This window comes from Nocardia sp. NPDC055321 (genome assembly GCF_053645575.1).
This window is the reverse complement of record NZ_JBSHMS010000003.1, coordinates 1-57,026: the sequence shown is the minus strand read 5'-3', so window position 1 is coordinate 57,026 and position 57,026 is coordinate 1. Positions and strand designations below refer to the sequence as shown.

The following is a 57,026-nucleotide window of genomic DNA, read 5'->3' as shown; positions in this document are numbered from 1 at the left end:
TCGGATCAGCTCGGGCGCCCTCGCCCCGCTGCCGGTCACCGCGTACGTCTTCGCCGACGCCGCAGCCGTACTCGCGCGCATGACCCGGGGCGCCCACATCGGCAAACTGGTGCTCACCGCACCCGAAACAGTGGCCGAGATCGCCCCGGAACCCCTGCCGGACGGCCGTTTCCGCGCGCACGGGACCTACGTGATCACCGGCGGCCACGGTGCGCTGGGCCGCAGCCTGGCCGTCCACCTGCGCGCCGCGGGCGCCGGGGCGGTCGCGCTGATCGGCCGCAACGCACCGGACACCACCGGGGAGCCCGGGATTCACAGCTATCGGGCCGACGTCTCGGACGGGGAATCCCTTGCCGCAGCCCTGGATTGCATCCGCGCCGAACTGCCCCCGGTACGCGGGATCTTCCACGCGGCGGGAATCCTGGACGACGCGACGATCCTGGGCCTGCGGCCCGATCAGCTCGAACGGGTACTGCGCCCCAAGATCGACGGCGCCCGCCACCTGGACGCCCTCACCGCGTCCGACCCCCTGGACCTGTTCGTGCTGTTCTCCTCGGCCGCCGCGCTGATCGGCAATCCGGGACAGGCCGCCTACGCCGCGGCCAACGCCTACCTGGACGCCCTGGCCCGGGCCCGGCGACATGCCGGACAGCCCGGACTGAGCGTCCAGTGGGGCCCCTTCGCCGAGATCGGCCTGGCCGCCGCCCAGGAGAATCGGGGCGCGCGCCTGGCCGAACAGGGCATGGGCGGCTTCGGCGCCGACGCGGCCTGGGCCGCGCTGACCGCCTTCCTGACCGAGGACCGCGACGTGGTCGGGTACCTGTCCTTCGACGCGCGCCAATGGTTCGACGCCCACCCCGACGCCGCCGCGCAGGCGAGTTGGCAGGGACTGCGCGCGAGCGCGCGGGAGGGGCGGCCCGGCCGGACCGGTGGCGAGTTCCAGGCCGCCTGGTCCGCCGCGACGGGCGACGACCGGCAGATCCTGGTGCGGGACAAGATAGTCGAGGTCGCCGCGCGCGTACTGCGCATGCCGACAGCCGAACTCGACGCGAGCACCCCGTTCAAGGCCCTCGGACTCGACTCGCTCATGAGCCTGGAACTGCGCAACCGCCTGGAATCGGCGTTCGTGCTGCGGCTTTCACCCACGCTGCTGTGGACCTACGGAACCACCGAGACCCTGGCGGGCGCGATCGGCGAACGACTCGACCGCGCGCTGTCCGAGGTCGAGGCGGGCACCGCCTGACGGCACCGGACATCAGGAGAACACTCATGGACAACCCCAGCCCGCGCGCGGTCGAAGGCGCCGCACTGCGCCGTGCCACCCAGACAATCAAACAGCTGCGCGCCCAACTGGCGGAACGGGATTCGAGCGGCCCGATCGCCGTCGTCGGCGCCGGGCTGCGGCTCGGCGACGGCGTCGACGACCTCGACGGCTACTGGGACGTCCTGTCCCGGGGCCGCAACCTCATCGCGGACATGCCCTTTCACCGGCGCTGGCCCTTCGAGGACGAGTGGGACCTGCTCCCGTCGCGGGGCAGCTTCATCGACGACGCCCTCGACTTCGATCCGGAGTTCTTCGGCATCAGCCCGCGCGCGGCACAGGCCATCGACCCGCAGCACCGGCTGCTGCTCGAGGTGTCCTGGGAAGCCATGGCGCACGCGGGCATCGACCCCGCCCGGGCGCGCGCGGAGATCGTCTCGGTGTTCGTGGGCATCACCGGCCGCCACGACTACGCCGACTGGGCCCGCCAGCAGACCGACGCGCACTGGGCGCTGGGCAACGGGCACAGCTTCGCCGCCGGGCGCATCGCCTACACCTTCGGATTCACCGGCCCCGCCGTGGCATTCGACAGCGCGTGCTCCTCCTCGCTGGTGGCGATCCATCACGCCGTCGGATCGCTGCGGCGCGGCGAATCCGATATCGCGCTGGCCGGCGGGGTCAATCTGGTGCTGTCCCCGGGGTCGACCCGGGCGATCAACCACACCGGATCCCTCGCGCCCGACGGGCTCTGCAAGACGTTCGACGCGCGCGCCAACGGCTACGTGCGCGGCGAAGGCTGCGCCATGATCGTGCTGAAACGGCTCGCCGACGCCGAACGCGACAACGACCGGGTGCTCGGCGTGCTGCACGGCACCGCGATCAATCAGGACGGCCGCTCCTCGGGCTTCACCGCGCCCAACGCCGACGCGCAGCGCCGGGTGATCGAGACCGCGCTGGCCGACGCGGGACGCACGGCCGCGGACATCGGGCTCGTGGAAGCGCACGGCACCGGCACCGCGCTCGGGGATCCCATCGAGGTGAACGCGATCGTCGCCGCGCTGGGGGCGCGAAACGGCAGCAGGGCACTGCATGTCGGGTCCGCCAAGGCCAATCTCGGGCACCTGGAAGCGGCCTCGGGCGTGGTCGGTGTGCTCAAGGCGCTGCTGTGCCTGCGGGAGCGCACCGTGCCGCCGGTGGCGAACTTCCAGACTCTGAACCCGCGCATCGACCTGGAGGGCGCCGATATCCGGATCTCCGGGCAGAGCGCGGCGTGGTCCCCGGCGGAGTCGGGACCGCTCGCCGGGGTGAGCTCGTTCGGCATCATCGGCACCAACGCCCACGCGATCGTCGGACCCGCGCCCGCGCACCTGACCGCCGACGTGGACGTGGCACGGCCGCAATGGAATCGGGTCACCTGCGTCCCGTCGTTTCTGGGCACCGCGCCGCGCGCCACCCCGGCGCTACGCTGAACCGCCTGCCCAGTCACCCGAAAGGCGTTGCCGCTGTGTCGACCCCACCGGATTCCCGTCCCGGCACCGAACGTGCGCCCGCCCCGCGCGGCGCGCGGTCGATACCCGTCGGCCCGAAGCTGTTCCCGCTGTTCATGAGCTCGTATCCGCCGTTCCTGTTCGCCGGGGTCCGCGTCCGCGAGGTGGCTCCCGACTGGACCTGGGTGCGCGTCACCCACCGCGTCCGCCCCTGGAACTGCAACGTGAACCGCTCCGCCTTCGGCGGCACCCTCTTCGCCATGACCGACCCGTTCTACGCGGTCATGGCCGGTCGTCAGCTCGGTCCCGGCTATCGCATCTGGAACACCACCGGCTCCATCGACTTCCTCGCTCCCGGCCACGGCACCCTCACCGCCACCATGACCCTGCCCGCGCCCGAGCTCGACGTGATTCGCGCGGCCACCGCGGGCGGCGAGAAGTCGATCACCACCCACGTCACCGAAATCCGCTCCGCCACCGGCACACTCGTGGCCCGGGCCACCCAGTCGCTGTACATACGCCGTGCCGCCGCCTGACGCGCGGCCGGGGCGTCGCGGCCCATCGCTGCCTAGGCTGGTGGGGTGAGAATCACCACCGACGTCGCGCGCGGCGACCGGCTCCTGGCACGGGTCGGCGAGAACGGGCCGGGGAGCGTCGCCGGCACCGGTTTCGAGGCGTACGCGCGCATCCTGCACCCGGTGGAAGCGACCCGCCGCGACGGTACGGTCATCGACGAGTGGGGTACGCCCGCGATCGTGGAGGAGGCGCGGTGGCCGTGGGCCGAAGTCGCCGCGCGCAACGGCAGAGTCATGCATCCGCTGGTGCAGTGGCGCAACCTGACCGACGGTGAGGACGAGGCGGCGATGTCGTTCGCCGACGGCTGGTCGGTGGGCCAGAGCGAGGAAGGCTGGTTCGACCCGAGCCTGCTCGCCGCGCTCACCGTCCATCTCCGCGCCGCCACCGCGACGCCGGACGAGCTGACCGCCGGGGTCTGGAACGGCTTCGGCCAGTTCGATTCCGCAGCCGGCACGCTCCTGGTCGCCGCCACCGACGGTGATCCTCGCGACCTCGCCGACGAGCGTGCGCGCATCGCGGCCGAACTGGCCGCCTCGGTCGCACCGGAGGTCGAGCGGGCGGCCACGGCCGGGCCGTTCCTGCGCTGGCCCGGCCGTGATTTCCTGCTGTTCGACACCGGCCTCGCCGAACTCGCCGACCCCGCCTGGGTTTTCACCGCGGGCCTGGGCTGGACGCCGGACTTCCCCGGGGTCACACCGCAATTGCTCTGGCCCGCCGATCACGCGTGGGTCCTGGCCACCGAGATCGACTTCGATTCCACGATCATCGCCGGAGACCGGGCGCTGATCGACGCGGTCTTGGCCGACAACGGATTCGAAGCCTTCGAGATCGCCGAGGATTCCGACCTCAGCTGGGACGGCGACACGATCAACCCCGCACCGCGGGGCTGAATCGGCGAGGGCGCCCGCTGCCGGCTAGATGACCAGGCAGGAACTGCCGCCGTTGATTCCGGTGCCGACCGTCAGCATGATGACCTTCGACTCGCCGCCCTGGGTGACCTCGATGGCATGGGTTCCGACGGTGGCCGGAATCCAGTTGGCCACATAGGTTTTCGGGGCGTCGCTGCCCTCGGTCGCGGCGAATCGGACGCCGTTGTCGAAGAACTCCATGCCCGCGCCGGTGTTGCCGGTCGCCACCACCTGGTACGTGCAGCCCGTTCCGAACCCGTTGCTGAGCCCACCGCCCGCGATCACCACGCGCGCACCGATCTCGGCCGACGCCTGCGGCGCACCCAGCACCACACCGGCCGCGCTCAGCGCGATCGCGGCCGACACGGAATTCCGGAGATTTCTCATCAGTACCGACTCCTCACATTGCAGGGATGAAGTCGGCAATGCTGCCAGCGCCGCTTACCCGGCGGTATCGGACATCTGCCCCTAATTGCCGCCAGGCACCCTTGATCGCGATAGGACCGTCGATTCCGCGGCGTCACCGATCGCCGACGGCACCGTCCGCCCGGTCGAGCCGCTGGGCACGCAAGGCGGTGCGGCGCACCTTCCCGGCATCGTCGCGCAGCGGGTGGTCGACGATCTCCAGGCTCCGCGGCAGTTTGTAGGGCGAGAGCCGCTCCCGCAGAAGCGCCAGGACGGCATCGAAGTCGAGCGCCGCCGACGCCTGCACGATGGCGTGCGGCGCCGCGCCGAGGTCCTCGTGCGGCAGGCCGATCACGCACGCGTCGGCGATATCGGGATGCTCGGCCAGGGCCGCCTCCACCTCGGCGGGATAGACGTTGGAACCGCCCACGAGCACGAGATCGGTGTTGCGATCGGTGAGGTAGAGGTAGCCGTCCTCGTCGAGACTGCCCAGATCGCCGAGCGACTCCCAGCCGCCCGCGCGGGCCCGGGCATCGCCACCGAGATAGGTGTAGGACGCCGGAGCTCCCGCGCCGCGGCGGACCCACACCTCACCCACCTCACCGGGCCGCAGCGGCTCGCCGCCGGGACCGAGCACCGTGATCTCCCCGAGCACCGCGCGCCCGACCGAGCCCGGATGCTCGAGCCACTCGTCACCGGTGATCGCGGTGGCCGCCTGCGCCTCGGTACCCGCGTAGATCTCGAGAATCCGCTCGCCGCCGAGCCAGTCGATCCAGGCCCGCTTGAGCCAGGCCGGACACGGCGCGGCCATGTGCACCACCAGATCCAGCGTGGACAGGTCGTAGGCGTCGCGCACCTCCGGATCGAGCCGCCAGATCCGCTGCATCATCGTGGGCACCGCGTAGAGCCACTGCACCCGATGGGAGACGATGTCGGCCAGCAGGTTTCGCGCGTCGAAGCGACCCTGCAGCACCACGTGCGAGCCGCGCAGCAGCGCCAGCGCCGCGAACATGAACGGCGCGTTGTGATGCAGCGGACCGGGCACCGCCACCACACCCTCGCCGGGAATGCCCAGCACGTCGGCGAATCCGATGACCTCGCCGAGCACCGCGGCGTTGCCCGCCACGACCACCTTGGGCCGGCCGGTGCTGCCGCCCGAGGCGGGAGCCTTCCACGCGGGGGAGATGCGCCGCGGCAGCGGGTCCGCCGAGTCGGCCGGGTCGGCGACCGCGGGCAACCGGACCCGGCTCGCGGCGTCCGGGCCGAGGCCGTCGGGCAGTCCCACCACACCGGCCGGATCCACCACCGCGAGAATGGCATCCAGCTCCGCCGGGGTGATCCGCGCGGACAGGGGCTGCGGCACGGCGCCGAGTTTCCAGGCCGCGAACGCCGCGGTCATGAACGCGGGGGAATTCTCGAGCATGATCGAGACATAGGCGCCGGGGGTCACACCCAGCCGAGTCCACGTGCGGGCCAGCCGGTTGCTGTCGCGGTCCAGCTCGGCCCAGGTGCGGGTGTCCGCGCCGCAGGTGACGGCCGGGGAATCCGGCCGCGCCGCCGCGTGTTCGGCGAGCACCTCGCCGAATGTCGTTGCGGTGGTGGTTATTTCTCGCTCCGTTCCGTACCGAGCCGATTGGCCAGGCCGCCGGTGATGAAGTCGCGGTAGAGCGCGACGACGTGGTCCTTGGGTACCTCGGGATTGGCGATCCACCACCGCCCGAGCTGTTCACCGACACCGCTGATCGCGTAGGCGAACGGGGTGTCGATCGCGGTGCCGCCGGAGAAGTGCGCGACCATCTCGGCGATGCGCTCGATGGTCTTGCGGCGCAGTTCGGTCAGCTGCTCGGCGAGCTCGGGGGTGAGCGCCGCGCTGGGATTGAACAGCGCCATCCAGCGGCGGGGGTCGCGCTCGAGCAGTTCGAACAGGATCTCGCCCGCGCGCTGCATCACCGCCTCGATGCCCGCGCCCGCCTCGATGAGCAACTCGGGCTCGCGGATACGAAACTCCAGCTCCGCGCGGGCGCGGCGCGCGCACTCGAGCAGGATCACGTCCTTGCTCTGATAGTGCGAGTAGACGATCGGGCGCGTCACCCCCGCCTCGCGGGCGATGTCCTCGATCGAGGTGCCCTCGAAGCCGCGGGTGGCGAACAGATGCTCGGCGATGTCGAGCAGCTGGGCCGCGCGGGCTTCGCGGGACATGCGGGTGCGTCGCTGGGGTGCCGGAGTGTCCACGCCGGTCAGTCTGCCCGACGCCGGCGCGCCCGCGATGCCCGTGATCACGGCATGCTCCGGGTCTTCGCCCAATCCCACCACAGGGCCGCGAGATCGGGGCCCGCGTTGTCGACGAGCGGACCGGAACCGGTGCCGGGCCAGCGATGGGCCATGCCGGACACCAGGACGTAGTCGATCAGCGAGGTGTCCGCGCCCTGCGCGTGGTACTTCGAGTACGTGTACGGATGCTGGTCCGGGTTGTTGACCTGCTCGACCGACTCCGGGATGTCGTCGACCGGGCCGTCGAGCCCGCCGGTCATCGCGAGATCGTCGATCGCCGCCCAGTGCGTGACCAGGCGCGTGGCGAAATGCGGTGGCACGGTGGTGTCCTGGTCGCCCTGAACCACCATGAGCGGTACGGCGCGCGCCCGCGGGCCCATCTCGGCGAAGGCCCGCTGCGCGGTGTCGACAGGCCCGAGATGCACCGGGTCGAGTTTGCCCGCCGCGTCCCGGCCCGCTTCGTTGATCTTGTACTCGGCGCCGGCCATCGACATCGCGGAGGCGTAGACATCGGGGTAGGTGACCGCCATGATCACCGCGACGCCGGCGCCGGACGACGCGCCGAGCACATGCACGCGGGAGCGGTCGGCGCCGTACTCCGCGATCACCCGTTCGGTGAGGCCCGCGATCAGCGCCGGCTCGCCCTCGCCCCGGCGCTGATGGGCGGCGTCGTCGCCGTTCCAGCAGTTCAGGCGCAGGCCGCGCGCCAGATCCTGGGACGGGTAGACCACCAGGAAACCCTCGCGGTCGGCCAGCGCGTTGAGGTCGGTCATGTCCTTCATCGAGTTCAGCGTGAAACCCGTCATGCCGCAGCCGTGCACCGCGACCACCAGGGGCAGGGCGCGGCCGGGGGAGTGCGCGGGCGGAACGTGCACCTGGTAGCTCACCGCGCCCGCGTCCCCGTGGAAGACCGCGGTGCGGTCGTAGCCCTGCGGCTCGGGAGTCGCGTGCGCGGCGGCGACGCCGGTGAGTGCGACGGCGAGGGCGGCCGTGAAACCCGTTCGCGCCAAAGCGAATCGGACGGAGTGACGGTTCGTCATGCGGTTGCCTCCCTTTGCGCGGCCCTGCGGCGATCGCGCTCGATGGTCGTCATGGCGCCGGCGACGCCGAGCGCACAGGTCAAGCAGGACAGGGGAATCAGCCACCCCATGCTCGCGTGCAGGCCGAAGGCCGACGCGGTGATCTCGGCGGTGGCGGTGGCGCGGTCGGCGAAGTGCTCCGACAGCGCACCGGTCAGGACCGGGCCGAACGCGCCGCCGAGCAGATAGAACGCGCCGAAGTAGATCGCGACGGCCGAGGCGCGCCGGCGCGCCTCGACGATCTCCGAGACCGCGGGCAACGCGACCGGCTGCACCATGTTGATCAGGACCGACGCGAGCGACAGCAGCAGGACGAAGGCGACCGCGCTGCTCGGCGACAGGCCGAAGGCCGCCCACGCGAGCGGGCCCGCGACCGCCATGCCGACGGCGGCCACCGCGAGCCGGGCGGCCGACGAGCGCCGCCGTGCCCGGTCCGCGATCGGTCCCGCGATCAGCAGACCGGCCAGGCCCGCGACGCCCATCACGAGACCGGCGCCGGTCCCGGCCTCGGACAGACTCAGCCCGAAGTAGCGCTGCAGCAACGGAACCAGGAAGGTGGCCACCGAATAGGTGCTGATCTGCAGGCCGATTCCGGCCAGGATCAGCCACCACATGGTCGGGATGCGCAGCAGGTCCCGCAGCGCCCGGCCGCCTCGCTCGGCCGCGAGCTGCTGTGCGGTGGCGGGCGCGCGCTCGGGCATCGGGACGACGAGCAGCAGCGCGGCGACCACCAGCCCGGGGATCGCGGCGAAATAGAAAGGCGTGCGCCAGGAGTCGGACGCCTCGACCAGCGGGCCGGTGGTGAAGAACGCCAGCAGCAGGCCCAGCGGCAGCCCGAGCTGCAGCATCGCCGTTGCCTTGGAACGCTTGTCGACCGGGAACATGTCGAACACGGTGGCGTTGGCGGCCGGGGCGTACGACGCCTCCCCGACCCCGACTCCGAGCCGGAAGATCAGCAGCGCCGCGAAGCTCCACGCCCCGCCGCTGGCCGCGGTCAGCAGGCTCCACACCACGAGTCCGCCCGCCATGATCACCCGCCGCGACCGCCGATCGGCCATGCGCCCCAGCCAGATTCCCGCCAGCGCGTACACGACCGTGAACCCGCTCATCAGCACACCGAGCTGGGTGTCACTGAGTGCGAACTCGGCCTTGATGTCCTCGGCGACGATCGTCGGAAGGGCTCGGTCGTAGAAGTTCAACACGTTCGCCACCGCGAGCAACGCGACGAGTCGCCACGCGTAGGTGGGCACGCCGGCCGCCGCGCCCTCCGAGCTTCCGGTGGGTTCCTGCGGTGGAACGGTCCTGCTGGTCGCCATGGCGTCCTTCGTGCTGCTTGCGTGACTGCCGTCACTCTAACTATACAGCGCGTAACTATAAGTATACGGACTGTAACCGTCAAGGCTGCGGTGTCGAGACGAAGCGACCGCCTGATTCGAGGCCGGAAAAGGGCGAAGCCCCACCCGCCGGAGCGGATGGGGCTTCCTGAGAGTGGTTGCTACACGGTGGTTTTCGTGTCAGGCGCCGTCGATGGCCATGGAGGTCACCGTGCGCGCCGAGCAGCCGTCCGCCGCGGGCTGCCCCGCCAGGCGTTCGTCGAGCCACCGCAGGGCTGCGGACGTTCCGGTGATCGCGAGGCTGACGTGCTCACTCAGGAGGTCTCGCGTGTAGGTGATGGCCGCTCCCGCGTCACACCACCGCGCCACCATGCGGTCGGCCTCCGCGATGGCGACGATCTCGTCGTGCACGGCGTTGTACACGAACATCGGCGGGGTCTCCGCCGCCGGCTGGAACTCCCAGCTGTCGGCGGAGGTCCGAACCTGGTCCAGCACCTGGGAGAAGGGGATCGTCAGGTAGTTGTCCATGTTGAGCATGGCGTGCCTACCCAGGTTGGCCGTCACGCATGTGCTGTCCCCCGCGGCCAGCAGCGCCTGCCCCGAGGGCGTCAGGTGGTTGCCGAAAGCCGTTGCCACCCGAGGATCGGTGCGCATAACGCCCGGCAACAACGCGGGCAGGAATCCGGAGAACGGCCCACCGTTCAAGGACTTCAGGTAGTCACTCAGCTGCGCCCTACCCCCGCCCACGGCCGCACCGACCAGCCGCAGTTCAGGGGCGTAGCTCGGCTGGACCTGCGCGGCCCACCCCGCACCGAATCCCCCGCCGGAGTACCCCATCACCGCAACCGGCGTGTCAACCCCCGCCAGCCCGAGCGGCTCGAACCGCTCGGCCGCCCGCACACCGTCGAGCACGGCGTACCCCGGCTGGTTCGCGCTGAACAACGCCCCCTTGGGCCCCTCCCAGTCAGGCACGGAGACCGCGTGCCCGGTAGCCAGTATCTGCTCGATGGTCATGAGATCGAGACTGGAGTCGTACTGGTCCGGCGCCCCCTGCCGCAGCGCGACCGACGGCGCACACTGCGGCGCCGAGGCGTCCGTGGCGGCCTGGTAACTGATGAGCCCCTTGACTTCCCCACCCCGCGGCCGCAGCACCGTGGTGACGGTAGCCATAGGCTGCCCGTCGACGTCGGTAGATCGGTAAAGCAGTTGCCAAGCGTCCGCGTTCTGCGCCTGCCGCCCCATCGAGGCGACCTCAATGACCCGCGAGTTCAACACGGTGCCAGCTGCTTCCGAGTCCCACCCCGCTGGCGGGCTGTAGAACGCATCGAGCTGCGGCACAACAGGCGCGGCGTCTGCGCCCCCAACCGCCATAGGCGCGCCGACCACACACAACACGGCCGATGCGACGACCAAAGCCGCTTTCACCCGACGTCCAGCCGAAATTGCTGCGCCACAAGCCGATCCGCCCCGATGCGCCATCCGAACAACCCTCCCCGCCCGGGACCGCCGCCCGCGAATCCCCCCGAATGCCGCACGCTACCCCATCCCAATCGGTCATTTGTCTGGTTCGCAGAAGAAGGTCGTCCCACCCCCGGAAACGGGGAAAGCCCCAGCCGCTGAGCAACTGGGGCTTCCCGAGAACGGTTACTACACAGGCGATTTAGAAATCTCGGACGAGCCGGCCTGCCCTCTGAGCGCTTGGGATTGTTGGCCGACGCTGAATTGCGAAACGAGACTTGTCGATTTCTAAGCTGATCCCGGGGCGTTCGAAGCTGCTGGACGGCCTGGCCGACGCTCCTTTCAGCAGCCTGTCATGCCGATGAGGGGTTCGATCGCCGTCGTCTGGCGCTTTCTCGAATCGCGCTGACCGGAATCGGATAAAGCCGTGGCGACACCGGTCGGCACGAGCGGGGTACCGTCGAAGTTGCGGACGTCGAGGGGTGGATATGCCGTTGGTGTGGATGGTGATAGGCATCGTTGTATTCGCAGTGGTGCTGGACCGGTTGTTTGTGTTGGCCGAGGTGCGAGGCTGGGTCGCTCCTCGCGGAAAGTTCGGCGCCGGCGGGGTGGCGGGCCTCTTCGGAGAGATGCAAGCTCTGTTCGCTCCATCGAGCCAGCACACGCAGCAGGAGATTCGAAGCCGCGAACTGCGTGGTGAGCAGTTCGACAGCGGCGCTGATCCATTCGGAGTGGACGTTGCGAAAGGCACTGTGCGCCTGCCCCCTGCGACGCAGAACCGGGTGAAGCCGACCGAGCTTTGATCGGCCTTGCCGACGCCTCAGCCGATGCACGCTCATGCCGCTGATCGCTCGGGTGTCGGGGACCTGTCTTTTCCTGCTTCCTCATACCGGCCACACGTCCGTGGAGGAATACCGTCAATCGGCGGCATCCAGTTGATCGGCGCGGCGGCGCAGGCGGCAGCACCCCGAAACGGGCGAGGCCCCACCCGCCGGAGCGGATGGGGCCTCACGAGACCGTGTGCTACACAGACGATTTAGACGTCGTAGTAGAGCTCGAACTCGTACGGGTGCGGGCGCAGGTTGACCGGGGCGATCTCCTGGTTGCGCTTGATGTCGATCCAGGTCTCGATCAGGTCCTCGGTGAACACGCCGCCCTCGGTGAGGTACTCGTGATCTTCCTCGAGCTTGTCGATGACCGACGCCAGCGAGGTGGGGGCCTGCGGGATGTTCTTGGCCTCCTCGGGGGGAAGCTCGTAGAGGTCCTTGTCGACCGGAGCGAGGGGCTCGATCTTCTTCTTGATGCCGTCCAGGCCGGCCATCATCATGGCGGCGAAGGCCAGGTACGGGTTGCCCGAGGAGTCCGGCGCGCGGAACTCGATGCGCTTGGCCTTCGGGTTCGAGCCGGTGATCGGGATGCGAACCGCGGCCGAGCGGTTGCGCTGCGAGTACACCAGGTTGATGGGGGCCTCGTAGCCCGGCACCAGACGGTGGTACGAGTTGACGGTCGGGTTGGTGAACGCCAGCAGCGACGGGGCGTGGTGCAGGATGCCGCCGATGTAGTGACGCGCCAGATCCGACAGGCCCGCGTAGCCGGCCTCGTCGTGGAACAGCGGCTTGCCGTCCTTCCACAGCGACATGTGGGCGTGCATGCCCGAGCCGTTGTCGCCGAACAGCGGCTTCGGCATGAACGTGACGGACTTGCCTTCCTGCCACGCGGTGTTCTTCACGATGTACTTGAACAGCTGCAGGTCGTCAGCGGCGCCCAGCAGCGTGTTGAAGCGGTAGTTGATCTCGGCCTGACCGGCGGTGCCGACCTCGTGGTGGCCGCGCTCGAGCTCGAAGCCCGCGTTCTGCAGGTTGGTCGAGATCTTGTCGCGCAGGTCCACGTAGTGGTCGTACGGGGCGACCGGGAAGTAACCACCCTTGTTGCGGACCTTGTAACCACGGTTACGGGTGCCGTCGAGGTTGAATTCCTTGCCGGTGTTCCAGGAGCCGGACACCGAATCGATCTCGTAGAACGAGCCGTTCATGCCCGAGTCGTAGCGGATCGAGTCGAAGATGTAGAACTCGGCCTCGGCACCGATGTAGCAGGTGTCGGCGATGCCAGTCGACTTCAAGTACTCCTCGGCCTTACGCGCGATGTTGCGCGGGTCGCGGGAGTAGGCCTCGCGGGTGAACGGGTCGTGGACGAAGAAGTTCAGGTTGACAGTCTTCGCGGCACGGAACGGATCCAGCCGGGCGGTGCTGAAGTCGGGGAGCAGCAGCATGTCCGACTCGTCGATCGACTGGAAGCCGCGCACGGACGAGCCGTCGAACGCGAGACCCTCTTCAGCCAGATCGGCCGTGAAGGCCTTCGCCGGGATCGAGAAGTGCTGCTGCACACCGGGGAGGTCGGTGAAACGAATATCGACGTACTCGACCTCCTCCTCCTTGATGTACTTGATGACCTCGTCGGCCGTGCTGAACGCCACTTAGTACTCCTTACGGATCGGTTCCCAGCCAGTTCAACTGCATGGGTTCGTCGCGACCAGACGGTATGGACGCGGTGTTTCCCCGCAATCAAGGCTGTGTTTCGCCAGTGTTACACGTACAGCTGGGCGGGTGTTCGGCGGTCTCCCACGGGGTGGAATTCGCCTAGACCGACCGCCGTGTGGCGTTCGACCAGCACCGATATCCTGCCACCGACCTCGGTCGAAGCGCAGGTAAGGGCCCCAAAAGACAGGGGTCTTATCGTGTCGCGGCCGGTCGCCGTGAGAATCCTCACCGCACGCGCCTCGCCCCGGTTACTTTCCGGTCACGCCGGTGTACCCCTGTGTTTCGTAGCCTCGCACCGATCGCCGCGTCCCGCATCTCGGGGCGCCGCGCGCGTGACGTGTCTCGCTCGATGGGATGCGCGGGCACCGGGGGTGTTCGGCGGCCTGCGCGGGCCGAATAAGGTGGGGGCATGTCACGCATCACCGGCTCCTGGCTGTCCGGCCCGAACGGCGAACCCCGCGACGAGGCCCCCGGTGATTACCAGGGCAAGGACCTCGGTCTGCCCAAGTCCGGCGTGGGCGCGCTCGCCCCGATGGTCCGGCGCGTGCCCGCGTTCATCCTGGACTGGTTCATCGCCCTGGGCCTGACCGCCATCATCGTTCGCCCCAACGGCGACGCGCTGGTCGCGAAGTTCATCAGCAACTATCCCGATCAGGAGATCCCGTCGCGCTTCACGCTCATCGCGGGCGAGCTGGTGAACTACAACATCTTCGTCTGGTTCGGCATCGGCCTGCTAGGGGTGACGCTGTTCGGCTTCACGCCCGGCCAGTACTTCCTGCGCATCCGCGTGTCCCGCGTCGACGCCGACGCCCCGGTGGGTTTCGTCCGCGCGCTCGTGCGTCAGCTCATCCTGATTTTCGTGATCCCGGCCCTGTTCACCGATGCCAACGGCCGCGGCATGCACGACCGGGCCACGGGCACCGGCATGGTCTACAGTCGCTGAACCAGGCTGAGCCGCAGCTGAATTCCTTCGATCTTTTCCCTGACACCTGCTTGACCTGCGGGTCCATTCGGTGCTCGCAGATTAGAATTGCGGTGTTTGCGCCATAACTCCCGGTCGAGGCCGAAAAGTGGTGTTCAGGGGGACCTCTGTACGTAGCCAAGCGTTCACCGTGTGTTGTTTTGGGTCGGTATGGTGCAGGGCATCTGCCGTGGAGTGCTGCTCGAGCGCGCGCCACGGCAGATAGCTGTTGATGTGCTGATGGAGGATTCGATGGGCTCGACGAGCCATGAGGCTGCCGACCGGCGTGTCGCGCGCAGGTTCAGCAGGCGTTCCATCCTGGCGACAGCGGGACTACTCGGCGTGGCGACGGCCGCCGCCGCGGTGGGCACCGGCGTGCAGGCCGCCCCGGACAACGACGTGGCGCATACCGTGTTCGGCATCGACCCGCTGATCCGCACCGAGCGCCTGTACTCGGCCGCCCGCGGGCGCGACGTGGACGTGGTCGCCATCCTCCCGCCCGGCGTTCCGCACGAGGGCCTGCCGATGTCGTTGCTGCTGCACGGCTTGCACGGCAATGCCCGCAGTGCCGCCGTCGGCGGGCTCGCCGAGGTGCTCGCCGTCGCCGTCGCCGCGCGGCTGGTCCCGGCCTTCGGCTTCCTCGCCGTGGACGGCGGCGACAGCTACTGGCATCAGCGCAACGTGAACGACGACCCGATGCGCATGCTCACCGACGAGGTTCCGCACTGGCTGAGCGAGCGCCGTCTCGGTGGTCCGGTGGGCGAGCCGTTCGCGTGCACCGGCATCTCCATGGGTGGTTTCGGCTCGCTGCTGTACGGTCGCCGGCGCAACGAGCGGGGCCGCCCGGCCAACGCGATCGCCGCGATCTCACCGGGTCTGATCACCTCCTGGGACGAGATGAGCAAGCGCAACGCCTTCAGCAGCCACGAGGAGTGGACGGCGCTGGACCCGCTGCGCAACATCGACAAGCAGGGTCCGGCGCCGACCGGCGTCTGGGTGGGCGACCGCGACAAGTTCGTCGAGGGCTGCCGGCAGTTCATCGGCGCCGCACCGCTGGAGGTGGGCCGCATCAGCCCCGGCGGGCACACCGAGGAGTACTGGCGGACGATCACGCCCGAGGTGGTCGCCTTCCTCGGCAGGCACGTTCGCTGAATCGAGCCGGGTGACCGTGAGCCGCGTCGGCGACCGTGACTCGCGCCGAGTGAGCGGCCGCACCCTCGTACTGAGCGACCGTTAGGTCCGGTTCATCCGGAATTTCGGACCTTCCGGGCGTAGTCTGTCCGAGTACCAGGCCCAGCGTGCAGTGCCACCGACGGTAGTCCGGAGGGATCGCATGAGTACCTTCTCGCCAGGATTTCAGGGACGCCCGCGCCCGCAGGACGATCGCCTGCCGCCCGGCCAGTACCTGACCGAGGACTTCCCGGTCCTGTCGGCGGGCCCCACCCCGTCCGTCGATCTGGACCGCTGGCAGTTCTCCATCACCAACGAGACCGGCCGCCAATACAGTTGGAGCTGGCCGCAATTCATGTCGCTGGCCCAGCAGCGCCCGCACGTCGACATCCACTGCGTCACCCGCTGGTCCAAGCTCGACACCGTCTGGCAGGGCGTGAGCCTGGACACGCTGCTCGAAAACGTCGTCACCGACGCCGAATTCGCGTACATCACCAGCTACGGCGGCTACACCACCAACCTGCCGCTCGAGGATCTGACCGACGGCAAGGCGTGGATCGTGCACACCTTCGACGGCGCGGATCTGGACCCCGAGCACGGCGGCCCGGCCCGGCTGCTGGTCCCGCACCTGTACTTCTGGAAATCCGCGAAGTGGGTCAGGTCCATTCGCCTGCACGACTACGACGAGCCCGGCTTCTGGGAAACAGCCGGCTACCACAGCTACGGCGACCCCTGGCGCGAACAGCGCTACCGGGACGACTGATGCGCTGGCAGCCCGCCGAACTCATCGCCGACCGCCTCGAGACCGACACCGCGCGCACCCTGACCCTGCGGGTTCCGGGCTGGCCCGGGCATCTTCCGGGCCAGCACCTCGATATCCGGCTCACCGCGCCCGACGGCTACCGGGCCGAGCGCAGCTATTCGCTCGCCGCGCCGGCCCGCGGCGACGAGATCGAGGTGACCATTCAGCGCGTGCCCAACGGCGAGGTGTCCGGCTATCTCGTGGACATCTTCCCGGTCGGCGCGCTCGTCGAGGTCCGGGGACCGGTCGGCGGCTGGTTCGTCTGGGATCCCGAGACCGGGGGACCGGCGACGCTCATCGCGGGTGGCTCGGGCATCGTCCCGCTGGCGGCCATGCTGCGCGCCCGTCGAAACTCGCCGAACCCCAGTGCTTTTCGGCTGCTGCACTCCCTGCGCACCCCCGATGACCTCTACTACCGGGACGAGCTGACCCCGCTGCGCGAGCGCGCGCCCTTCGCCTCCGCCGACCAGGACCCCGGCGCCACGGAGGGGATCGAGCTGTTCCTGGCCTACACCCGCACCGCGCCGCCGGGCGATCCTCGGGTCCCGGCCCGGCTGACCGCCGCGGAGATCGCCGCGCACGCGCTGCCGCCCGCCCCGGACACCACCTGCTACGTCTGCGGCCCGACGCCGTTCGTCGAATTCGCCGCCACCGCACTGGTTTCCGCCGGGCACGATCCGGCCGCGATCAGAACCGAACGCTTCGGACCGACGGGGAGCTGACCATGTCCGCAGACGCGACCTCCGCACCCAGCCACCTCGACGGCAACGTCCTGGCCGGGCTGCTCGCCGAGATCTTCGCCGTCGACCCCGTCGCACACGGCTGCCGCTGCGGCGGCTGCGGCGCCGTCGAACCCCTGGCCCGGGCCCTGGTCTACCTGAACTGTCCCGGGACGGTGGCCCGCTGCTCCCATTGCTCGGCGGTGGTCCTGCGCCTGACCGTCACCCCCGCGGGCCGTTGGCTCGACCTCGGCGAGGGCGCGTCGCTGTGCCTGCCCGTACCAGAGGGGTAGGCGCGTCGAGGGCAGGCCGTTCCATGTTCCTGCCGGCCCGATTCTGCTTATGGGCAGCGGATCCGAGGCCCGCTACGCACCCCGACACCCCGGCCGAACCTGTCCGCACAGCCCGGCGGCACCCCTGCGGTCCAGGGGCGGCGCGACCGGCGGCCATTCGCCGCCGCTGCTCGACCCCGCGTGCCGGGACTTCGCGACGAAGAACTCGCGCGCCCGGGCGGAAGGTCAACCCAGCGTGCGCCCGAGGAAGTCGCGGATCAGCGCCGCGATCTCGGGACCGTGTGATTCCAGCGCGAAATGGCCCGCGTCCAGCAGGTGCACCTCCGCGTCGGGGAGATCGCGCAGGTAGGCGCGGGCGCCGTCGGCGCCGAATATCTCGTCGTTCGCACCCCAGGTGATCAGGGTCGGCGGCCGGTGCTCGGCGAAGTACTTCTGGAAGGCCGGGTAGCCGTCGAGGTTGAACTGGTAATCCCAGAACAGCTGGAGCTGGATCTCCTTGTTGCCCGGGCGATCCAGGTACGCCTGATCCAGAGTCCAGGTGTCGGGGCTGACGAGCGCCAGGCGGTCGGCCGGAACACCGTGTGTGTACTGCCATTCGGTGGCGGGACGCTCGAGCAGTTCGCGGACGGCGGACTCGTTGGCGGCGCGGTCCTTCGCGTGGGCGAACAGCACGTCCCAGAAGGGCGTGAAGCCTTCGAGATACGCGTTGCCGCTCTGGGAGATGAGCGCGGTGACCCGTTCGGGGTGGCGGGCGGCGATGCGCAGTCCGATCGGTGCGCCGTAGTCCTGGATGTACAGCGCGAACCGGTCGAGGCCGAGGGTGTCGAGCAGTTCCTCGGTGATCGCGGTCAGCGCGTCGAAGCTGTACTCGAACTCGTCGACCGCAGGCATGGCGGACTGCCCGAAGCCCAGGTGGTCGGGTGCGATCAGGTGGTAGGCGTCGCCGAGGTCGCGCAGCAGGTTGCGGAACATGGCCGAGCTGCTGGGGAATCCGTGCAGCAGCACGATGGTGGGATTCGCCGGGTCGCCGGCCTCCCGGTAGAAGATCTCGCGGCCCTGAATCTCGACGGTGTGGTGCTGCACGGTGGTCATGGTGTCGTCCTCCGGTCGGTGCCGGTCAGGTGTTCTAACCGGCTATCGATAGTTAGAAGGTTAGTCGAGCCGAAGGCATTCCCGATCTCGTGAATTTTTTTCCCGAGAATCGAAGGAGGCCAAGCGAATAGGTGCTGAGCACCGGTTTTGCGGTGCGAGACGGCGAAGCCCGCGCCCGGACGGGACGCGGGCGGAGGGGGTAGGGCCTCGGATCGGCCGGTTACCGGCACTCCGTTTCGGCTACCGGAACCGGGCGGTCGACTCCGTTTCGGAGTCGGGTTTCGCGCGCACGGGGATCGAGTTGTGCGGACAGCAAAAGGCCCGCGTCCGGATCCGGACGCGGGCCTCGTGGAAGTGTGGTGTCAGCGGCGGCGAATCGAGCGCTGCACGCCCTTCATCTTCGCCCCGCCCGGCAGCGGACCCTTCGGCAGCGCCGGTCCGCCGCGGGTGGCCAGCGCGGACAGCCGGCCCTCGATGATGTCGATGCGCTTGGCGTCGATGTTGCGCGGCAGCTTGGTCAGGTAGCGCTGCAGATCCTTGAGCGGAATCTGGTCGCCCTCGGTGCCGATGATCACGTCGTAGATCGGCGTGTCGCCGACCAGTCGCGCGACCTTCTTCTTCTCCTGCGCCAGCAGCGACTTCACCCGCGAGGGCGAGCCCTCGGCGACCAGCACCACGCCGGGTAGGCCGACCACGCGATGCACCGCGTCGAGCTGGGTGGTGGCCGCCACGCCCGGGGTCACCCGCCACTTGCCCTGCAGGTTGTCCAGGACCCACGCGGCCGCGCCCGCCTGCCCCTCGGCCTTGGCGTACACGTTCTTCTGCACCCGCCGCCCGAACAGGATGAACGCCGCGAGCGCGCCGAGAAGGATGCCGATCGGCAGCAGGAACCAGCCCAGGTCGAAGACCAGTCCGATCACCAGGAACAGCGCGGTGACGCCGACCAGCGCGCCGATCATCAGCGGCAGCAGCGCCTTGTCTTCCTTGCGCTGCATCTGGAACGCCTGCCACAGCTGCTGGCGACGCTCCTTCGACGCCTGTTTGCGCGCCGCCTTAGCCGCGGCCTTCGCTTCCTTCGACGGAGCGTTGCCGCCCTTACCTGCTGCCATGCCCCCCAGGATAGTGGCCCGGTATGCGCTGGTTCGCGACGGGATCCAGCGCGCCCCGCCCCATTGATCCGAATCCACCCCGACACCTCTCAAATCGACCCCAACCCCAATTGCCCGGTTCCGGGCGACAGGCCGGCCCCCGCACCCACGTCCTGCCGCCCCTCGATCGTCCCTTCGCGTGACGGCCCCCACCCTGCCCCGCTGCCACGGCTCACCTGTACTCCAGGGGCCGCAGTCGCCCGGGTCCTACGGCGTGTCGTCGGGTGTGCACGCCGTGTCGTAACGGCGAGCGCTCGAAGCGTGATTTCTCCAGCGCGCGAGTCACATTCGAGTCGAGGGGGAATCCGATCACACGCGAAACAACCTGCGAATCCACCACCGGATTCGGTTCGTTCAGGCTCGTGGATGTGGAGACCTCGGGCCTGCATCGCGCCCGGGATCGGGTGCTGTCGGTGGCGGCGCTGACATTGGCCGACGACGGTCGCATCGTGGAGGAGTTCCACACCCTGCTCGACCCGGGCTGCGACCCGGGGCCGGTGCGGATTCACGGGCTGACGCGCGAGAAGCTGCGGGGCGCACCACGATTCGAGGCGGTGCGGGCGCGCCTGGCGGAGCTGTTGCACGGGCGGGTCATGGTCGCGCACAACGCGACATTCGACCACGGGTTCCTGGCGGAGGAGTTCACCCGGGCGGGTGCGGTGCTCCCGGTCGAGCGACAGCTGTGCACCCTCGCCTTCGCTCGCCATATCTCCCCGCCCACCGAGAACTTCAAGCTGGGCACCCTCGCCGCCCACTACGGGGTACCGCAGCGCCGAGCGCACGATGCTCTCGACGACACCCGGGTCCTGGCCGGTGTGCTGCACGGTCTCATGGCCGACGCGGGCCGACTGGGTGTGGCGCTGCCCTTGATCCGCCCGCGCACCGGTGGCGCCGACCGCCCGAGCCGTTTCTCGATCGAGCGCACCGCCCGCAAGATTCCCTGCTCGTTCAGCTATCCCGGCCGGTTCGACAACCGCCTGATCCAGGGTATGAAGGTCGCGTTCACCGGCGATCGATCGCGCGGAGCTGCTCGCCCGCGCGGAGGCCGCGGGCCTGGACGTGACCACCGCGGTCAGTCGCCGCACCAGCTTGCTGGTGACCAACGATCCGAACGCCCGGAGCCGAAAGACCCGCGCCGCTGCCGAACACGGCACGCCGATGATCACCGAAGCCGAATTCCTCGCCCTGTTGGCCGACATCGGCCCGGGCCTGCCGAAGAGCGCGCCCGGCGATCCGGCTCCCACCCCGTCGCCGTCCCGGTCCGCACCGTCCCACACCGAGGAACCCCTGCCCGCCGCCGCGTCGGAATCGAGCCATACCGAGACAACCGAACCACCGCCGACGCCCGAATCCGCGGCACGTGCCACGAGGGCTCCCGACTCGGCGCCCCGCGGCCCGCTCACCGGGCGGCGCTTCCTCATCCTCGGGGGAACTCACACCCGGCGGGCGGACACCACCGCCCGCGTGGTCGAATGCGGGGGATCGGTCGCGGTCGACATCTCCGCGAGCGTCACCGACGTGCTCGTGTTGGCCGGGGCCGAACAGGACCCGCGGTACGAGCGGGTCCGGGCGTTGGGGTTGCCCGTGTGCGGGCCGGAAGTGCTGGGTGCGAGGCGAATGGACGAGAAGCGGGAACCCGCTGTGCCACAGTTGAATATGGGTGCACAGCTGACGCGGGGCCAGGTGATGGACCTGGCCGGTGGGCGACACGGGGCCACGTGGACGGTGCGGGCGGCCTGGAAGCAGGACGGGCGCTGGGAAGTGGACCTGGTCGCCTTTCTGCTCGATCAGGACGAGAAGGTCACGGGGGACGCGGATTTCGTGTTCTACAACCAGCCCGAGACCGCGGGCGCGGTGCTGACCGTGGACGCGCCGGGGGAGCAGTCGATCACCCTCACCGTCGACGACCTGCCCGACCACTGCCGCCGCGTGGTGTTCGCCGTCGCCCTCGACGACCCGGAGGCGCGGTTCGGGGCGGTCGGCGCGATCGAGATCGAGGTCAGCGGCGGGCCCGAAGCCGGTGTGCTGGCCCGCGCCACCCTGGACGCCGCCACCGAGGAACGCACCCTGCTGCTGGCCGAGATCTATCAGCGCGCCGACATCTGGCGGCTGCGCGCGGTCGGCCAGGGATATCCCGCCGGGCTGGGCGAATTGGCATCCGGATTCGGTGTCGTGGTCGAGGGGTAAGGTGCCTCGGCGGGGGTGGTTCCACTGCTCCTCGAATTCGGAATCGACTGTGGAAGAAGAAGAGTGAAGAAGTTTCTGACCTGGTTCGGCGTCATCGCCATCGTTGTCGCCGCGCTGCTGATGGGCACCAAGTCCGCGCAGGCCGAAGAGGTCTACTACAAGAACTGCGCCGCGGCCCGCGACGCGGGCGCCGCGCCGATCCTGCGCGGTGAGCCGGGCTACCGCTCCGCCCTCGATCGCGACGACGACGGAATCGCCTGCGAGCGTTAGTCACCCAACGTGTGAAGCCATGCCCTACCCGGTGTGCTGCGCGCGCATGGCATCGGCCAGCGGCGCGGGCATGGATTCGTGCCGGCTGTAGGCGCGGGTGAACGTCGCCGCGCCGTGGGCCAGCGAACGCAGGTCCACGGCGTAGCGCCGCAACTCCAGTTCCGGCACCTCACCGCGAATGGCGGTCCGGCCCGATCCGACCGGCTCGGTCCCGAGCACGCGCCCGCGCCGGCTCGACAGATCACCGAGCACCTGCCCGACGTACTCGTCCGAAACCACCACGCGCACTTCGGCCACCGGCTCGAGCAGCTCCAGCCGCGCCGCGGCCGCCGCTTCGCGCAGCGCCAATCCGCCCGCCGTCTGGAACGCGGCGTCGGAGGAATCCACCGAGTGCGCCTTCCCCTCGAACAGCGTCACCCGGACGTCGACGAGCGGGTACCCCGCGCTGATTCCCCGCGCGGCCTGCGCCCGCACCCCTTTCTCCACCGACGGAATGAATTGGCGCGGTACGACTCCGCCCACGACCTTGTCCACGAATTCGATGCCGGACCCGTTGGGCAGCGGCGCGACCTCGATCTCGCAGATCGCGTACTGGCCGTGCCCGCCGGACTGTTTCACGTGCCGCCCGCGCCCGACGGCGGTGGTGGCGAACGTCTCGCGCAGCGCCACCAGATGATCGGTGACATCGACCTGCACCCCGAACCGCGCCCGCAGGCGCTCGAGCGCCACGTCCCGGTGCGCCTCGCCCAGGCACCACAGCACGAGCTGGCGGGTATCGGGGTTCTGCTCCAGCCGCACGGTGGGATCCTCGGCGACGAGCCGGGCCAGCCCGAGCGAGAGTTTGTCCTCGTCCGCCTTGCCGTGCGCGCGAATCGCGACCGGCAGCAACGGATCCGGCATCGGCCATGGTTCGATGAGCAGCGGAGAGTGCTTGGCGGACAACGTATCCCCGGTCTCGGCCCGGGACAGCTTGGTGACGCACACGATGTCGCCGGCGATGGCGTGCCCGAGCGGGCGCTGCTGTTTGCCGAACGGTGCCGACACCGCCCCGATCCGCTCGTCGGAATCGTGATCGAGGGTCCCCGGCCCGCCCGCGCGATGTCCGCACAGGTGCACGGTGTCATCGGCCCGCAGCGTCCCGGAGAACACCCGCACCACCGACATGCGCCCGACGTACGGGTCCGACGCGGTGCGGATGATCTCCGCGGCCAACGGCGCGTCGGGATCGCACACCAGCGCCGCGGATCGCCCGTTGGCTCCGACGGCCGACAGCGGATGCTCTGCGGGCGTGGGGAATCCGCGCGTGATGAGATCGAGGATCTCGACCGTCCCCAACCCCTGCCGCGCACCCTCGGGCGGCGGCGCCGCGATCAGCACCGGATGAAAACTGCCCCGCGCGACCGCCTTCTCCAGATCGGTCACCAGCGTCTCGAGGTCGATCTCCTCGCCGCCGATGTACCGGTCCATCAGGGTCTCGTCCTCGCTCGCGGCGATGATTCCCTCGATGAGCCGATCCCGCGCCGCCGCCATGAGCGCGAGTTGTTCGTCCGAAGCCGGTGTCTCGGTGTGCGATCCGGCTGAATAGTCGTACACGTGCTGGGTCAGCAGATCGATCAGGCCAATCACCGGCCGATGCCCGTCCGCGCCCCTGTCTCCGTACACCGGAAGATGCAGCGGCAGAATACTTTCGGAGATCCCGCCGCCCAGGATGTCCCGGCAGGTCTCGGTCATCTCCTCGAAATCGGCTCGCGCGGTATCCAAATGGGTGAGCACGATCGCGCGCGGCATCTCCACCCCCGCGCATTCCTCCCACAGCGCCAGCGTCGGACCGCTCACGCCCTCCACCCCGGCGGCCGCCGAGAGCACGAAAAGGGCCGCGTCCGCTCCGCGCAGACCGGCCCTGAGTTCTCCCACGAAATCCGCGTAGCCGGGGGTGTCCAGGAGATTGATCTTTCTCCCGTCCCACGCCATGGGCACCACCGACAATTGCACGGAGCGATGTTGTCGCTGCTCGATGTCGTCGTAGTCCGAGACCGAGGTGCCGTCCTCGACCCGCCCGGCCCGCACCACCGCCCCCGTGGCGACCGCCAGGGCTTCGACCAGCGTGGTCTTGCCCGAGCCGCTGTGCCCGACGAGTGCGACATTGCGTATCTCGTCCGGCCGTTGTGCCGTCACCGATTTTCCATTGGCGCCTGCCGACGCCGTTGTTCGCTCGACCATATGGCTCGCTCCGGGGTCGAAGTGCGGTACTTCGAGCTTCCCACCGCCGGGGCGGTCCCGTCCACGAATCGGACGATTACCCCGATCAACTCACCGCCGGTCGCCGACGGAACGACGGTGATACCCGAGTCCGGCCCGAATGCGCGGAGAGGCGGCTAGGAGCCGTAGCGCGCGAGCACGCTGGTGGCCTCCTGCGAGGCGGTGCCCTCGTCGGCCAGATGCGCCATCTCCGGCGCGATCTCACGCCCGTGATGCCGCATGGCCTGCGCGTAGAGCCGCCCGGCGCGGTACGACGAACGCACCAGCGGCCCGGCCATCACGCCCGCGAAGCCCATGGCGTTGGCCGCGTCGGAATGCTCGACGAACTCCTCCGGCTTGACCCACCGATCGACCGGATGATGCCGCGGCGAGGGCCGCAGGTACTGGGTGATGGTGAGGATGTCGCAGCCGGCCTCGTGCAGGTCGGCCATGGCCCGGGTGACCTCGTCGGGCGTCTCGCCCATGCCGAGAATCAGATTCGACTTGGTGACCAGGCCGGCCTCGCGCGCCGCGGTGATCACCGCGAGCGAGCGTTCGTACCGGAAGGCCGGGCGGATGCGCTTGAAGATGCGCGGCACCGTCTCGAGGTTGTGCGCGAGCACCTCGGGCCGGGTGGCGAACACCTCGGCGAGCTGATCGGGCTCGGCGTTGAAGTCGGGGATGAGCAGCTCGACGCCGGTGCTCGGGTTGAGTTGCTTGATGGCGCGCACGGTTTCCGCGTACAGCCACGCGCCGCCATCGTCGAGATCATCGCGCGCGACGCCGGTGATGGTGGAGTAGCGCAGCCCCATGGCCTGCACGCTCTCGGCCACCCGGCGCGGTTCGTCGCGATCGAGGGCGGCGGGCTTGCCGGTGTCGATCTGGCAGAAATCGCAGCGCCGCGTGCACTGTTCGCCGCCGATCAGGAAGGTGGCCTCGCGGTCTTCCCAGCACTCGAAGATGTTGGGGCAGCCCGCTTCCTCGCAGACCGTGTGCAGCCCTTCGCGTTTCACCAGGCCCTTGAGCTCGGTGTACTCCGGGCCCATGGTGGCCTTGGTGCGAATCCACTTCGGTTTGCGCTCGATCGGGGTCTCGGCGTTGCGCGCTTCGATGCGGAGCAGCTTGCGCCCGCCCGCGGTGGGGGAGGTCGCGGCGGCGGATCCCGGACGCGGCGCAGACGGTTCCGGCGCGGACGGGGTGTTCGATGTCGGGGTATCGACGGAGGTCACCCTTGTCACCCTACGCTCGCGATCATTTCGCTTCGGCAGGCCCTGGGGCGGCCGGGCGGTCCAGGGTGTGCTCGGTAACGGGCAAATCGCCGTCCAGCGCCCGCGCGATGGCGTCGGCGACCAGCGGCCGCACCTCCGCGACGGTGACCTCGCGGCCCAGTTCCCGGCTCAGGGTGGTGACGCCGGCGTCGCGAATCCCGCACGGCACGATGGCCTGGAATCCGTCGAGGGCGGAGTTGCAGTTGAGCGAGACCCCGTGCAGGGTGACCCCGCGCTGCACGCGCACTCCGATCGCGGCCACCTTGCGCTCGGGCAGGAAGTCCGAGCCGGGCAGCCAGACGCCCGAACGTCCTTCCACCCGACCGGTTTCCAGTCCGAGCCCGGCGCACACGGTGATCAACGCCTCTTCGAGCCTGCGCACGTACTTGACCACGTCGACCGGCTCGGCGAGTCGAATGATGGGGTAGCCCACCAGTTGCCCGGGCCCGTGCCAGGTGATCTTGCCGCCGCGATCGACCTCGATGACCGGGCTGCCGTCCACGGGCAGATCGGCGGCCTCGGTGCGACGCCCGGCGGTGAAGACGAAGGGATGCTCGAGCAGTAGCAGCCGGTCCTGGCCGCGGCCCTCGGCGCGTTCGCCGGCGATGGCGCGCTGTATGTCCCAGGCTTTCGTGTACTCGATCAGGCCCAGATCCTCGACCAGCAGGGGTGTGCTGTCGAAGCGGGCCGAGGCGCCGCGTACCGGTGCGGTGGGCACCGGTGCGGTAGCCGTCGTGCTGTCGCTCACGAGAGCGACGTTACGCCATCGTCGAGCAGCAATTGCATCAGCGTCAGGTCCATCCACCGGCCGAACTTGTGGCCCACCTCGGGCATCTGCCCGACGATCCGGAACCCGAACTTCTCGTGCAGGGCGACCGAGGTGAGGTTGGAGGATTCGATGACCGCGATCATCGCGTGCACGCCACCGCGATCGGCCCGGACCAGCAGTTCGGTCATCAGGGCCTTGGCCACCCCGCGCCGGTGGAATCGATCGGCCACGTAGACCGAGTTCTCGACCGAGTACCGGTACCCCGACTTCGGCCGGAACTGGCCGTAGCTGGCATATCCGGCGACCGCGCCGTCGATCTCGGCGACCAGGATCGGGCACTCCGCCGCCGTCCGGGCCGCGAACCAGGCTTCCCGTTCCGCCAGATCGGCGAGTTCGGTATCCCAGATGGCGGTGGTTTCGGCGATCGCGGTGTTGTGGATCGCCAGGATCTCCGGAAGATCACTCACGCGGGCGTCGCGCACCAGCAGCTCGGCGGGCGCGAGCACGAACGGTTCACTGCTCACCGGGCCAACGGTAGCGATGCTCCCGCTGTGATCCGCGCCTCGGTGCCGGTCACTTGTCCATGCACGCCATGAGGCCCCCCGGGTCGATGATGTGCAGTGTGCAGCGAACAGGATCCTCGACCTGGTCGACCATGTTTCCGGCGACTACGAGACCTACCGCGACGATGAATTCGGCAATGATTGTCTTGATCATGATGTGACCCCAGCATTTCTTCGCTGGCCCGCATCCGGTACGAGCCAGACAGGGGGTTACTCGGCAATCGGGATCGCCGATTCTCTCTGCTGCCCCACCGTTGTCAGTGGTCAGGGCCGATCACTACAAGATCAAGCATGACATACCGGGGCCGCGCCGAACACCCTTTCGCTAATTGCGTTCGCGCGATGATTTATTCAGTCCCGGCCGCCGGTGACGGCATTCAACGCGGCGCCGATCGTCGGATGCCGGAATTGATATCCCGCCGCTTCGAGCACGGTGGGAATGGCCCTGGGCCCGTGCAGGATTCCCTCGTCGGCGAATTCCCCGACGGCCAGGCGCAACGCGAACGCGGGTACCGGCAGGGGAGTGGGACGATGCAGCGCGCGCCCCACCGCGCGGGTGAATTCGGCGTTGGTGACCGGGGCGGGACCCACCATATTCACGGGGCCGGATACCGATTCATCGCCGAGCGCGAACAGGATCGCGCCGATTTCGTCGTCGAGCGAGATCCACGGAACGTATTGCCGCCCATTGCCGAGACGGCCGCCCAGCCCCAGAAAGTAGAGCGGATACAGCATTCCGAGCATGCCGCCGTGCCGGGCCAGCACGACCGCGCTGCGCAGGCGTACCACCCGGGTTCCGGCGGCCGCGGCCGGTGCGGTGGCCGCCTCCCAGTCACGGCACAGCCCGGCCAGGAATCCGGTTCCCGCGGGAGAGGTTTCGGTCATGACCCGGTCGCCCGAGCCGCCGCCGTAGTAGTGCACGCCGCTGGCGTTGACCAGCGTCGGCACGCCCGCGGCGGCGACCGCGGAGGAGAGTACGTCGGTGGGCACGATGCGGCTGTCGCGCAGCTCCTGTTTGTAGCCGCCGTTCCAGCGCCGCGCCCCGATGCCGGCGCCGCAGAGATTCACCACGGCGTCGGCCCCGCGTAGCGCCTTGGCGTCGAGTTCGCCGCGCGCCGGGTCCCAGCGATATTCATCGCGGGCATGGGCGGGACGGCGCACGAGGCGGGTCACCTCGTGCCCGTCGCGGCGCAGTGCCGCGACGAGCGCCGTCCCGATCAATCCGGAGGACCCGGCGACCACGACCTTCATGCCGATAGCGCCCTACAGCCCGAGGTCGCCCTCGAAAGCCGCCTCTTCCAGCCGGTGCCGGATGGTGGTGAGGAAGCGGCCCGCGTCGGCGCCGTCGATCAGGCGGTGATCGTAGGTCAGGGGCAGGTAGGCCATCGAGCGAATGCCGATGAACTCGCTGCCGCTGTCGGTGATCACCATGGGGCGCTTGACGATTGCGCCGGTACCGAGCATCGCCGCCTGCTGCGGCATCAGGATCGGGGTGTCGAACAGCGCGCCCTGGGACCCGATGTTCGTGATCGTGAAGGTGCCGCCGGACAGCTCGTCGGGCTTGAGCCCGCCGTTGCGCGCGCGGTTGGCGATATCCGCGATGGCCCGCGCCAGCCCCGCGAGGGACAGGTCGTTGGCGTTGTGGATGACCGGCGAGAGCAGGCCCTGCTCGGTGTCGACCGCGATGCCCAGGTTGACCACCGAGTGGTAGGTGATCTCCTTGGTCTCGTCGTTGTACGAGGCGTTGACGTTCGGGTGCACGCCGAGCGCCTCGATAGCGGCCTTGGCGAAGAACGGCAGGAAGGTGATGTTCACACCCTCGCGCGCCTTGAACGCCTCCTTGGCCTTGTTCCGCAGTGCGGCGACCTTGGTGAGGTCGGCCTCGTGCACCTGGGTGAGCTGCGCCGTGGTCCGCAGGGACTCGAGCGTCTTGGTCGCGGTGATCTGCCGGATGCGGTTGGCCTTCTGCACGGTGCCGGGCAGGTTGGCCAGGTTGCGATCGGGGGTCTTGGCTGCCGCGGGAGCGGCGGCCGGTGCGGCGGCGGGCGCGGCCGGAGCCGGAGCCTTCTTCGCCTCCGCGGCGGCCAGCACATCCTGCTTGCGGATGCGACCGCCGACGCCGGAGCCCTTGAGGGTGGCCAGGTCGACGCCGTTCTCGGCGGCGAGCTTGCGCACCAGCGGGGTCACGTACGGACCGCCGTTGGAGGAGGGCTCGTCGGCCGGGGTGGCGGCGGCGGGGACCGGGGCGGGCTTCGCCGCCGGGGCGGGCGCCGGAGCCGGAGCGGGCGCCGGAGCCGGAGCCGGCGCGGGAGCCGGAGCGGCGGCCGCGGGGGCCGGCGCCGGTTCGGGCTTGGGCTCGGGAGCCGGGGCCGGGGCGGGAGCCGGTGCGGGCGCGGAAGCCGGTGCGCCGCTTCCGATTACGCCGAGCTGACCGCCGACGGCGATGACGTCGTCCTCCTGCGCGGAGATCTCGAGCAGCGTGCCCGCGACCGGCGAGGGGATCTCGGTGTCGACCTTGTCGGTGGAGACCTCGAGCAGCGGCTCGTCGATCGCCACGGTGTCGCCGACCTGCTTGAGCCAGCGGGTGACGGTGCCCTCGGTGACGGATTCGCCGAGTTCGGGCATCTTCACGGGGGTGCCGGATCCGGCGGCGGCGGCGGCCGGCGCGGGCTCGGCGGCGGGCGCCGGGGCGGCGGCCTCGGGCTGCGGGGCGGGTGCGGGGGCTGCCGGCTCGGGGGCCGGGGCAGGAGCTTCGGCGGGGGCAGCGGCGGGAGCCGGAGCCTCTCCGGCCTCACCGATCAGGCCGAGTTCGCCGCCGACCTCGACCACGTCGTCTTCCTGGGCGGAGATCTTGACCAGCACGCCCGCGGTGGGAGACGGGATTTCGGTGTCGACCTTGTCGGTGGAGACTTCGAGCAACGGCTCGTCGACCTCGACCGTGTCTCCTTCCTGCTTCAGCCACCTGGTCACAGTGCCCTCGGTGACGCTCTCACCAAGAGCTGGCATCTGGACGGAGAAGGCCATGTCCGTTGACTCCTCTGACTGCTCGTCGGGTTAAACAGTTATCTCCGGCGGGCCGTCCGGACGCGGGTCGCGGCGGAAGCCCGTATGGCAGCCGACCATTCGGCTGCCCCGTAGATCATTAGGTTGTTGTTCCGGTTCCCCATCCTTGCACTCGTTCGGGTGCGGCGTGTCACAGGGCGGCCGTTCAGCGGACCTGTCAGGGTCCGAAAACCGGCTGTGAGCACGAAGAGGATGGGTTCGCCGTATGGGTCACACCCGTTGCCCGACCCTTGCGATGGTTCGCTCCAGGTTTGCCCTACGGGCAGGCCCGGGCGGCGGGCGCGGGTGTCGCCGGCCTCGGCAATCGAGGCCCGACATGGGGTAAATGTCCGGATATGCGGGGCCGCGTACAACGGCCCCGCGATACGGCCAGCTACTCCGCGGCGATGCTTTCGAGGGTCGCGATCAGGGTGCGAACCGGTACGCCCGTACCACCCTTGCCGATGTAGCCGAACGGCCCGCCGGTGTTGTACGCCGGGCCCGCGACGTCGAGATGCGCCCACTGCACGCCCTCGGGCACGAACTCCTTGAGGAACAGCGCCGCCGAGAGCATGCCGCCCCAGCGATGCGGCGCCACGTTGGCCAGATCGGCGACGCGGGAGTTGAGGTCACCCCGAAGCTCGGCGGGAAGGGGCATGGCCCAGCCGTTTTCGCCGACGCCCCGGGAGATCGCGGCGACCCGGTCGCGGAACTCGTCGGTGCCCATGACGCCCGGGGTGCGGGTGCCCAGGGCCACCATCTGCGCGCCGGTCAGCGTCGCGACGTCGATGATGTAGTCCGGCTCGTCCTCGCTCGCGCGCACGATGGCGTCCGCCAGGATCAGCCGGCCCTCGGCGTCGGTGTTGATGACCTCGACGGTGGTGCCGCCGTACTGCACCAGCACGTCGCCCGGTCGCTGCGCGGTAGCCGACGGCATGTTCTCGGCCATGGGCACGGTCGCGGTGACGGTCAGCGGCAGGCTCAGCCGGGCCGCCAGCAGCACGGTCGCGATGACCGCCGCCGCACCGCCCATGTCCGAGGTCATGTTCTCCATGCCCTGGGCGGGCTTGATGGAGATGCCGCCGGTGTCGAAGGTGATGCCCTTGCCGATCAGCGCGACCTTCGGGTCACCGCCCGCGTAGGTGATGCGCACCAGGCGCGGCGGGCGGGACGAGCCCTTGCCGACCCCGATGATGCCGCCGTAGCCCTTGTCCGCGAGTTCCTTCTCGTCCAGGACCTCGACCTGCAGTCCGGCGGCCTTGGCCAACTCGGCTGCGCGGTTGGCGAATTCGGCGGGGAACAGATCGCTCGGCGGGGTGTTCACGAAATCCCGTGCGGTGGCGACGGCTTCGGCCACCGACCGGGCGCGGAACAGCGCTTCTTCGCCGAAACCGGTGTCCGGGACCAGGAATTCGACGCGCTGGATCGGCTGATCGCCGGCCTTGGGCGCGGACTTGCCGGACTTGAAGGCCGAGAACTGGTATGCGCCCAGGTAGAAGCCCTCGGCGGCGGCGCCGATGTCCAGGCCCGAGAGCGTGGTGACGGCGGTGCCGACGCCGGTCAGCGCGCGCCCGGCCGCGCCCGCGGACTTGCGGATCTGTTCGGCGTCGATCTTGTCGGCCGCCCCGAGCCCGACCGCGAGCACACTGTCCACCGTCAGGCCGGCGGGTGCGGGAACGCGAGTGAGCTCCTCCGCCTTGCCCTTCGCGCCGACCGCCCGCAGTGCGGTCAGCAGCGCCGCCCGGGTGTCCGCATCCAGCACATCACCGAACGCGTCCGCCGGGGCGATCGCGGGCCCGTCATCGGAGGAGGTGAGTCCGACGACGAGTACATCGGCCTCGCCGATGCTCTCGGTACGTGCCAGTTCCGGTCCGAGCGAACGATCTGCAACAGCTGTCATGCCGCCCACGTTAGCGCGCGTGCGCGACGCTCACCCGTCCGGCGCGCCTCGGCTCCCGACGGCGATGCGGGGGTCGCGGCAGGTCGTCCGATCCGGGCCCCGGGCCTGGTACTTCGGCTCGAGCTGATCGGGAATCGCGCCGGAAATCGGTTTGCGCCCGGCCGCGCGATGCGTCACGGTTGGCACGAATGAACGAGAAAGAGATCACACGACTGTCCAAGCGGATGTCGAACTGGCTGCGCCACCACCCCGAGGCCATCGGCCTGACCCCGGATTCGGCGGGCTGGGTGCCGGTGGCGGCGTTCCTGCGGCAGGCGGCCGCGCACGGGAAGGGTTTCACCCGCGCCCAGCTCGACGCCGTGGTGGAACAGAACAACAAGAAACGCTTCGAGTTCGACGAGTCGGGACTGAGAATTCGGGCCCGGCAGGGACATTCGATTCCCGTCGAGCTGGGGTACGAGCCCGCCGAACCGCCGCCGGTGCTCTACCACGGGACCGGCGAGCGCAGTGTCGGGCTGATCCTGACGCAGGGCCTGCGGCCCATGAACCGCCACGATGTGCACCTGTCCCTGGATCTGGACACCGCGCGTCAGGTCGGCGGCAGGCACGGCAGGCCCGCGATTCTGCGGGTGGACACCGTCGCCATGCGACGGGACGGGCACGAGTTCTTCGTCACCGGAAACGGTGTGTGGCTGGTGGATTCGGTTCCGCCGCAGTACCTCACGCTGGACTGAGCCGCTGTGCCGCACCGGGCGACCCCGGCCCGCGCTGTGCGATCCGATGCCGTGCGGATGGCCGACGCCCCGCCGCCCGTGGGCAGACGGAGGGCGGAGCGCCGACCGGCGACCCGGAGCGTCGGCAGGATTCGGCCCCGGGGTCAGGTATCAACGGTTGTGCGTGGCGATGATTCCCGCCACCAGATAACCCCGTGCGACCAATGACGCGCTAACCGAATTCCAATGGCGGCCCGCCGCCGGCCCGGATCGGGAAAATGCCACGTCAACAGGGATCGACACCGGATTGACGGTGTTCCCGGCTCCCGCGCGGGTTCGGGCAAATACCCTGGAAAAGACACCGCCGTCGGGCATTCCACGCGGTCTCCCGCCGCCACGCCCGCCCCGGATCGCACAGGAGGACTCCAGTGGCGAAGGCGAAATTCCAGCGCACCAAGCCCCATGTCAATGTCGGCACCATCGGCCATATCGATCATGGCAAGACCACCCTGACCGCCGCCATCACCCAGGTCCTCCACCATCAGAACCCGGCCATGAATCCCTTCACGCCCTTCGACGCCATCGACAAGGCCCCGGAGGAGCGTCAGCGCGGCATCACCATCTCGATCGCGCACGTCGAATATCAGACGGCGGCAAGGCATTACGCGCACGTCGACTGTCCCGGGCACGCGGATTACGTGAAGAACATGATCACCGGCGCGGCGCAGATGGACGGCGCGATCCTGGTGGTCGCCGCGACCGACGGCCCGATGCCCCAGACCAAGGAGCACGTCATCCTGGCTCGCCAGGTCGGCGTGCCGAAAATGGTGGTGGCTCTCAACAAATGCGACATGGTCGAGGACGACGAGATCCTGGAGCTGGTCGAGCTGGAAGTCTCGGAACTGCTGAGCGAGTACAACTTCGACGGTGACAACACCCCGGTGGTGCGCGTCTCGGCCTATCAGGCGCTGATGGAGCCCTCCGGCCCCTGGGGCGCGGCCATCGTGAATCTGCTCGAAGCGGTGGACGACTGGATCGAGACGCCCGAGCGCGAGGTGGACAAGTCCTTCCTCATGCCGATCGAGGACGTCTTCACCATCACCGGGCGCGGCACCGTGGTCACCGGCCGGATCGAGCGGGGCATTCTCAAGGTCAACGCCGAGGTCGAGATCGTCGGAATTCGCCCCAGGACAACGCGAACCACGGTGACGGGTATCGAGATGTTCCGCAAACTGCTGGACGAGGGTCAGGCGGGGGAGAACGTCGGCCTGCTGCTGCGCGGAATCCGCCGCGAGGACGTGGAGCGCGGCCAGTGCGTCATCAAACCCGGTTCGGTGACCCCGCACACCGAGTTCGAAGGTCAGGCGTACATCCTGTCCAAGGAGGAGGGCGGCAGGCATACGCCCTTCTTCGACAACTACCGCCCGCAATTCTATTTCCGCACAACCGATGTGACGGGTGTGGTGACCCTGCCAGAGGAGGTGGAGATGGTGCTCCCGGGCGACAACGTCACGATGTCGGTGGTGCTGATCCAGCCGATCGCGATGGAGGTCGGACTCAAGTTCGCCATCCGCGAGGGCGGTCGCACCGTGGGCGCGGGCCAGATCACCAGGATCATCAAGTAGCCGTCCCGCGCGACCGGGCGGCCCACCGCGGTGGACCGCCCGGATCACTCAGTTGTAGACCGCGCCGAACGACGGAATCGAGATGGTGCCCTTCTGGTACTGGAAGCCATCGGGATTGGCGTCGCTCACCGGCACCGGCCAGCGGTGCCAGAGGCTGCCGTACACCGCCGCGACGATCAGGCCGGGGCCGGGATCGAGGACCGCGGTGCGAATGGTGGTGTCCACCGGCACATCCTGGTGTTCGGTCAGGACGGTGGTGCCGCTGCGGCCGTTGGACAGGTTGAACCACATCACCTCGAGCTTGGCTCCGCCCTGATTCGGCGAGATCGTGCCCGGCCCGCCGAAGAAACCGACCCGGAAGCCGTCCAGCCCGAGCGCAATTCCGGAGCCGTAGGCGCCCGGCCCGGCGCCGCGCCCGATATCGGATTCGGCCGGAATCTGGAAGGGCTGTGCGGGTAGCGCCACCTCGGTGACACGCTGCCCGGACGCGATCAGATCCCGTACCGCCTGTTCGGCGGCGGGATTCCCGGCGGCCGCGACCTGTAGTCGCGATACGGCGACGGTCCAATCCAGTGCCGGCTCGGCGGTGGTGACACCGCTGTTGAATCCGGCGAATGCCGCCGCTACCAGCAGCGTTGCGACGAGACGACCGGTGAAGCGGGTACGACGCATGTTCGGATCCTCTCGGATTGTCCTGTACCGCATACCTATCGGTCCCATCCAAACACCGGGTTCGTGATCGGCCGCCGAGGACTCGCCGGGGAAACGCGCGGGGTGTCCGGAGCCACCGTGATCGAATCCGTGTCGTACGCCCCCGAAAACGGCCCGGCTGTCTAGGCTGAGCCGACCGTCGTGACGGTCGCGGGTGATGAAGGGTGTCGAGTTGGTGGAGTTGCGTGGCGATGTGGTGCCCGAGGATCGGGCGCAGTCGGCGGCGGGCGCCGCGAGCCGCGGGCTGGGCTGGGAATGGCCGCAGGGGAGAGCCACCCGCGCCCTGCAGTTCGACCGGACCCAGCGGGTGTGGGAGAACAGCGTGGTCCCGGGCCGCGTCCGCCCCTACGTGGTCGCCATGTTCAATCTCAAGGGCGGGGTGGGCAAGACCACCACCACCGCGGCCCTGGCCGAGATACTGTCCGCGGAATTCGGCAAACGGGTTCTGCTGATCGACCTGGACCCGCAGCGCAATCTGACCACCATGATGATCGGCGAATCGGCGGCGGCGGAACTGGATTCGAACGACAGCACGCTGGCCGCGATCTTCGCCGACGCCTGCGCCCGGTCGCGCCCGCGCGGGGCGGGCGCCCTCATTCAGCGGGGGGTCTCGCCGCTGGAGGTCGTGGCGACGGTGGATCTGCTGGCCTCGTCACCGAAACTGATCGGCCTGGGGGATTTCATGGGCCGCCTGGCCGGCGTGGACCCGACCCGGATTCTGGCCGAGTCGTTGCGCGGTGTGCTCACCGACTACGACTTCGTGCTCGTGGACTGCCCGCCCAACCTCGGCCCCATCACCCAGAACGGCCTGCGCATCGCCGACGGCTACGTGATCCCCACCATCCCGGATTTCATGTCCACGTACGGTATTCCGCCGGTGCAGGCGCATATCCGGCAGCTGGCCGGACAGTGGTCGGCGCCCATCGAGGAACTAGGCGTGGTGATCACCAAGTACCGCGCGTCCTCCGCCGTCCACCGCCGGGTGCTCGATCAACTGCGGGAGAACCGCACGCTGCCAAGGCTTTTCCCGACCCGGATCCCGGAGTCGAATCAGATCGCGGCGGCCGCGGAGTTCGCCGACTTCGGCAGTCTGCGCCAGAAGTACGGCGCGGGCGGGCAATTCCTGGCGCTGCGCGAGCTGACCGCGGATTTCCAGGCCACGACGCGGATCAAACTCGCCTGGGGGAGATGAGCGCCGCGACGCCCGAAGCGGTTGCGGCCCAACGCTCGACACTGTCGACGGGGGTACTCTCTCCACGTAGAGCGGCCGGCCGCGGCTCAGCGCCGCAGGGCCGCCCGCAGCTTGAAGAAAGCCGTGGTCAGGTCCGAACGGACCTGACCACGGCGTCCCCGGGCCTCCAGTCTGCGATCACCGGAGACCCGGCCCTGATACTTCTGCAGTGCACCGCGCACGCCGCGCATCCGGCGTGCCATGTTGTTCTCGAAAGTCATACCCCGGACATTCCCGCGGTGCGGGCGGGCAAACGAACCACTCGCCGATTCGCCGCCCGGGGAACGATGTTCGCCGCCGCGACGACTATGCCGTCGGTACCGCGACGAGCGGGTAGACGCCGTTCTCGTCGTGCACTTCCTGCCCGGTGACCGGCGGGTTGAACACGCACATCATGCGCATCCGGGTGCGGGTGCGCAGCCGATGCGGTTCGTGGCCGTCGAGCAGGTACATCGACCCGGGCCCGAGCTCGTAGTCGATCCCGGTCGCCAGGTCGGTGAGCGTGCCCTCGCCCTCGACGAGCCACACCGCCTCGACATGGTTGGCGTAGTGGAACTCGTGCACCGTCTCGGCCTCGATGGTGGTCTCGTGGAACGAGAATCCCACCCCGTCCCCGCCGAGCACGATGCGCTTGCTGCGCCAGCCCGCGTCCGCGACATCGCGGTCGGTGCCGGTGATCTCGGCTGTACTGCGCACGATCATGTCAGTTCACCCGCTCGGTGCAGATCACGTCGACGGCGGCGGCCAGGATGTCGAGGCCGTGGTCGAGCTCGGCGCCGGTGATGGTCAGCGCCGGAAGCAGTTTCACCACTTCGTCCTCCGCGCCCGAGGTCTCCACCAGCAGGCCGCGTTCGAAGGCCAGCTGGGTCACCTTGCCCGCCTGCGACGCGTCGTCGAAGACCAGGCCCTGCACCAAACCCTTACCGCGCGTGGACAAGCCCTGGTACCCGACCGTCAGCTCGCTGAGCCGGCGGTGGGTGTGCTCACCCTTCACCAGGGTCGCGTTCTGCAGCGTGCCGTCCACCCAGTACTGCTCGAGCGCGGCGGCCGCGGTGATGAAGGCCGGGTTGTTGCCGCGGAAGGTGCCGTTGTGCTCGCCCGGCGACCACTGGTCGTGCTCACGCTTCATGAGCACCAGCGCCATCGGGAGTCCGTAGCCGCTGATCGACTTCGAGAGCGTGACGATGTCCGGGGTGATGCCGGCCGCCTCGAAGGAGAAGAACGGCCCGGTGCGGCCGCAGCCCATCTGCACGTCGTCGACGATGAGCAGAATGCCGCGCGCGGCGCACAATTCGGCCAGCCGGCGCAGCCAGTGCATGCGGGCGACGTTCACGCCACCCTCGCCCTGCACGGTCTCCACGATGACAGCCGCCGGGATGTCCTGCCCCGAGGACGAGTCGTCGAGCACCCGCTCCATCCACTCGATGCCGTCGGTATCGCTCAGGTAGCCATCGAAGGGCATGGCGGTGGTGTGCACCAGCGGGACGCCGGCGCCCGCGCGCTTGCTGGCGTTGCCGGTCACCGACAGCGCGCCCAGGGTCATGCCGTGGAAGGCGTTGGTGAAGTTGATGATCTCGGTGCGCCCGGTCACCTTGCGGGCCAGCTTCAGCGCCGCCTCCACCGCGTTGGCGCCGGTCGGCCCGGGGAACTGCACCTTGTAGTCGAGGCCGCGCGGTTCGAGGATCACCCGCTGGAACGTCTCGAGCAGATTCCGCTTGGCGATGGTCGACATGTCGAGCCCGTGCGTGATGCCGTCACGGGAGATGTAGTCGATGAGGGCCTGCTTGAGCACCGGGTTGTTGTGCCCGTAGTTCAGCGAGCCCGCGCCGGCGAAGAAGTCGAGGTAGTCACGCCCGCCCTCGTCGTGCAGCCAGGAGCCGCTGGCGGTGTCGAACACGGTGGGCCAGGACCGGCAGTAGCCGCGCACGTTCGACTCGAGATCGTCGAAGATCGTCATCTCGGTGGTTGTCATCGGATTTCCTCCAGGGTCCTGGGTCGAGTGATGCGGTACAAGCGCTCGGCCTCGTGTTGGTCGGGAAAGTCGTTGCTGTCGAACAGCGGCTGGTGCACCAGGACGGAGTCGCGCCGCTGGGCGAGCGAGCCGAACATGGCGATGGAAGCCGGGTTGTCGTGGGAGATGGTGGTCTCCAGGGTGGAGATGTTCTCCGCGGCGCAGATGTTCAGCAGCCGGTCGAGCATGGCTACTCCCAGGCCGCGGCCGCGGTGCGCGTGATCGACGGCGACCTGCCAGACGAACAGCACATCGGGATCGTGGGGGCGGCGGTAGCCGATCACGAATCCGGCGATTTCACCGTCGATTTCGGCCACGATCGAGGTGGCGGCGAAATCCCGGCACCACATCAGATAGGCGTAGCTCGAATTCGCGTCCAGCACCTGGGAATCAACGGCGATTTTCCAGATGCTGCCCCCATCGTCCACCTGTGGGTTTCGAAGAACGTAGTGCGAACCACCTTCTGGTTCATCGAATAGAGCAGTGGTCTTCGGGTTTACTGGGAATTGACTGAATCGGGTCTGCATGACCGTTTCAGCTTTACGAACCAATTTGAAGATAGACCGGTCGGAATCATTACCGTCATGTTACGAGCGCCTTACCGCTCGGAGTCTTTGCAGATCGGCAGGCGAATCGCGAATCGCGCACCGCCGCCGGGACGTTCGCCACATTCGACCCGCCCGCCGTGTGCGGCGAGGGTCTCACTGACCAGGGCCAGTCCGATGCCCGTGCCGGTCGCGGTGCGCCTGCTCGCGCGCGCGGTGGCGAACCGCTCGAAGATGCGCTCGCGATCCCCCGGGGGAACGCCCGGACCAGCGTCGTCGATGAGAATCACCGCCTGATCGCCGATCCGCCGCACGGTCACGTCGGTGATGCCGCCGCCGTGCCGCACGGCGTTGTCGAGCAGGTTCGCGAAGGCGCGCTCGAGTTCGAGTTTGCGGCCGCGCACGGTCATATCCTGGTGCACGGTAAGAACTTCGGGCGCATGTCTGCGCCCGGTGAGGGTATGGCTGAGGAGTTCACCCACCCACAGCAGTTCGGCGTCGGCGGCGTGCACCCCGGCCTCGACCCGCGCGAGCGCCAGCATGTCGTCCAGTACCCGGCGCAGATGTTCGACCTCGTCGCTGATGAGGCCGAGGGCCAGCCGGGAGCGCTCGGGCAGATCCTGCTCGTACCGCTTCAGCACCCCGACGCTGGTGACCAATGTCGTGAGAGGAGTACGTAATTCGTGTCCGACATCGCCGACGAGCCGACGTTCACGCTCGGCGCTGTGTCGCAGCGGCGCGAGCCTGCGATGGCAGGCCCACGCCCCGAGCACAGCGCCGACGCCGAGCGAAAAGACAACGGCCAGAACGAAACCGACCGCGATCACCGCTGCACGTCGAGTCGGTACCCCAGCCCGCGCACGGTCACGATGAGCTGTGGGTCGGAGGGATCGAGCTCGACCTTGGTCCGTAGCCGGCGGATGTGGACGTCGACGATGCGCTCGTCACCGAAGAAGCCTCGATCCCAGACCCGTTCCAGCAGTGCGGATCTGCTCAGTACGCGACCGGGGGTCTCGGCCAGCTCGCACAGCAGCCGGTATTCGGTGAGCGTCAGATGCAGCTCTTCGTCGCCGCGGCGCACGATGCCGCTCTCGGTGGACAGCACCAGGGGCGCACCCGACTCCTCGTCGAGCACCACCGTGCCGAGGCCGGAATCGGTCTCCTCCTCTGCCGCGGCCTGCTCGGCGAAGCGCGCGCGCCGCGCCACCGCGCGCATACGCGCGGTGATCTCCTTGACCTCGTACGGTTTGGTGACGAAATCGTCCGCGCCCGCCTCCAGAGCGGCCACCACATCATGGGTGTCGTCGCGCGCGCTGACCACGATGATCGGCACGTCGTGGTCGCGGCGAATTTCCCGGATACAGGTGAATCCGTCCATTCCGCCGAGCATCAGATCGACGATCATGAAGTCGGGAGCGCCATTGTCCGCCAAATAGCGCAGCGCCTCTTCGGCGGCATCGGTATCGGCGACGTCGTATCCCTCGTCTTCCATCGCCAACCGCAGCGCGGCTCTAATTCGGTCGTCATCTTCAACGATCATCAGGTTCGCGCTCATCACTACTCCCCATCGGACACGAATAAACGTGCCCTGCCTCACACAGGTACATATTCGAATTCACACAACAGTCACGACTACCCCGGTTTGATCGTGGTCAAACGCCGCCCGCCGTCGTCCGATACGGCCCGGAGCCGGATGTTTCCGTGGTCACGGGCTCGATTGGCGGAATGTTCGCCGGCCGCCGGAGTGAGCTAGATCTCTCCGGCGTCCGCGCGGCGTACGCGACGCGCCCACTCGCGTGTCAGGTTCCCGACCTGCGCGAATTCCCCGATAGCCTCACCGGTATGCGCCGGCGATCGGCGCCGATGCCATCGAACGGCGGTATGCCGCACGGTGGCCGGCCCGGTCGGTCAGCGCATCGGCGAGCGCATCCACCCGGGGCGACCGTGCTCCGGCGGTGTGCGGCCGCGCACGGCGGACCAACACGGGATGGGATGGTGACGAACACATGGAGATCGACTGGCCGAGCCCGGTGACGGCACAGGCTGTCGCGGAGTCGGGATGGACACCGCAACGCCGTATCGACATCGCCGAGTGGCTCGAGGAGTTGCGCGCCGAGGGCTACTACATGTCGCCCGCCGCGACGGGGATCCTGGAGAGCTTCGGCAAACTGGCCCTGCGCCCGGCCGACACCACCGACGCGCTGTGGGGTGCCGACCCGTACTTCTTCGATCCGATCGAGGTCGGCGCGGGCATGTACGAGCGCTACGCGGAGCTGGAGGAACAGGTCGGGCACCGGATGTCGCCGCTGGCGGCCAATGCCAGCGGGACCGGGTTCCTGCTCATCCTGGACGACGGTCGCGTGGTCGCCGACGACGCGCAGGGCCTGTGGCTGCTGGGCGACACGTTCCCCGAGGCCATCGACGTGGCGCTGCGCCGGCATCGCACGCCGAATGTGCTGGCGGCCGTGCGCTGATCGGCCGCCGCCGGCTCATGGATCGGCCGCCGCCGGCTCAGACGCGTTGCGCGGCAGCGGAAACGCGATGATTGGCCAGGTGCGCCAGGATCGATTGGTTGGCCTCCCACCCGTCGGGAAACTTCACCGGGACGTCGAGATAGACGGGCTCGGTGGACGGGTGGGCGTCCAGCAGTTCCGGAATTCCGGCGCGCCCCACCACGATGCACGCGTGCCGATGCCGTGAGGTGAGCACGCACAGCCGCCCGGCCTCGAGGTGGAACTCGGTCGCGTCGCGCCGGCCGGACAGCGGATGCAGCACCAGGGTGACGTCGTATTCGCGGCCCTGCAGGCGATTCGCGGTGTCGACGGTGATGGCGTGGGCGGGAGTTCGCGCGAGGGCCGCGCGCACGGCGGCGGCCTGATCGCGATGGGCGGTGCCGATGGCGATGCGATCGGCGGTGAGCGGCCGCGGTTCGGAACCGCTCTCCGAGCGCGTGATTCCACCGCGCTGCAGCAGCCTGGCCGCGAGCGCGGCCAGGGTCTCGATGGCCTCGGCGTCGGTGCGCAGGGTGTGCCGCGCGGGCAACTCGTACCAGGCCCAGCCCGAGCGCGCGGCCTCCTCGAGCGCCTCGTCCATCGGCCCGCCGCCGAATGCGCTCGCGGTGAACTCCAGGCTGCGCTGGTCCGCGGTGGTGCCCGCGGCGAATTCGGTGAACGGGTAGAAGGCCCGGGAGATGATCGGCGCGGCCGAGGCGGGCAGCCGCCACGACACCGGCAGCCGGTGCACCGGCACGGTCGGGTTGTGCGCGAGCAGCACGCTCACCGCGCTCAGCGTGGGATCCCACGACAGGCCGGCCCAGCGGTCCTTGTCGATGATGGCGAACGGGTCCAGCTGGCCCGGATCACCCACGAACAACGCGCGCTCACCCGGTCTGGCGATGCGCAGCAACATGTCCGAGCGCATCTGATACGCCTCGTCGACGATGGTCCACGCCCACGATCCCTCGGTCCTGGTCGCCCACTTCGCCGCGGTGCCGAGCAGCACCGCGCGATCGCCGAGATCCTCGATCGAACTGCCGACCAGCACGTTGGCGTGCGCCGAAACACGCTCGCTCGGTGCGTAATCCTTGGCCGAGAACCGTCCGATCAGCAGCGCGGCGTCGGCCACCGCGAGCCGGTCGATGAGGTCGTCGACCTGTTCGTTGGTCTGGGCGACGATGCGCACCGGCTGCCCGGTGGCGGCCAGGTGCCGGGCGGCGCGCACCACCAGGGTCGACTTGCCCGCGCCCGGCGGGGAGTCCACCACCACGGCGCGTTCGGTTCCGGCGGTGAGGTCGGCCAGCACCGACTCGATGACCTGATCCGGGGTCTTCACGACCATTCTTCCTGTGCGTCGGCGGGATTCGGGGTCCACTCCGGCGGCGGGCCGCCGTGGGTCCAGGGCGTGTCCTCGGGCTTGGGAAGTTCGGCCGGCCGCTGGAAACCGCTGGGGGACAAACCGGTGAAGGTCATCCGATTGCCCGGGACGGGGACCGATCCGGGTTTGGCGGTGTGCCCGTTGCCCATTCCGCCGGACAGTTCCAGGGTGACGATCTCGCCGTCGATGCCGAGCACCGTGCCCTTCTGCCCGCGGGATTCCACCGCGTGCAGCTCGGTGCCGATCTCCATGGCGACGGGATCGGTGGTGTGCACCCGAATCTCGGGGCGCAGCAGCTTCTTTCCCGAGGCGTTCACGATGAGCCGGGTCGGGTCGCACTCCACGACCACGCCCCGGAAGGCGTCCCCGCTCAACCGGTACTCGGCCATGACCAGCGGATCGTCGTACGCCCGTTGCACATCCAGCGCCTGCTGGGCCTGCTCGCGCGCTAGCAGCCGCCGCACCGCGGGCACGGGACTGTCCCGGCGCGGCTGCGGATGGCTCTCGGGGATGTTCTGGTGAAACCGGCTGAACTGGCTCCGATCCCCGTCCCAGCGCGCGGCGACGCTCGCCCCCGGGGGCACCGCGCGCAGCAGGTCGATGGCCCGCCACATCAGTCGCCAGGTCGGGGCCAGCTGCTGTTCGAGCGCGTGCCGGATCCGGTCACCGGCCAGCAGGCGCACCTGGTCGTCCTCGGCGGTGTCGTAGGCGGTGAGCAGCGGCGCGAGTTCCTCGTTGTCGAAACCCGGATCGGTGGCCGGGCCCGCGGGCGGCGACTCGATGGGATCCTCGGCGCGCGCGGCGGCCTGTGCACCGGTCGATCCCGGTGGGGGATCGATCCAGCCGAGCAGCGCGGCCAGGTTCCCGTCCTCCATGCCGGATTGCCCGGTGGCCCAGTGCCCGCCGAGCACCGAGGTCATCGCCAGCAGCGCACTCGATCCCGGGTGCTCGGCGCGATCGCCGAACCAGGTCAGCCAGCGGCCCAGCAGCGGCACGGTCTCGGGCACCGGATTCGGCCCGTCCGCCCGCCGGAATCGCACCGACCGGCCCATGAGTTTCAGGAAGGTCGTGCCGCCCTGGTTGGGCACCCACAGCTGCGGCGCGTCCAGGCACCGTTCCCACGCGTCACCGGATTTCGGTGTGACGGTCTCGGTGTCGGACAGGAACGAGGCCAGGTACGGCAGCACGATGTCCGCCAATTGCGCGGTGAAGCCGAACCGCAGCTCACGGTCGCGCGGCTGCGGCACGATCAGCACCGTTCCGTCGAGCGGCCCGCTGCCGACCATGACCGCCAGCGGCGCGGCCGCCTCCCCGGCCATGCGCAGCGGGATGAGCACCAGCGGCCGCCGGGCCACGTGACAGTGCCGGACCGTCGCGATCGGCTGTGCCCGGCCACTTCTGGTGGCCTCGATACGAGCGAGTGCGGTGAGCACACTCACGCCGCGCCCCTCCTCGCACCGGGGCGCACCCGCTGTCCCCGCGCCGGACCGCTCACGCGAACGCCTCCTGCCGCAGGACCTGGGCGAAGCGCAACTGCGCGGCGATGTCGGCCTGCTCCGGGGCGGGGGTGACCGCCCCGTCCGCCAGCGCCAATGCCAGTGCGATGGAATCGATTCCGCCGACCTCGTCGCAGATGCTGCGGCCGAGCACGTCCACCGAACCCTGGGCCCGCGCCTCTGCACGGCAGAAGAAGGCCAGCTCGCAGCTGGACATGCATTCCGGCGCGTACCGCCCGTCCACCGCGGATACCGCGGCGAGCAGCTGATCGCCCGAGGCGAAGCTCAGCTCCGGCGGGAACACCTCGACCAGTTCCTGAATGCGCGTCAGGCGCGAGAGCTGCCGGGTGATGACCGCCAGTTGCTTGCGAATATCGACCTTGGCGGCGGTGGGCTGGTTGGAGAAGTCCCTGGGGCACACCAGGATCACCTCGTGCGACACCTGTTCGGGCCGCCCGCCCACCTCGGCCAGCAGCTGCCGCAGCGCGAGGACGTAGACCGCGGACTGCCGGGCCGCGGCGGCGACCTGTTCCGGGGCGGCCTGCCCGTCGATGACGGCGATCGACTTGATCTCCACGACGTGGAAGTACCCGTCGATCTGCACCGCGATCACGTCCGGCTCCAGATACGCTGTCACCCCGGCGATATCGAGCGCGAGCATGGGATGGTCGAACAACGTACCCGCGCCGGTGCGCACCACCTCGCCCAGCAATTGCCGAGTTCTTCGGTGCCGCACCGCATTGCCGGCGTTGTCTCCCACGGTGTTGAGATCATCGTAGGAGACTTCCGGCAGGGTCAGCCCGAACCGCTCGCGCAGCAGTGCCAGCAACTGCGCGCACCCGTTGGCCTTCACGTACGCCTCGAACGAATTGCCGCGGGTGATCGCGAACTGCGACTGGCCGAATCGTGCCGGGTATCCCAGTTCGCGTGCCACCACCGTCTTGTCGACGGCCGCCGCGTCCATGAGCGCGCGGCGCGAACAGCCCGGATTGGTGGTGAGCGCGGCAATGGTGCGTGCGTTGTGCCGACAGGCGGGTGCGGCGCCACGCACTTCATCGAGCCGCGCCGTCAATTCCGTCATCCCGCAGAACTCCCGTATCTATTGTTCGTCGTGCCGAATCGTGTACCGAACAGCTGTGCAGCAGGATCTTCCACCTGGGCTACGACACGTTCCGCCGCCGCCTGCCGCGCGCGTTCATCCGAATCCCGGTGCACGGCCAATTCATTGCGTGCCGCGTCGGCGATCGTGTCGAATGCGTCGTCCAGGCGCGCACCGCGAACGCCGGGAATGGTGGAGGCCAATTGGCGCACGACGCGGCGGCCGCCGGAGCCGACCTCGTCGAGGGTGGAAGCGTGCTCTGCCAGGCGAATCACCGCGGTCAGCAGGTCGACCCGGGCGCTGAGCGGGCCGACCATGCGCTGTGCGAGCGGCCAGGTGCTCAATGCCATGAGACCCCGCGCGGGGGCGAGCAGATCGACGGTCAGCGCCGCGCACACGTAGTAGGGCCGGGCGAAAGGCGCTGTGCGAAAAGACCTGTCCTCGTCACGACGCAGACTCGTCAATCGTGCGGCCACCAGTTCACCGGAGAAGAATCCCTCGTGCACCGACATGATGAGTCGCGGGGCGGCGGGTACCGACAGCAGAGTGAGCGCCTGATGCACGTGTTCGCGCACCGGCACCCCCGAGGTGATGGTCTCGGGTTCTGTTTCCGCGCCGGAGCCCTCGCCGAGAACGGCTGTCTCCCATTCGGTTTCCACGCCGCGCAACTCGGCCCGCAGTGTGCGGGCCGCCGTGCGATCCCCGCCCGCGATGGCCCGTCGCACCGATGCTCGTAATTCGGAAATCCTGGCTTCCAGGGCATCAGGGGACGCGGTCATACCGCACACGGTAGCCACCAGTTCCAGTATGCACCAGTCTTTTCCAGCAATTGCCCGAATTGCCGGAAGTTCTCATCGAAACCCGGTCGCCGAATCCCGGCTGATGTTGAACCCGTTTCGGTGCAGCCACCGCAACTCCACCGCACTCAGCGCCGTGATGGTGAGCACCCACAGCATCGACAGCGGGGTGCGAAGTCCGTCGGGGGCCGAGACCGCACCGCCGACGATCCGATCGACGATCAGCACGGCGATCGCAATCACCGGCGCCGCGAACGCCGGCATGGCCGGATGCGTATTGCGCGCGTGGAATACGGTCCCGGACACGCTCAGTGGGACCACGATGAAGAACGCGACGGCCGGAATGATCATCAGGATCATGCCGATCGCGACCGTGAGCGGCGAGGCGTACCGATCGTCGAAGGTGTTCAGCACCCAGGCGATGACCCCGGCGATCGCGCCGAGTCCGAGCACCATGGACAGCGGCCCCAGCCGTACGAAGCCGTCGAGCCCGCGCACCACGAACAGCCGCTCCACCCGATCCTCGCGTACCTGCTCGGGCGCGGTGCCGATGTAGATCGCCGCCAGCGCCAGCACCGCCACCACGGCGGCGCCGGTCAGAATGCTGTATTTCGTTCCCACGGCGTCGAACCAGTCGTTCTCCTTGCCCCCGGTCCCGTAACGCAGCGCCAGCAGGCCGAGCAGCACCGCCGTCACCGCGGTCCGCGCGACGGCGAACACCGACCACGCCTCCCGCGATCGCCGCAGCACCAGTACCGCCCCCAGCAGCGCCAGCGCCCATACCCCGACTACCTGCACCAGCCACCACGCCACCGACGCGACGCCCAGCACGATCCCCGCCACGGTGCTCATGCCCGGTCCTCCGGCCCGCCATCCGTTCCGGCCCAGGTCAGCCGCTCACGAAACATCAAGTCCCCCTGCTAGTTACAAGGCAATCGCGCAAGACGCTACCGACTGCGCGGGCCCGTGTCCCACCGAAAGCGGAACCGGGCCGCCGGTCGGCGCGAAATGCGCGGCGCGCCTTGCCGACGCGCGGAACCGGCACACCTCCCGTCGCGCGGTCGTCGAGACGATCCGATCGCCCCGCTGTCCGGTCCGGCTCTGCCGCCGGGAAAGGAGAAGAGCCGCAGCCAGGTCCATCGGTGCAGGGCGTGGAAGGCGGATGCCGCGTCGGTGCCGCTGTATCGAGGGAGGCGACGCCGTGCGGTGTGGAGTTCGAGGGGCTGCCCTGCGGCCGTGGTCGATTCGATGCCGGGTGGTCGGTCGCGGGGTGGGAAGGCGTCCACCGCGGGTGCCAGCCTTTCGCGAGTGCCACGAAATCCGTTCGGCGGGAGCCGCGGCGGGCTGTTAGGCTCGCGCCCTCCAGAGAGGATGCGGGACATTGGCGGGGGCGGAGTGGATGCCGGCGGCGGTCGGCGCGGACGGGGTCGCGGGGCTGCGGGAGGTGCCGATTCCGGTGCGCCCGCCGGGGTGGGTACGGCTTCGGGTGCTGGTGGCGGCCATCTGCCGGACCGACGTGTACGCGGCCACCGGACGTTTGCCGCTGGGTGGCCCGCGCGTGCTCGGGCACGAGATGGTCGGTGAGGTGATCGAGGCCGATCCCGCGGGGGACTATCGCCCGGGAACGCGCGCCGCCGTTGCCATTCCGCTGATCGCCTGCGCCGAATGCGCGGCGACCGCGCGCCGGTGCGGGGAACCCGGCATGCTCGGCGTCGACGTCGACGGGGCCTTCGCCGCCCAGGTGGTGGTTCCCGCGGCCAACCTGTATCCGGTACCCGAATCGCTCCCACTGCGGCGGGCGGCCTGCGTCGAACCCCTCGCGGCCACCGCCGCCGTGTTGCGCGCGCCCATTCGCCCCGACCAGCGCGGCGTTGTCCTGGGCGCGGGTCGCATAGCCGAGCTGACCGCACGGGTGTTGCGCGCCGGTGGATTCGAGTTCATCGACGATTCAGCCGAACCGAAGGGCGACTACGACTTCGTCGTCGAGGCGGCCGGATCCGCCGCCGAGCTGGCCCGGGCCGTCGAACTGACCCGGCCGGGCGGTGTGGTGGTGCTCAAGAGCCGGCCGGCCGACCCGATCGCCCTGGACGTGGCCGCGGCCGTCCGCAAAGACCTTCTCCTGGCGGCGGTTTCCTACGGCTCGATCGACGACGCCGTCCGGCTGGCGGGCGAGCTTGCGATCGACGATCTGCTGGGGGAGACCTATCCGCTGCATCGCTTCGCCGAGGCGCTCGCGGCGGCCGAACGGGATCCGCTGGGACCCAAGGTGTTCCTCGACCCCGGCGCGGTCCGCTGATGTGCGGCATCGTCGCGTCCGTCCGCGACGGCGGGATCGACGCGGACGCCGTGGAATCGGCGATCAAGGTCCTTGCGCACCGCGGCCCGGACGGCAACGGCCGCTGGATCTCCCCGGATCGCCGGGTGGCGCTGGGGCACACCCGCCTCGCCGTGCGGGACCTCACCGGGGGAGCGCAGCCGATCCGCAGCACCGCCGATGACGCTGTGGTCGTGGTGAACGGCGAGCTGTACCACACCGCGGGTCTGCGGTCCGAGTTGCGCTCACGCGGTTACGAGTTCGCCACGCGCGGTGACAGCGAACTGGTCCTGCACGCCTGGCGCGAGTGGGGCCCTGAGATGCTGCCCCGCCTGCACGGTGAATTCGCCCTCATCGTGTGGGATGCCCGCCACCGCACGCTGTTCGCGGCCCGCGACCGCTTCGGCGTCAAACCCTTGTTCTGGGCCGAACATTCGGGCGGGGTACTGCTGGCCTCCCGCGTCCAGGGCCTGTTCGCGCTCGGACTGTCCGCGACCTGGAACCACGAAGCACTCTGGCAGAGCGCCGGATTGCAGTACGCCCCACCCGCCGAGACCCTGTTCGCGGGCGCGCACGTCCTGCCCGCCGGGCATCGGATGACCGTGCGCGACGGCGTGATCGACATCCGCCGATACTGGGATCTGGACTATCCGGCCGACCCGGCGCCGGTCACCGACACCGATGCCGCCGTTCGCGAATTCCGGACCCGCCTCACCGCCGCCGTCACCGAACGCCTGGACGCCGATGTCCCCGTGACCTTTCAACTCTCGGGCGGACTGGATTCCAGCGCGGTACTGGCGCTCGCGACCCAGCATCGGGGCCCGCGTGACGCCTTCACCCTCTCCTTCGCCGACGACGCGGGATACGACGAGCAGCCCCTCGCGGCGGCCACCGCCGCCCACCTCGGCGCGCGCCTGCACACCGTCCCGGTCACCGACCGAGACCTCGCCGAATCCTTCCCCGCGGCGGTCCTGCACGCCGAATCCCCCTGCGTGAACACCCATGCGGCCGCGAAACTGCGCCTGCACGCCGCCGTCCACGCGGCCGGATTCAAGGTCGCCCTCACCGGCGAGGGCGCCGACGAGATCCTGTTCGGCTATCCGCACCTGCGCGCCGACCTGAGCGGGTCACTCGGCGGCCTGACCGCGACCAACACCGCGTCCGCGGGCCTCATGCTGCCCGCCGGCGACGGCCTGTCCCTCGCCCACGTCGAGCGGGCACTCGGCTTCGTCCCCACCTGGCTCGCCGCCAAAGCGTCCTTCGGCAAACGGGTCCGAGACCTCGTGGCCCCGGAGTGGGCGGCACGCTTCGCGGGCCACGACATCGGCCGAACCCTCCTCGCGGACATCGACCTTCGTGCCCTCACCGGTCGCGGCCGCGTCGAACAATCCTCCTACCTGTGGACTCGGCTCGCCCTCGAGGGCTACATCCTGCGCGCCCTCGGCGACGGCCTGGAGATGGCCAACAGCGTGGAGGGCCGCCTCGCGTTCCTGGACACCGCCCTGGTCGACCACGCCGTGTCCCTGCCCACCTCGCTCAAGATCCACGACGGCGTCGAAAAGTGGATCCTGCGCGAAGCGGTACGGGACCTGCTCCCCGCCGACGTCATCGCCCGCGAGAAGCATCCCTTCCTCGGCCCGCCGATGGGCCCGCGCATGCGTGAGCTGGCCCGCGACGTCCTCACCGACCGGGCTGTCCGCGACCTCGGGGTCTTCGACTCCCGCCGCACCACGGACCTGCTGAACCGCTGGGCCGCACTGGATATCGCACAGCGCAAGGTGCTCGACCCCGTGATCCTGTTCATGACCTCGGTCGGCATCCTGCACACCGGATTGGGGATGACCGCATGACCTGGTGGGCCGACCTCTACGACGACCTCCTGGCCGATCAACTGCTCGAACGCGACGAGGGCACGGTCGAACCGACCCTGGATTTCCTGTGTGATCGCCTCGACCTGCGGCCGGGCGACAGCGTCTACGACCAGTGCTGCGGTATAGGCAGTCTCACCGTGCCCTTGGCGGCCCGGGGGCTGGTGGCGATCGGTGTCGACCAAGCCGTTGGTTACGTAGAACGCGCCCGCCGGGATGCCACGAACGCTGGTGTGGCAGCCGAATCACAGAGCGTCGCACAGGTATCCACCGCGACGGTCGGATTCCCGTCGGGTACGGCACATCCCACGCCGCTGCCGGAGCCCGCCCCGGAAACCCGACGTCCGCTCACAGGCGACCAGTGTGAGTTCACAGGCGGGACCGCCGCCTTCGCCGCCGCCGACGCCTGCGAGTTCGTGCCGCCAGCCCCGGTCGACGCGGTCTTCAACTGGTGGACCAGCTTCGGCTACGGCACCGACGCCGAGAACCAGCGCATGCTGGACCGCGCCTTCGAATCCCTGCGCCCGGGTGGCCGATTCGCCCTCGACACCATGAACCTCCCCGGCGTGCTGCGCAATTTCCAGCGCGACACCGTCCTGCACCGCGACACCCCGCGCGGCCGTGTGCTGCTGCTCCGCGAAACCACCATCGACCTCCCGTCCGGGCGCATGCTCAAGGACTGGACGTATTTCGTGAACGGCAGGCTCGAGACCCACCACCGCAGCTCGGTCCGCCTCTACCTCCCCGACGCCGTCGCCGCCATGCTCGCCACCGCCGGCTTCACCGGCATCGAACTGCTCGGCGACCTCACCGGCGCCACCCTCACCCTCGACAGCCCGCGTCTGATCGCACTCGCCAGGAGACCGTGATGACCCTGCCCACCCGGACCCGACCCGACAGCGACGCCGACCTGCGCCGAGCCCTGTACTCCGGCACCGTCTTCCTGCTCCCGGCCACCGAAAGCTCGCTGCGCCTGGTCGAATACGCCCGCGCGAGCTTGGAATCCGAACTGGGCCAGGACCCGCGCACCGCCCACGAACGCTACGACGACGCCGAACTCTTCGACCGTATCGGCCGCGTCCGCAAGCACGTCTACACCGAACCCGCCGCCCAGCGCCTGCTGCGCGACACCGCCGCCGCCGTCGGATTCGCACCCGAGCAGACCGCGTTCGACCCGGCCCGCCTGCGCGCGATCCTGCACGACGCTCAGCACAATCCGCGGGCCGCGCCGGTCTACTACCCGCACCGCGACACCTGGTACGGCCACCCCGGCTCGGTGGTCACGATCTGGACGGCCCTGGACGACCTGACCCCCGCGGAAGCCTTCGTCTTCTACCCCGACCGCTTCGCCGAACCCGTGCCCAACGACTCGGAGATCTTCGACTACGACGACTGGGTGTCCCGCGGCTGGAGCCTGAAGATCGGCTGGCAGGACCGCGACGCGTCGTTGACCGCGCGCTACCCCCAGGTCTCCGGCAAGGCCGACTTCGGCCCGGAGTCCGGCTTCGCCTGCCGCGCCGGCGAGGTACTCCTGTTCTCCGGCAGCCACTTCCACCGCACCCTGCCCCAGCACGGCCTGTCCCGCTTCAGCCTCGATGCCCGCCTGGTCCACCTCGGCGACCACGCCGCCGGCCTGACCGCCCCCGACGTGGACAACCGCTCACGCGGTTCGGCCGTGCCCGACTACATCCAGCCGGGGGAACTGGACGCGATCGCGGCCGCCGAATGAGCCCGCCGAAACCCCCGGTTCCCGCCGCCGTCCCGGCGACCGCTGGGGTAGGCCGATGACCGTGGAATTCCTCGACCGCCTGGCCGACATCACGCGGAATGCTCCCGACGCCGTCGCGGTCGACGCCCACGACGCGGTCTGGACCTACGCCGAACTCACCGCCCGCGCCGATCACCTGGCGTCCCGCCTCCGCGCCGCCGGCGTCGGCCCCGGCGACGTGGTCGCCCTGCACATCGGCCGCGGCGCCTGGCATGTGGCCGCGATCCTCGCGACCTGGCGCGTACGCGCGGCCTTTCTGCCCCTCGAGCCGGACACACCGAGCGCCCGGGTGTCGCAGATTCTCGACGAATCGTGCTGCAGCGCAGTGCTTTCCATCGACATTGATCATCCGGAGAGCACTCTGCCGGGCGATGACGACCCCCACGGCATAGACGATGCCGCCGGCGCTGCTGGGCTCGCCGGGGACGATTCCAGCATCGCCCGGCCGAACGCCCACACGCTGCCGACAGCATGCGCGACCCATCGCGAGGGGCCGGTTATCCGGGCAGCCGGCGCGCCCCGGGCGATTCGGGCGTCCGGCGGCCCACCGCGAATCGCCCTTACGCCCGTGGACCCGTCACAGCCGGCAGCCGCCGACGAGTCGGCCTACATCATCTACACCTCCGGTTCCACCGGCCGCCCCAAGGGCGTTCGCGTCGCGCACACCGGCCTGGTCCCCATGCTCACCGCGCAGATCGCGATGTTCGAACTGGCGCCCGGCATGCGCGCCCTGTTCACCCTGTCCACGGCCTTCGACGCGTCCATCTCCGACATCGGCACCGCCCTGCTCTCCGGCGCGACCCTGGTGATCCCACGCGAACCGGCCACCCCGGCGACCCTCGCCGAACTCGTTCGCGCACACGGCGTCACCCACGCCGACCTGCCGCCGTCCCTGCTCGCGCACGTCGATCCGGACTCGGTCCCGAACACCCTGCGCACCATCGTGATCGGCGGTGAAGTCTGCGCCCCCGCCGTCGTCCGAGCCTGGGCGGCCCGGGTACGTCTGATCAACGTCTACGGCCCCACCGAGGCCACCATCTGCACGAGCATGAGCCACTGCGGCCCGGAGTGGACCCGCCCCCTCCTCGGAAATCCGCTTCCGCACGTCGAATACGCCCTCCTGGACGGCGAACTCCTCATCGGCGGCCCCGCCCTGGCCCTCGGCTACGTCGACCGCCCCGAACTCGACCGCGAGCGCTTCATCACCCGGTCCGGCCGGCGCTGGTACCGCACCGGCGATCTCGTCCGCCACCACCCGAACGGCGACTGGGAGTTCCTCGGCCGCGCCGACCGCCAGGTCAAGCTCAACGGCCGCCTCGTCTGCCCCGAGGAGATAGAAGCCCGCCTCCGCGACATCCCCGGCATCACCGAAGCCGCGGTGACAACGACGGATTCACCTCCGGCCCTCACCGCCCACATCCGCACCGCCGACCCGGCGTCGACCCCGGCGTCGATCCACGCCCACCTCTCCCGGTCCCTCCCGGCATGGATGCTGCCGCAGGTCACCCTCGTCGACGCCCTGTCCCGGAACTCGACCGGCAAGGTGGATCACCACGCCCTGACCCACGGTGCGCGTGACGCGATCGCCCACGATCAACCCGCACCGGTGATAGAAAGCCCTGCCGCGAGCGGACCCGAACCCTCAACGGGCCGAACGAGTCCGAACGACACCCACGCCACGATCGCGGCTCTCGAGCGCGGCCGGGTCGTGGCGGAGAGCCCGACGCCGCGTGCGGATACCGGGTTGATCTGCCCGGTCTCCGGAATCGCGGATGCCCGTCCCGGCGACGGCGCTCGCCACTTCGACCGTGAGCTGCCGACCCACCGCATAGCGCTCGTGTGTCAGGCATTCGCGGCGGCGCTCGACATCACGGACGTCGCCCCGGACAACGACTTCCGCCAACTCGGCGGCGACTCACTGGCGGCGCTGGCCGTCGTCACCGAAGCACGCCTGCGCGGCGTGGCTCTCGACCCTGCGGCGGTCCTGACCGCGCGCACGCCCGCGCGCATCGCCGAGCTGCCCCGTCCGGCGCACCGCACGGTCGCCGACCTGAATCAGCTCGCCGCCCGGATGATTACCGCGTCGGCCATCGATGGATCACCGAGGCCGGCTCGAAGCTCGCTGTCCGCGAACGAACTCCGGCACGACGCGGCGTCCGGCTCCCACACGGGCGACTGGCTCGTCACCGGCGGCACCGGATTTCTCGGCGGTCACCTCATTCCGGAGTTGTTGCACCGCACGGGTGCGACCGTGCACCTGCTGGTGCGCGCCCCCAATACCGAGCGGGCCCGCGTGCGACTGGGCGACCTTGCAGCCCACCCGCGAATCCGGGTGCACGCGGGTGACGTCGCCGCCCCGTACCTCGGCCTGCCGCGCGACACGTGGCACTCCCTGTCAAACCGCGTCGACGGAATCATCCACGGCGCAGCGGCTTTGAGCCTGAGCCTGCCGTTCTCGGACCTGGCCGCCGCCAACATCCGCGGCGCCGCGGAGATCGCCCGCTTCGCCGCTGCATCGAACGCCCGGGTCTTCCACCTCTCGTCGCTGGCTGTCCTGGCGTCGACCGACCTGGACCAGCCGATTCTCGACGAGCACACGCGTCCACCCGCGACGGCACACCTCTTCGGCGCCTACCCGCAGACGAAATGGGCGGCGGAAACGCTGCTGCGCACCACCGTTCCGCACCTGTCCGTCATCCGCCCGGGCCTGCTCACCGGGCACTCCGGCACGGGGGAGGCCCCGGCCAACTGCCCGCTCACGACATTCCTGCGCGCCGTGACCACGCTGGGCTGCCTGCCCGACGTCGATCACGACCTGTTGCGCGTCAACATCACACCCGTCGATCAGGCCGCCGCCGCGATCGCCGAGTTGGCGACCACCACCTGCCCGCCCCTGGTGCACGTGGCGAGCGAGACGGGCGCATCGCTTCGTGATCTCCGCGACGCGATAGGCGCGCACGCGAGCATCGACACGGTCGCCGCAGCCGAGTTCACCACCCGAACCCGGGAACGCCTCACCCGAACGGACGCCCTCGCCATGGTCACCGCCTCCTACCGCCTGACCAGCACCGACGAACACCGCGACGCCGACCTCTTCCTGAACACCGCCCGCCGCTTCCCCGGCGCGGTCCTGCGCGCCGCCACCGGCCGCACCATCGCGCCGCCCACCCCCGAATTGCTGTCCCGCTACACCGCATTCGCCCTCGACCCGGCCCGCACGGCAAGGTGGTCCGCATGACACGGGGCATGGTGCTCGGCAAATTCATGCCACCGCACGCGGGACACGTCTACCTCTGCGAGTTCGCCGGGAACTGGGTGGACGACCTCACCATCGTCGTCGGCACTCTCGCCGCCGAACCGATCCCGGGCGAGCTGCGTCACCGCTGGATGCGCGAGCTGTTCCCCGCCGCCACCGTCCTGCACCTGACCGACGAGAACCCCCAGGACCCCTCCGAACACCCGGACTTCTGGAACATCTGGCGCTCCAGCCTGGAGCGCATCCTCCCCGAGCGCCCCGACCTGGTCTTCGCCTCGGAACCCTACGGCGCGAAACTCGCCGAGGTCCTGGGCGCGGAGTTCATCCCCGTCGACCTGCCCCGGGCCACGATCCCGGTCAGCGGCACCGCGATTCGCACCGACCCGATCCGGCACTGGGAGTTCATCCCGCGATGCGTGCGCCCGCACTTCGTGAAACGAGTCAGCATCATCGGCCCCGAATCCACCGGCAAGACCACCCTGGCCCGCACCCTCGCCGAAACCTTCGACACCACGTGGGTGCCCGAGTGGGCGCGCACAGTTCTGGAACAGCGCGAGGGCAGCCTCGACGGGCTTAACTGGCCGAATCTCGTCCACGGCCAGATCGCCGCGGAGGAGGCCCTGGCCCGCAACGCCGATCGCGTGCTGTTCTGTGACACCGAACCCCTGCTGACGACCGTGTGGGCGGAATCGCTGCTGGGCTCCTGCCCGCCGGAGGTGACCGCCGCGGCCGCCGGGCGCACCTATGACCTGACCCTGTTGACCGAACCGGATGTGCCGTGGGTCGCCGATCAGGTGCGCTATCTCCCCGGGGAGAGCGAGCTCTTTCTGGACCGCTGCCGGACCGCGCTCACCCGCGCCGGCCGCACGGCCGTTCCCCTGCGCGGAGACTGGACCACCCGCACCGAGCAGGCCGTCGACGCCGTGCGCGCCCTGCTGAAAGAAACCAACTGCCCAGTGCCATAGTCGATTTCCCGCCCGAACCAGCTCCGAACGCACTCGCGCTCGGGTATCAATAGCGCCGTGACCACCCAGGAAGACGCGCGCTTCGCCGAACTCGAACGGCACGACGCGTATCCCGCCATCCGTAGCCTGGTAGCCGCCTACATCGGCGACACCATCATCAATCCGGCCACCACCCAGCCCGAGTTCTGGAACGTCACCGCGCTCCCCGCTACCGCGCGGGCCAAGGATCAGCGCCGCCTGCTGACGCTGAATGTCGGTGGGCTGGAAACCCTCTATGTCACCGAGTTCCGGGAAGCGGCCGGGATCGCTATCGAGCTCACGGTGAACCTCGACGTCCCCGCCGGCTGGACCGACGAACAGCTGCACCTCGAATCCGAAGGGGTGTGGACCTCGCGCCCGGACCATTACCGCAGCACGCGTGTCTGGTGCTGGCGGATCGATCTCGCCACCCTGCTCGACGACGACGTCGACTTCCAGACCCTGCTGGCGGGAAACGACTTCGAGGATCTCGCCGCGAGTCTGAACGCCGGACTGATGAGCAGGGGGCAGTCTCCCTATGCGCGCAACAACAATCCGGCCCTCGTTCGAGACCTCCTCACGGAGCTCGACGCGATCCGCACGGCCGAAGCCGACGGACCCTCTCCGCAAAACCCCTGATGGGAGTGTCGATTTGACTTTGCACCACGACGCCGCGTAACTTTCTTCAAGTCAGAGCGACACGGACACCGACCCGGAGCCGAGACGCTGAGCCGAGAGGCTGAGCGTGGTTCGAGGGAAAACGAGGTTGTACGAGGAGCGCCTGGCCAACCCTTTAGCTCACAAGATCAGCGGATTTGGTTCCGCTGTCTACGCTGAGCTAAGCTTTGAAGGCAGCCGCAGAGACCGACCGGGACAAAGAGCCCGCGAAGTTCTGCGTGCGTGTGTTCTTTGAGAACTCAATAGTGTGTCGATGAATGTCAGTGCCAATAATTTATTGGTTCCGGCCTTCCACACCCCCGTGTGGGTGGGTCGGACAT

General features: G+C 69.4%; 52 protein-coding genes and 1 pseudogene (1 of these 53 running past the window's edge). 24 read left to right on the top strand and 29 right to left on the bottom strand.

Annotation, left to right across the window (positions count from 1 at the left end; translation table 11 throughout):
• The 4 genes in view from ACWIGI_RS05175 to ACWIGI_RS05160 are tightly spaced (at most 45 nt apart) and all read left to right on the top strand, a layout consistent with a single transcriptional unit that may run on beyond the window.
• Positions 1-1,243 carry the end of a type I polyketide synthase gene (locus ACWIGI_RS05175; RefSeq protein WP_454201086.1) on the top strand. Its footprint begins 5,336 nt before the window's first position, so 1,243 of the gene's 6,579 nt are visible here — the last part of the coding sequence; its start codon lies beyond the left edge, outside the window; it ends in the stop codon at positions 1,241-1,243.
• Between the two features lie 26 nt (positions 1,244-1,269).
• Entirely contained in the window at positions 1,270-2,730 is a 1,461-nt protein-coding gene (locus tag ACWIGI_RS05170; protein WP_454201085.1) for a beta-ketoacyl [acyl carrier protein] synthase domain-containing protein, read from the top strand.
• 35 nt (positions 2,731-2,765) lie between these two features.
• The gene (locus ACWIGI_RS05165) at positions 2,766-3,284 is read left to right on the top strand and encodes a DUF4442 domain-containing protein (RefSeq protein ID WP_454201084.1); all 519 of its coding nucleotides are present in this window, start codon (positions 2,766-2,768) and stop codon (positions 3,282-3,284) included.
• Positions 3,285-3,329: 45 nt separating this feature from the next.
• A complete protein-coding gene (locus tag ACWIGI_RS05160) occupies positions 3,330-4,214 on the top strand; it encodes a hypothetical protein (RefSeq protein ID WP_454201083.1) in 885 nt (294 codons plus the stop codon).
• Positions 4,215-4,238: 24 nt separating this feature from the next.
• Here the strand turns inward: ACWIGI_RS05160 and ACWIGI_RS05155 are convergent, their stop codons facing one another.
• The 6 genes from ACWIGI_RS05155 to ACWIGI_RS05130 form a co-directional block, all read right to left on the bottom strand.
• Positions 4,239-4,619, bottom strand: a complete 381-nt coding sequence (locus ACWIGI_RS05155; protein ID WP_454201082.1) for a hypothetical protein — start codon at positions 4,617-4,619, stop codon at positions 4,239-4,241.
• Positions 4,620-4,752: 133 nt separating this feature from the next.
• Positions 4,753-6,213: an AMP-binding protein gene (locus ACWIGI_RS05150; protein ID WP_454201081.1), complete on the bottom strand. Its 1,461-nt coding sequence runs from the start codon at positions 6,211-6,213 to the stop codon at positions 4,753-4,755.
• Positions 6,214-6,239: 26 nt separating this feature from the next.
• Entirely contained in the window at positions 6,240-6,917 is a 678-nt protein-coding gene (locus ACWIGI_RS05145; RefSeq protein ID WP_454201080.1) for a TetR/AcrR family transcriptional regulator, read from the bottom strand.
• Positions 6,914-7,948, bottom strand: a complete 1,035-nt coding sequence (locus ACWIGI_RS05140; protein ID WP_454201079.1) for an extracellular catalytic domain type 1 short-chain-length polyhydroxyalkanoate depolymerase — start codon at positions 7,946-7,948, stop codon at positions 6,914-6,916. The genes ACWIGI_RS05145 and ACWIGI_RS05140 overlap by 4 nt, the downstream gene beginning before the upstream one ends.
• Positions 7,945-9,303: an MFS transporter gene (locus ACWIGI_RS05135; protein WP_454201078.1), complete on the bottom strand. Its 1,359-nt coding sequence runs from the start codon at positions 9,301-9,303 to the stop codon at positions 7,945-7,947. The genes ACWIGI_RS05140 and ACWIGI_RS05135 overlap by 4 nt, the downstream gene beginning before the upstream one ends.
• A gap of 198 nt (positions 9,304-9,501) precedes the next feature.
• Complete coding sequence (locus ACWIGI_RS05130) at positions 9,502-10,491, bottom strand: lipase family protein (RefSeq protein WP_454201077.1); 990 nt, start codon at positions 10,489-10,491, stop codon at positions 9,502-9,504.
• Positions 10,492-11,267: 776 nt separating this feature from the next.
• Here ACWIGI_RS05130 and ACWIGI_RS05125 point away from each other — a divergent pair.
• Complete coding sequence (locus ACWIGI_RS05125; RefSeq protein WP_454201076.1) at positions 11,268-11,582, top strand: DUF6191 domain-containing protein; 315 nt, start codon at positions 11,268-11,270, stop codon at positions 11,580-11,582.
• 233 nt (positions 11,583-11,815) lie between these two features.
• Here ACWIGI_RS05125 and glnA read toward each other — a convergent pair whose 3' ends face one another.
• Positions 11,816-13,252, bottom strand: a complete 1,437-nt coding sequence (gene glnA, locus ACWIGI_RS05120) for a type I glutamate--ammonia ligase (RefSeq protein ID WP_454201075.1) — start codon at positions 13,250-13,252, stop codon at positions 11,816-11,818.
• A 473-nt stretch (positions 13,253-13,725) separates the two neighbouring features.
• Here glnA and ACWIGI_RS05115 point away from each other — a divergent pair, with 473 nt between their 5' ends.
• The 5 genes from ACWIGI_RS05115 to ACWIGI_RS05095 all read left to right on the top strand — a co-directional run bounded on the left by ACWIGI_RS05115 (position 13,726) and on the right by ACWIGI_RS05095 (position 17,261).
• On the top strand, positions 13,726-14,259 hold the full coding sequence (locus ACWIGI_RS05115; protein WP_454201074.1) for an RDD family protein: 534 nt from the start codon (positions 13,726-13,728) through the stop codon (positions 14,257-14,259).
• A 171-nt stretch (positions 14,260-14,430) separates the two neighbouring features.
• Complete coding sequence (locus ACWIGI_RS05110) at positions 14,431-15,429, top strand: alpha/beta hydrolase (protein ID WP_454201073.1); 999 nt, start codon at positions 14,431-14,433, stop codon at positions 15,427-15,429.
• Positions 15,430-15,610: 181 nt separating this feature from the next.
• Positions 15,611-16,210 (top strand): sulfite oxidase-like oxidoreductase, encoded by a 600-nt coding sequence (locus ACWIGI_RS05105; RefSeq protein ID WP_454201072.1) that lies wholly within the window; start codon positions 15,611-15,613, stop codon positions 16,208-16,210.
• Positions 16,210-16,971, top strand: a complete 762-nt coding sequence (locus ACWIGI_RS05100; RefSeq protein ID WP_454201071.1) for a ferredoxin reductase — start codon at positions 16,210-16,212, stop codon at positions 16,969-16,971. The genes ACWIGI_RS05105 and ACWIGI_RS05100 overlap by 1 nt, the downstream gene beginning before the upstream one ends.
• Positions 16,972-16,973: 2 nt before the next feature.
• Positions 16,974-17,261, top strand: a complete 288-nt coding sequence (locus ACWIGI_RS05095; protein ID WP_454201070.1) for a DUF6510 family protein — start codon at positions 16,974-16,976, stop codon at positions 17,259-17,261.
• Between the two features lie 225 nt (positions 17,262-17,486).
• Here ACWIGI_RS05095 and ACWIGI_RS05090 read toward each other — a convergent pair whose 3' ends face one another.
• A complete protein-coding gene (locus ACWIGI_RS05090) occupies positions 17,487-18,353 on the bottom strand; it encodes an alpha/beta fold hydrolase (protein ID WP_454201069.1) in 867 nt (288 codons plus the stop codon).
• 362 nt (positions 18,354-18,715) lie between these two features.
• Positions 18,716-19,462, bottom strand: coding sequence for a DUF4191 domain-containing protein (locus ACWIGI_RS05085; protein WP_454201068.1), 747 nt, complete (start codon positions 19,460-19,462; stop codon positions 18,716-18,718).
• A gap of 263 nt (positions 19,463-19,725) precedes the next feature.
• Here ACWIGI_RS05085 and ACWIGI_RS05080 point away from each other — a divergent pair.
• The 3 genes and pseudogenes from ACWIGI_RS05080 to ACWIGI_RS05070 form a co-directional block, all read left to right on the top strand.
• Positions 19,726-20,265 (top strand): annotated as a pseudogene (locus ACWIGI_RS05080) (exonuclease domain-containing protein); the annotation flags it as partial.
• A 295-nt stretch (positions 20,266-20,560) separates the two neighbouring features.
• On the top strand, positions 20,561-21,688 hold the full coding sequence (locus ACWIGI_RS05075; RefSeq protein ID WP_454201067.1) for a TerD family protein: 1,128 nt from the start codon (positions 20,561-20,563) through the stop codon (positions 21,686-21,688).
• 63 nt (positions 21,689-21,751) lie between these two features.
• Positions 21,752-21,958: an excalibur calcium-binding domain-containing protein gene (locus tag ACWIGI_RS05070; protein ID WP_454201066.1), complete on the top strand. Its 207-nt coding sequence runs from the start codon at positions 21,752-21,754 to the stop codon at positions 21,956-21,958.
• Between the two features lie 24 nt (positions 21,959-21,982).
• Here ACWIGI_RS05070 and ACWIGI_RS05065 read toward each other — a convergent pair whose 3' ends face one another.
• From ACWIGI_RS05065 to ACWIGI_RS05030, 8 genes are all read right to left on the bottom strand, one after another.
• Positions 21,983-24,178, bottom strand: a complete 2,196-nt coding sequence (locus tag ACWIGI_RS05065; protein WP_454201065.1) for an elongation factor G-like protein EF-G2 — start codon at positions 24,176-24,178, stop codon at positions 21,983-21,985.
• Positions 24,179-24,333: 155 nt separating this feature from the next.
• Positions 24,334-25,425, bottom strand: coding sequence for a lipoyl synthase (gene lipA, locus ACWIGI_RS05060; protein ID WP_454201064.1), 1,092 nt, complete (start codon positions 25,423-25,425; stop codon positions 24,334-24,336).
• A 22-nt stretch (positions 25,426-25,447) separates the two neighbouring features.
• Positions 25,448-26,182 carry a lipoyl(octanoyl) transferase LipB gene (lipB, locus tag ACWIGI_RS05055; RefSeq protein WP_454201438.1) on the bottom strand — a complete coding sequence of 245 codons (735 nt, stop codon included), beginning with the start codon at positions 26,180-26,182 and terminating at the stop codon, positions 25,448-25,450.
• A 26-nt stretch (positions 26,183-26,208) separates the two neighbouring features.
• Positions 26,209-26,721, bottom strand: a complete 513-nt coding sequence (locus ACWIGI_RS05050; protein ID WP_454201437.1) for an N-acetyltransferase family protein — start codon at positions 26,719-26,721, stop codon at positions 26,209-26,211.
• Between the two features lie 85 nt (positions 26,722-26,806).
• A complete protein-coding gene (locus tag ACWIGI_RS05045; RefSeq protein WP_454201063.1) occupies positions 26,807-26,950 on the bottom strand; it encodes a hypothetical protein in 144 nt (47 codons plus the stop codon).
• A gap of 197 nt (positions 26,951-27,147) precedes the next feature.
• Positions 27,148-28,047, bottom strand: a complete 900-nt coding sequence (locus ACWIGI_RS05040) for a TIGR01777 family oxidoreductase (RefSeq protein WP_454201062.1) — start codon at positions 28,045-28,047, stop codon at positions 27,148-27,150.
• Between the two features lie 12 nt (positions 28,048-28,059).
• Complete coding sequence (sucB, locus tag ACWIGI_RS05035) at positions 28,060-29,820, bottom strand: 2-oxoglutarate dehydrogenase, E2 component, dihydrolipoamide succinyltransferase (protein ID WP_454201061.1); 1,761 nt, start codon at positions 29,818-29,820, stop codon at positions 28,060-28,062.
• Between the two features lie 412 nt (positions 29,821-30,232).
• Positions 30,233-31,738 (bottom strand): leucyl aminopeptidase, encoded by a 1,506-nt coding sequence (locus tag ACWIGI_RS05030; RefSeq protein ID WP_454201060.1) that lies wholly within the window; start codon positions 31,736-31,738, stop codon positions 30,233-30,235.
• 188 nt (positions 31,739-31,926) lie between these two features.
• On the opposite strand from ACWIGI_RS05030, the gene ACWIGI_RS05025 reads away from it, so the two are divergent.
• Positions 31,927-32,472: an RNA 2'-phosphotransferase gene (locus tag ACWIGI_RS05025; RefSeq protein ID WP_454201059.1), complete on the top strand. Its 546-nt coding sequence runs from the start codon at positions 31,927-31,929 to the stop codon at positions 32,470-32,472.
• A gap of 407 nt (positions 32,473-32,879) precedes the next feature.
• Positions 32,880-34,076: an elongation factor Tu gene (gene tuf, locus ACWIGI_RS05020; protein WP_454201058.1), complete on the top strand. Its 1,197-nt coding sequence runs from the start codon at positions 32,880-32,882 to the stop codon at positions 34,074-34,076.
• Positions 34,077-34,124: 48 nt separating this feature from the next.
• On the opposite strand, the gene ACWIGI_RS05015 is transcribed toward tuf, so the two are convergent.
• Positions 34,125-34,748, bottom strand: a complete 624-nt coding sequence (locus ACWIGI_RS05015) for a hypothetical protein (protein WP_454201057.1) — start codon at positions 34,746-34,748, stop codon at positions 34,125-34,127.
• Between the two features lie 397 nt (positions 34,749-35,145).
• Between ACWIGI_RS05015 and ACWIGI_RS05010 the strand changes: the two genes are divergently transcribed.
• Positions 35,146-35,979 carry a ParA family protein gene (locus ACWIGI_RS05010; protein WP_454201436.1) on the top strand — a complete coding sequence of 278 codons (834 nt, stop codon included), beginning with the start codon at positions 35,146-35,148 and terminating at the stop codon, positions 35,977-35,979.
• An 86-nt stretch (positions 35,980-36,065) separates the two neighbouring features.
• Here ACWIGI_RS05010 and ACWIGI_RS05005 read toward each other — a convergent pair whose 3' ends face one another.
• The 6 genes from ACWIGI_RS05005 to ACWIGI_RS04980 form a co-directional block, all read right to left on the bottom strand.
• Positions 36,066-36,239, bottom strand: a complete 174-nt coding sequence (locus ACWIGI_RS05005) for a hypothetical protein (RefSeq protein WP_454201056.1) — start codon at positions 36,237-36,239, stop codon at positions 36,066-36,068.
• Between the two features lie 85 nt (positions 36,240-36,324).
• The gene (locus ACWIGI_RS05000; protein ID WP_454201055.1) at positions 36,325-36,720 is read right to left on the bottom strand and encodes an ectoine synthase; all 396 of its coding nucleotides are present in this window, start codon (positions 36,718-36,720) and stop codon (positions 36,325-36,327) included.
• A gap of 1 nt (position 36,721) precedes the next feature.
• A complete protein-coding gene (gene ectB, locus ACWIGI_RS04995; RefSeq protein ID WP_454201054.1) occupies positions 36,722-37,990 on the bottom strand; it encodes a diaminobutyrate--2-oxoglutarate transaminase in 1,269 nt (422 codons plus the stop codon).
• Positions 37,987-38,556: a diaminobutyrate acetyltransferase gene (gene ectA, locus ACWIGI_RS04990; protein ID WP_454201053.1), complete on the bottom strand. Its 570-nt coding sequence runs from the start codon at positions 38,554-38,556 to the stop codon at positions 37,987-37,989. Before ectA ends, ectB begins: the two co-directional genes overlap by 4 nt.
• Before the next feature lie 71 nt (positions 38,557-38,627).
• Entirely contained in the window at positions 38,628-39,401 is a 774-nt protein-coding gene (locus tag ACWIGI_RS04985; protein WP_454201052.1) for a sensor histidine kinase, read from the bottom strand.
• Positions 39,398-40,129, bottom strand: a complete 732-nt coding sequence (locus tag ACWIGI_RS04980; RefSeq protein WP_454201051.1) for a response regulator transcription factor — start codon at positions 40,127-40,129, stop codon at positions 39,398-39,400. The genes ACWIGI_RS04985 and ACWIGI_RS04980 overlap by 4 nt, the downstream gene beginning before the upstream one ends.
• Positions 40,130-40,580: 451 nt before the next feature.
• Here ACWIGI_RS04980 and ACWIGI_RS04975 point away from each other — a divergent pair, with 451 nt between their 5' ends.
• On the top strand, positions 40,581-41,048 hold the full coding sequence (locus ACWIGI_RS04975) for an SUKH-3 domain-containing protein (protein WP_454201050.1): 468 nt from the start codon (positions 40,581-40,583) through the stop codon (positions 41,046-41,048).
• A gap of 37 nt (positions 41,049-41,085) precedes the next feature.
• Here ACWIGI_RS04975 and ACWIGI_RS04970 read toward each other — a convergent pair whose 3' ends face one another.
• From ACWIGI_RS04970 to ACWIGI_RS04950, 5 genes are all read right to left on the bottom strand, one after another.
• A complete protein-coding gene (locus ACWIGI_RS04970; RefSeq protein WP_454201049.1) occupies positions 41,086-42,405 on the bottom strand; it encodes an AAA family ATPase in 1,320 nt (439 codons plus the stop codon).
• Positions 42,402-43,886: a hypothetical protein gene (locus ACWIGI_RS04965; protein WP_454201048.1), complete on the bottom strand. Its 1,485-nt coding sequence runs from the start codon at positions 43,884-43,886 to the stop codon at positions 42,402-42,404. The genes ACWIGI_RS04970 and ACWIGI_RS04965 overlap by 4 nt, the downstream gene beginning before the upstream one ends.
• Positions 43,887-43,938: 52 nt before the next feature.
• Positions 43,939-45,024, bottom strand: a complete 1,086-nt coding sequence (locus tag ACWIGI_RS04960) for a hypothetical protein (RefSeq protein ID WP_454201047.1) — start codon at positions 45,022-45,024, stop codon at positions 43,939-43,941.
• The gene (locus tag ACWIGI_RS04955; RefSeq protein WP_454201046.1) at positions 45,021-45,821 is read right to left on the bottom strand and encodes a hypothetical protein; all 801 of its coding nucleotides are present in this window, start codon (positions 45,819-45,821) and stop codon (positions 45,021-45,023) included. The genes ACWIGI_RS04960 and ACWIGI_RS04955 overlap by 4 nt, the downstream gene beginning before the upstream one ends.
• 72 nt (positions 45,822-45,893) lie before the next feature.
• Positions 45,894-46,691 (bottom strand): hypothetical protein, encoded by a 798-nt coding sequence (locus ACWIGI_RS04950; RefSeq protein ID WP_454201045.1) that lies wholly within the window; start codon positions 46,689-46,691, stop codon positions 45,894-45,896.
• Between the two features lie 529 nt (positions 46,692-47,220).
• Here ACWIGI_RS04950 and ACWIGI_RS04945 point away from each other — a divergent pair.
• The 7 genes from ACWIGI_RS04945 to ACWIGI_RS04915 are packed head-to-tail and all read left to right on the top strand — an operon-like array spanning position 47,221 to position 56,667.
• Positions 47,221-48,135, top strand: a complete 915-nt coding sequence (locus tag ACWIGI_RS04945) for a zinc-dependent alcohol dehydrogenase (RefSeq protein WP_454201044.1) — start codon at positions 47,221-47,223, stop codon at positions 48,133-48,135.
• Positions 48,135-50,003 (top strand): asparagine synthase (glutamine-hydrolyzing), encoded by a 1,869-nt coding sequence (gene asnB, locus ACWIGI_RS04940; RefSeq protein ID WP_454201043.1) that lies wholly within the window; start codon positions 48,135-48,137, stop codon positions 50,001-50,003. Before ACWIGI_RS04945 ends, asnB begins: the two co-directional genes overlap by 1 nt.
• On the top strand, positions 50,000-50,890 hold the full coding sequence (locus ACWIGI_RS04935; RefSeq protein WP_454201042.1) for a class I SAM-dependent methyltransferase: 891 nt from the start codon (positions 50,000-50,002) through the stop codon (positions 50,888-50,890). The genes asnB and ACWIGI_RS04935 overlap by 4 nt, the downstream gene beginning before the upstream one ends.
• Complete coding sequence (locus ACWIGI_RS04930; protein WP_454201041.1) at positions 50,890-51,750, top strand: phytanoyl-CoA dioxygenase family protein; 861 nt, start codon at positions 50,890-50,892, stop codon at positions 51,748-51,750. The genes ACWIGI_RS04935 and ACWIGI_RS04930 overlap by 1 nt, the downstream gene beginning before the upstream one ends.
• Before the next feature lie 55 nt (positions 51,751-51,805).
• Positions 51,806-55,027, top strand: coding sequence for an AMP-binding protein (locus tag ACWIGI_RS04925; protein WP_454201040.1), 3,222 nt, complete (start codon positions 51,806-51,808; stop codon positions 55,025-55,027).
• Positions 55,024-56,010, top strand: a complete 987-nt coding sequence (locus tag ACWIGI_RS04920; RefSeq protein WP_454201039.1) for an AAA family ATPase — start codon at positions 55,024-55,026, stop codon at positions 56,008-56,010. Before ACWIGI_RS04925 ends, ACWIGI_RS04920 begins: the two co-directional genes overlap by 4 nt.
• Positions 56,011-56,067: 57 nt before the next feature.
• Entirely contained in the window at positions 56,068-56,667 is a 600-nt protein-coding gene (locus ACWIGI_RS04915) for a hypothetical protein (RefSeq protein WP_454201038.1), read from the top strand.
• Positions 56,668-57,026: the final 359 nt, after the last annotated feature.

Excerpts from the sequence above, each read along its gene's own strand:
- ACWIGI_RS05170 (WP_454201085.1), top strand. The coding sequence starts at position 1,270 with ATGGACAACCCCAGCCCGCGCGCGGTCGAAGGCGCCGCACTGCGCCGT.
- ACWIGI_RS05155 (WP_454201082.1), bottom strand. The coding sequence starts at position 4,619 with ATGAGAAATCTCCGGAATTCCGTGTCGGCCGCGATCGCGCTGAGCGCG.
- ACWIGI_RS05140 (WP_454201079.1), bottom strand. The coding sequence starts at position 7,948 with ATGACGAACCGTCACTCCGTCCGATTCGCTTTGGCGCGAACGGGTTTC.
- ACWIGI_RS05135 (WP_454201078.1), bottom strand. The coding sequence starts at position 9,303 with ATGGCGACCAGCAGGACCGTTCCACCGCAGGAACCCACCGGAAGCTCG.
- ACWIGI_RS05130 (WP_454201077.1), bottom strand. The coding sequence starts at position 10,491 with ATGGCTACCGTCACCACGGTGCTGCGGCCGCGGGGTGGGGAAGTCAAG.
- ACWIGI_RS05125 (WP_454201076.1), top strand. The coding sequence starts at position 11,268 with ATGCCGTTGGTGTGGATGGTGATAGGCATCGTTGTATTCGCAGTGGTG.
- ACWIGI_RS05115 (WP_454201074.1), top strand. The coding sequence starts at position 13,726 with ATGTCACGCATCACCGGCTCCTGGCTGTCCGGCCCGAACGGCGAACCC.
- ACWIGI_RS05105 (WP_454201072.1), top strand. The coding sequence starts at position 15,611 with ATGAGTACCTTCTCGCCAGGATTTCAGGGACGCCCGCGCCCGCAGGAC.
- ACWIGI_RS05100 (WP_454201071.1), top strand. The coding sequence starts at position 16,210 with ATGCGCTGGCAGCCCGCCGAACTCATCGCCGACCGCCTCGAGACCGAC.
- ACWIGI_RS05095 (WP_454201070.1), top strand. The coding sequence starts at position 16,974 with ATGTCCGCAGACGCGACCTCCGCACCCAGCCACCTCGACGGCAACGTC.
- ACWIGI_RS05090 (WP_454201069.1), bottom strand. The coding sequence starts at position 18,353 with ATGACCACCGTGCAGCACCACACCGTCGAGATTCAGGGCCGCGAGATC.
- ACWIGI_RS05085 (WP_454201068.1), bottom strand. The coding sequence starts at position 19,462 with ATGGCAGCAGGTAAGGGCGGCAACGCTCCGTCGAAGGAAGCGAAGGCC.
- ACWIGI_RS05065 (WP_454201065.1), bottom strand. The coding sequence starts at position 24,178 with ATGGTCGAGCGAACAACGGCGTCGGCAGGCGCCAATGGAAAATCGGTG.
- ACWIGI_RS05045 (WP_454201063.1), bottom strand. The coding sequence starts at position 26,950 with ATGATCAAGACAATCATTGCCGAATTCATCGTCGCGGTAGGTCTCGTA.
- ACWIGI_RS05040 (WP_454201062.1), bottom strand. The coding sequence starts at position 28,047 with ATGAAGGTCGTGGTCGCCGGGTCCTCCGGATTGATCGGGACGGCGCTC.
- sucB (WP_454201061.1), bottom strand. The coding sequence starts at position 29,820 with ATGGCCTTCTCCGTCCAGATGCCAGCTCTTGGTGAGAGCGTCACCGAG.
- ACWIGI_RS05030 (WP_454201060.1), bottom strand. The coding sequence starts at position 31,738 with ATGACAGCTGTTGCAGATCGTTCGCTCGGACCGGAACTGGCACGTACC.
- ACWIGI_RS05025 (WP_454201059.1), top strand. The coding sequence starts at position 31,927 with ATGAACGAGAAAGAGATCACACGACTGTCCAAGCGGATGTCGAACTGG.
- ACWIGI_RS05015 (WP_454201057.1), bottom strand. The coding sequence starts at position 34,748 with ATGCGTCGTACCCGCTTCACCGGTCGTCTCGTCGCAACGCTGCTGGTA.
- ACWIGI_RS05010 (WP_454201436.1), top strand. The coding sequence starts at position 35,146 with ATGTTCAATCTCAAGGGCGGGGTGGGCAAGACCACCACCACCGCGGCC.
- ACWIGI_RS05005 (WP_454201056.1), bottom strand. The coding sequence starts at position 36,239 with ATGACTTTCGAGAACAACATGGCACGCCGGATGCGCGGCGTGCGCGGT.
- ACWIGI_RS05000 (WP_454201055.1), bottom strand. The coding sequence starts at position 36,720 with ATGATCGTGCGCAGTACAGCCGAGATCACCGGCACCGACCGCGATGTC.
- ectB (WP_454201054.1), bottom strand. The coding sequence starts at position 37,990 with ATGACAACCACCGAGATGACGATCTTCGACGATCTCGAGTCGAACGTG.
- ectA (WP_454201053.1), bottom strand. The coding sequence starts at position 38,556 with ATGCAGACCCGATTCAGTCAATTCCCAGTAAACCCGAAGACCACTGCT.
- ACWIGI_RS04980 (WP_454201051.1), bottom strand. The coding sequence starts at position 40,129 with ATGAGCGCGAACCTGATGATCGTTGAAGATGACGACCGAATTAGAGCC.
- ACWIGI_RS04975 (WP_454201050.1), top strand. The coding sequence starts at position 40,581 with ATGGAGATCGACTGGCCGAGCCCGGTGACGGCACAGGCTGTCGCGGAG.
- ACWIGI_RS04960 (WP_454201047.1), bottom strand. The coding sequence starts at position 45,024 with ATGACGGAATTGACGGCGCGGCTCGATGAAGTGCGTGGCGCCGCACCC.
- ACWIGI_RS04955 (WP_454201046.1), bottom strand. The coding sequence starts at position 45,821 with ATGACCGCGTCCCCTGATGCCCTGGAAGCCAGGATTTCCGAATTACGA.
- ACWIGI_RS04950 (WP_454201045.1), bottom strand. The coding sequence starts at position 46,691 with ATGAGCACCGTGGCGGGGATCGTGCTGGGCGTCGCGTCGGTGGCGTGG.
- asnB (WP_454201043.1), top strand. The coding sequence starts at position 48,135 with ATGTGCGGCATCGTCGCGTCCGTCCGCGACGGCGGGATCGACGCGGAC.
- ACWIGI_RS04935 (WP_454201042.1), top strand. The coding sequence starts at position 50,000 with ATGACCTGGTGGGCCGACCTCTACGACGACCTCCTGGCCGATCAACTG.
- ACWIGI_RS04930 (WP_454201041.1), top strand. The coding sequence starts at position 50,890 with ATGACCCTGCCCACCCGGACCCGACCCGACAGCGACGCCGACCTGCGC.
- ACWIGI_RS04925 (WP_454201040.1), top strand. The coding sequence starts at position 51,806 with ATGACCGTGGAATTCCTCGACCGCCTGGCCGACATCACGCGGAATGCT.
- ACWIGI_RS04920 (WP_454201039.1), top strand. The coding sequence starts at position 55,024 with ATGACACGGGGCATGGTGCTCGGCAAATTCATGCCACCGCACGCGGGA.